Annotated in this window: 40 protein-coding genes (2 of these 40 cut by a window edge); 35 read left to right on the top strand and 5 right to left on the bottom strand. The window is 43.3% G+C overall.

Annotation, left to right across the window (positions count from 1 at the left end):
• A protein-coding gene (locus tag CLHUN_RS05980) for a 2-hydroxyacyl-CoA dehydratase subunit D (protein ID WP_080063671.1) crosses the window boundary here: on the top strand, positions 1–1,105 show its 3' portion. Its footprint begins 65 nt before the window's first position; only the last 1,105 of its 1,170 coding nucleotides appear in the window; its start codon lies beyond the left edge, outside the window; its stop codon occupies positions 1,103–1,105.
• Between the two features lie 88 nt (positions 1,106–1,193).
• Here the strand turns inward: CLHUN_RS05980 and CLHUN_RS05975 are convergent, their stop codons facing one another.
• Genes CLHUN_RS05975 through CLHUN_RS05965 form a run of 3 tightly spaced genes read right to left on the bottom strand, consistent with a single transcriptional unit; the run spans position 1,194 to position 5,700 of the window.
• The gene (locus tag CLHUN_RS05975) at positions 1,194–2,993 is read right to left on the bottom strand and encodes an ABC transporter ATP-binding protein (RefSeq protein ID WP_080063670.1); all 1,800 of its coding nucleotides are present in this window, start codon (positions 2,991–2,993) and stop codon (positions 1,194–1,196) included.
• Positions 2,956–4,686, bottom strand: coding sequence for an ABC transporter ATP-binding protein (locus CLHUN_RS05970; protein ID WP_080063669.1), 1,731 nt, complete (start codon positions 4,684–4,686; stop codon positions 2,956–2,958). The genes CLHUN_RS05975 and CLHUN_RS05970 overlap by 38 nt, the downstream gene beginning before the upstream one ends.
• Before the next feature lie 18 nt (positions 4,687–4,704).
• The gene (locus CLHUN_RS05965) at positions 4,705–5,700 is read right to left on the bottom strand and encodes a LacI family DNA-binding transcriptional regulator (protein WP_080063668.1); all 996 of its coding nucleotides are present in this window, start codon (positions 5,698–5,700) and stop codon (positions 4,705–4,707) included.
• Positions 5,701–6,276: 576 nt separating this feature from the next.
• Between CLHUN_RS05965 and CLHUN_RS05960 the strand changes: the two genes are divergently transcribed.
• From CLHUN_RS05960 to CLHUN_RS05835, 26 genes are all read left to right on the top strand, one after another.
• Positions 6,277–7,455 carry a 2-hydroxyacyl-CoA dehydratase subunit D gene (locus CLHUN_RS05960; protein ID WP_080063667.1) on the top strand — a complete coding sequence of 393 codons (1,179 nt, stop codon included), beginning with the start codon at positions 6,277–6,279 and terminating at the stop codon, positions 7,453–7,455.
• The gene (locus CLHUN_RS05955) at positions 7,452–8,837 is read left to right on the top strand and encodes a 2-hydroxyacyl-CoA dehydratase subunit D (protein ID WP_080063666.1); all 1,386 of its coding nucleotides are present in this window, start codon (positions 7,452–7,454) and stop codon (positions 8,835–8,837) included. The genes CLHUN_RS05960 and CLHUN_RS05955 overlap by 4 nt, the downstream gene beginning before the upstream one ends.
• 59 nt (positions 8,838–8,896) lie before the next feature.
• Complete coding sequence (locus CLHUN_RS05950) at positions 8,897–10,288, top strand: 2-hydroxyacyl-CoA dehydratase subunit D (protein WP_080063665.1); 1,392 nt, start codon at positions 8,897–8,899, stop codon at positions 10,286–10,288.
• Positions 10,289–10,457: 169 nt separating this feature from the next.
• Positions 10,458–11,276: an acyl-CoA dehydratase activase gene (locus CLHUN_RS05945; protein ID WP_080063664.1), complete on the top strand. Its 819-nt coding sequence runs from the start codon at positions 10,458–10,460 to the stop codon at positions 11,274–11,276.
• 53 nt (positions 11,277–11,329) lie between these two features.
• Positions 11,330–12,652, top strand: coding sequence for an ABC transporter substrate-binding protein (locus tag CLHUN_RS05940; protein ID WP_165755677.1), 1,323 nt, complete (start codon positions 11,330–11,332; stop codon positions 12,650–12,652).
• Positions 12,653–12,732: 80 nt separating this feature from the next.
• Positions 12,733–14,085 (top strand): ABC transporter substrate-binding protein, encoded by a 1,353-nt coding sequence (locus CLHUN_RS05935; protein ID WP_080063662.1) that lies wholly within the window; start codon positions 12,733–12,735, stop codon positions 14,083–14,085.
• Positions 14,086–14,147: 62 nt separating this feature from the next.
• On the top strand, positions 14,148–15,536 hold the full coding sequence (locus tag CLHUN_RS05930) for a 2-hydroxyacyl-CoA dehydratase family protein (RefSeq protein ID WP_080063661.1): 1,389 nt from the start codon (positions 14,148–14,150) through the stop codon (positions 15,534–15,536).
• 41 nt (positions 15,537–15,577) lie between these two features.
• Positions 15,578–16,774 carry a 2-hydroxyacyl-CoA dehydratase subunit D gene (locus CLHUN_RS05925; RefSeq protein ID WP_080063660.1) on the top strand — a complete coding sequence of 399 codons (1,197 nt, stop codon included), beginning with the start codon at positions 15,578–15,580 and terminating at the stop codon, positions 16,772–16,774.
• Positions 16,771–18,159, top strand: coding sequence for a 2-hydroxyacyl-CoA dehydratase family protein (locus CLHUN_RS05920; protein ID WP_080063659.1), 1,389 nt, complete (start codon positions 16,771–16,773; stop codon positions 18,157–18,159). The genes CLHUN_RS05925 and CLHUN_RS05920 overlap by 4 nt, the downstream gene beginning before the upstream one ends.
• Positions 18,160–18,188: 29 nt before the next feature.
• Positions 18,189–19,286 (top strand): ABC transporter ATP-binding protein, encoded by a 1,098-nt coding sequence (locus CLHUN_RS05915; RefSeq protein ID WP_080063658.1) that lies wholly within the window; start codon positions 18,189–18,191, stop codon positions 19,284–19,286.
• A gap of 49 nt (positions 19,287–19,335) precedes the next feature.
• Positions 19,336–20,448 (top strand): ABC transporter ATP-binding protein, encoded by a 1,113-nt coding sequence (locus CLHUN_RS05910; protein ID WP_080063657.1) that lies wholly within the window; start codon positions 19,336–19,338, stop codon positions 20,446–20,448.
• Between the two features lie 83 nt (positions 20,449–20,531).
• Entirely contained in the window at positions 20,532–23,453 is a 2,922-nt protein-coding gene (locus tag CLHUN_RS05905) for an extracellular solute-binding protein (RefSeq protein ID WP_080063751.1), read from the top strand.
• The gene (locus CLHUN_RS05900) at positions 23,443–24,378 is read left to right on the top strand and encodes a carbohydrate ABC transporter permease (RefSeq protein ID WP_207559141.1); all 936 of its coding nucleotides are present in this window, start codon (positions 23,443–23,445) and stop codon (positions 24,376–24,378) included. Before CLHUN_RS05905 ends, CLHUN_RS05900 begins: the two co-directional genes overlap by 11 nt.
• Positions 24,375–25,286 carry a carbohydrate ABC transporter permease gene (locus CLHUN_RS05895; protein WP_080063655.1) on the top strand — a complete coding sequence of 304 codons (912 nt, stop codon included), beginning with the start codon at positions 24,375–24,377 and terminating at the stop codon, positions 25,284–25,286. Before CLHUN_RS05900 ends, CLHUN_RS05895 begins: the two co-directional genes overlap by 4 nt.
• Positions 25,287–25,303: 17 nt before the next feature.
• Positions 25,304–27,433: a YIP1 family protein gene (locus tag CLHUN_RS05890; protein WP_080063654.1), complete on the top strand. Its 2,130-nt coding sequence runs from the start codon at positions 25,304–25,306 to the stop codon at positions 27,431–27,433.
• Entirely contained in the window at positions 27,430–29,727 is a 2,298-nt protein-coding gene (locus tag CLHUN_RS05885) for a DUF5696 domain-containing protein (protein ID WP_080063653.1), read from the top strand. The genes CLHUN_RS05890 and CLHUN_RS05885 overlap by 4 nt, the downstream gene beginning before the upstream one ends.
• Complete coding sequence (locus tag CLHUN_RS05880) at positions 29,724–30,590, top strand: carbohydrate ABC transporter permease (RefSeq protein WP_080063652.1); 867 nt, start codon at positions 29,724–29,726, stop codon at positions 30,588–30,590. The genes CLHUN_RS05885 and CLHUN_RS05880 overlap by 4 nt, the downstream gene beginning before the upstream one ends.
• Before the next feature lie 11 nt (positions 30,591–30,601).
• Positions 30,602–31,573: a carbohydrate ABC transporter permease gene (locus CLHUN_RS05875; protein WP_080063651.1), complete on the top strand. Its 972-nt coding sequence runs from the start codon at positions 30,602–30,604 to the stop codon at positions 31,571–31,573.
• A gap of 30 nt (positions 31,574–31,603) precedes the next feature.
• A complete protein-coding gene (locus CLHUN_RS05870; RefSeq protein WP_080063650.1) occupies positions 31,604–33,412 on the top strand; it encodes an ABC transporter ATP-binding protein in 1,809 nt (602 codons plus the stop codon).
• Positions 33,413–33,559: 147 nt separating this feature from the next.
• Positions 33,560–34,378 carry an acyl-CoA dehydratase activase gene (locus CLHUN_RS05865; RefSeq protein WP_080063649.1) on the top strand — a complete coding sequence of 273 codons (819 nt, stop codon included), beginning with the start codon at positions 33,560–33,562 and terminating at the stop codon, positions 34,376–34,378.
• Positions 34,379–34,482: 104 nt separating this feature from the next.
• Positions 34,483–35,922: a 2-hydroxyacyl-CoA dehydratase subunit D gene (locus CLHUN_RS05860; RefSeq protein ID WP_165755676.1), complete on the top strand. Its 1,440-nt coding sequence runs from the start codon at positions 34,483–34,485 to the stop codon at positions 35,920–35,922.
• A gap of 24 nt (positions 35,923–35,946) precedes the next feature.
• Positions 35,947–37,116, top strand: a complete 1,170-nt coding sequence (locus CLHUN_RS05855) for a 2-hydroxyacyl-CoA dehydratase subunit D (RefSeq protein WP_080063647.1) — start codon at positions 35,947–35,949, stop codon at positions 37,114–37,116.
• Between the two features lie 242 nt (positions 37,117–37,358).
• Positions 37,359–37,901, top strand: a complete 543-nt coding sequence (locus CLHUN_RS05850; RefSeq protein WP_080063646.1) for a nitroreductase family protein — start codon at positions 37,359–37,361, stop codon at positions 37,899–37,901.
• Between the two features lie 76 nt (positions 37,902–37,977).
• Positions 37,978–38,931 (top strand): D-2-hydroxyacid dehydrogenase, encoded by a 954-nt coding sequence (locus CLHUN_RS05845; RefSeq protein ID WP_080063645.1) that lies wholly within the window; start codon positions 37,978–37,980, stop codon positions 38,929–38,931.
• Positions 38,932–38,989: 58 nt separating this feature from the next.
• Positions 38,990–39,466 (top strand): NUDIX domain-containing protein, encoded by a 477-nt coding sequence (locus tag CLHUN_RS05840; protein WP_080063644.1) that lies wholly within the window; start codon positions 38,990–38,992, stop codon positions 39,464–39,466.
• Positions 39,456–40,460 carry a phosphotransferase enzyme family protein gene (locus CLHUN_RS05835; RefSeq protein WP_080063643.1) on the top strand — a complete coding sequence of 335 codons (1,005 nt, stop codon included), beginning with the start codon at positions 39,456–39,458 and terminating at the stop codon, positions 40,458–40,460. Before CLHUN_RS05840 ends, CLHUN_RS05835 begins: the two co-directional genes overlap by 11 nt.
• Position 40,461: 1 nt before the next feature.
• Here the strand turns inward: CLHUN_RS05835 and CLHUN_RS05830 are convergent, their stop codons facing one another.
• Together CLHUN_RS05830 and CLHUN_RS05825 are read right to left on the bottom strand one after the other, a co-directional pair.
• Positions 40,462–42,264 carry an ABC transporter ATP-binding protein gene (locus tag CLHUN_RS05830; protein WP_080063642.1) on the bottom strand — a complete coding sequence of 601 codons (1,803 nt, stop codon included), beginning with the start codon at positions 42,262–42,264 and terminating at the stop codon, positions 40,462–40,464.
• 2 nt (positions 42,265–42,266) lie between these two features.
• Positions 42,267–44,009, bottom strand: coding sequence for an ABC transporter ATP-binding protein (locus tag CLHUN_RS05825; protein WP_080063641.1), 1,743 nt, complete (start codon positions 44,007–44,009; stop codon positions 42,267–42,269).
• 571 nt (positions 44,010–44,580) lie between these two features.
• Between CLHUN_RS05825 and CLHUN_RS05815 the strand changes: the two genes are divergently transcribed.
• The 8 genes from CLHUN_RS05815 to CLHUN_RS05780 all read left to right on the top strand — a co-directional run.
• Positions 44,581–45,096 carry a ribonuclease H-like YkuK family protein gene (locus CLHUN_RS05815; protein ID WP_080063639.1) on the top strand — a complete coding sequence of 172 codons (516 nt, stop codon included), beginning with the start codon at positions 44,581–44,583 and terminating at the stop codon, positions 45,094–45,096.
• Between the two features lie 87 nt (positions 45,097–45,183).
• Positions 45,184–46,095 carry a ribonuclease Z gene (locus CLHUN_RS05810; RefSeq protein WP_080063638.1) on the top strand — a complete coding sequence of 304 codons (912 nt, stop codon included), beginning with the start codon at positions 45,184–45,186 and terminating at the stop codon, positions 46,093–46,095.
• A gap of 383 nt (positions 46,096–46,478) precedes the next feature.
• Positions 46,479–46,961, top strand: a complete 483-nt coding sequence (locus CLHUN_RS05805) for an RNA polymerase sigma factor (RefSeq protein ID WP_165755675.1) — start codon at positions 46,479–46,481, stop codon at positions 46,959–46,961.
• Position 46,962: 1 nt separating this feature from the next.
• The gene (locus tag CLHUN_RS05800; RefSeq protein ID WP_080063636.1) at positions 46,963–48,105 is read left to right on the top strand and encodes an anti sigma factor C-terminal domain-containing protein; all 1,143 of its coding nucleotides are present in this window, start codon (positions 46,963–46,965) and stop codon (positions 48,103–48,105) included.
• A gap of 112 nt (positions 48,106–48,217) precedes the next feature.
• Positions 48,218–49,045, top strand: a complete 828-nt coding sequence (locus CLHUN_RS05795) for an MBL fold metallo-hydrolase (RefSeq protein WP_080063635.1) — start codon at positions 48,218–48,220, stop codon at positions 49,043–49,045.
• Between the two features lie 266 nt (positions 49,046–49,311).
• A complete protein-coding gene (gene gltB / locus CLHUN_RS05790) occupies positions 49,312–53,871 on the top strand; it encodes a glutamate synthase large subunit (RefSeq protein ID WP_080063634.1) in 4,560 nt (1,519 codons plus the stop codon).
• A gap of 194 nt (positions 53,872–54,065) precedes the next feature.
• Positions 54,066–55,553, top strand: coding sequence for a glutamate synthase subunit beta (locus CLHUN_RS05785; RefSeq protein ID WP_080063633.1), 1,488 nt, complete (start codon positions 54,066–54,068; stop codon positions 55,551–55,553).
• Positions 55,554–56,021: 468 nt separating this feature from the next.
• On the top strand, positions 56,022–57,671 hold the beginning of the coding sequence (locus CLHUN_RS05780) for a carbohydrate-binding domain-containing protein (protein WP_080063632.1). 1,893 nt of this gene lie beyond the right edge of the window; the window shows 1,650 of its 3,543 coding nt (coding positions 1–1,650); its start codon is at positions 56,022–56,024; the stop codon falls past the right edge of the window.

Genomic DNA, 57,671 nt, shown 5'->3' with positions numbered 1-57,671 from the left:
TGCCAGGAAGAAAGGACTTAAAGTCGCAGGCTGGCAGGGCTATATTTTGCCCGAGGAGATCATATATGCTCTGGGGTTTATACCGGTAAGAATCGGTGCCGGCGGAGACGACAGATTTTTTGAAATCGGATCCAGATATGTTTCGGCAAAAAGTTGTGCTGTAGACAGTGAAACCGCAGGTATATTTGCGGACAATAAGGATTTTTATATAAAAAATACCGACTTTCTGGTTTTTGATGCCACCTGCCTGCAGACACCCCGTACGGCAGAAATTCTTAAATACTATTTTCAGAAAAATGTTTTACTTTTAGGAGTACCTAGAAATTTCCAATGGCCCGAGGCACAGAAATATTTCACAAGGGAACTTGAGTATTTCGTTGAAAAGCTGGAGGAGCTTGCCGGCAGTCGGCTGGAAGAAACAAAACTCAGACGGGCTGTCAGCCTTTACAACAATATAAGGCTATTAATCCGCCGGATATATGACTATAGGGCAGAAAGGCAGCACCTTATCTCGTGGAATGAAGTCCATGAGATAATAAATGCAGGTTATTTCCTTGACAGAAAAGAGTATCAGGCCCTTCTGGAAGGAGTGCTTCAGGAGCTTGAGGCTGTCCGGGGCGGAGAAATTGATGGTAAGGATGCTGATGAGGCCAGGATATTTATATCGGGCAGTGTTATTCCCACAGAAGCACATGAGCTTATAAATATCATCCAAAAGTACGGCGGGACAATAGTCGGAGACGATCTTTGGTCTGAAAGCATCCCATCACTGGGTGTTCATATTGAAGAGGAATCACTGGAAGGTCTGGCCTCGGCATACCTTAACAGGACTTACCCTGATGAGCTGCCCTATCTTGAACTCAATACTCAAAAAAGAACAGTGAGATTAAAAGCGTTAATGCAGAAGTTTCAGGCACAGGGTGTCATATACCACACTCTTCGTCACTGTGATCCGTATGCCGTCAAAGCAAAAGAAATAAAGGATGTCCTGGTTGAGGAAGGTATACCGTTACTGGAAATTCAAACAGAATTTACCCGTTGGGATTACCGGGCATTATCCACCAAGGTCGAGACTTTTGTTGAAATGATAAAGGATAGAGCTTAATAAAAGCTAAAAAACGAATCCTAGAGACTGGAAGCCAGCCTTCATAATTCTTGTTCTTCCATGGCTTTACGCTTTGCTCACGGGCTTTTCAGCTTACTTTGTCAAAACAGGAACTGTCGCGGACCAGATTTGCATAATACCCTTCCCTGTCTAATAATTCCTGGTGATTACCCATTTCAACAATTTCTCCATACCTCATTACAACAATTTTATCACAGTTTTTAATTGTTGATAATCTGTGTGCTATCACCAGGGTGATCCGGTTCTTTGTTGTATTTTCCAGAGCCTGTTGAATCAGATTTTCAGTGTGTGTGTCAATATTGGCAGTTGCTTCATCAAGAATAAAAATATCAGGGTCATGGGCGATTGCTCTTGCAAAAGACAGCAGTTGCCGCTGTCCTGCTGAAAATGTTGAGCCCCTTTCCATAACCGATTCATCAATACCCTTCTGAAAATCACTTATAACTGTATCAAAACATGAGTTTTTTATTGCTTCCGAAATGGTTTTATCATCTATTGGGTCTCCCAGGGTAATATTGCTTTTAATGTCACCTGAGAACAGGAACACATCCTGCAGGACCACCGATATGTTTTTCCTCAGGTCCTTCAGCTTTATATCATTAATATTTATGCCATCAATTAATATTTCGCCTTTCTGAATTTTATAAAATCCTGTAATGAGACTGATGATTGTGGTTTTCCCCGCCCCTGTCTCGCCCACGAATGCAGCGCTTTGTCCCCTGCTGACCTTAAAGCTTACATCCTTTAAAACCCAGTCTTTATCATTATATGAAAACCAGACATTTTTAAATTCTATGTCTTTTTCTATTTTTTGAAGGGGCAATCCGGTTTCAACGTCCTCGGTTATATCTTTTTGCTTAAGCAGATTAAAGATCCTTTCGGTTGAAACCAGTGCAGACTGGATGCTGTTGTACTTTTCCGAAAGATCGGAGATTGGATTGAAAAACTGCTTGACATAGGTGGTGAATGCATAAAGTACTCCGATTTGCAAACTGTGGTCGGATATTTTTCCCATGCCGAACCATATGAGGATGGCGATAGCAATATTCTGAAATACATCGGAGGCCGGCCGCAGGATGCTGTTAAGCCTGATCTGTATTATAGTGGATTTATAATAGTCGTGATTAAGCTCCTTAAATTCCTGCTCCTTTTCTTTCTCGGCCCGGAAAATCTGAATTACTTTCATACCTGAGATATTTTCAGCCATGGAACCATTTATTTTTCCTATGATATGTTTTAAAGTAAAGAAGTTTTCTCTTATCTTATTCTTTATAAAGACCACCAGAAGAGCCATGAAAGGAATTACGGTAAAGGATATCAGGGATAGCTGCACGTTGATGCTCAGCATGGTATATACAATTCCGACAAGTAACACAATATCTTTAAAAAGGTTTATGACAATATCGGTATACATGTCGCTGATTTCTGAAATATCATTGGTAGCTCTTGTGATCAGTCTTCCCGAGGAGGTTTTATCCAGATAGCTTAAAGGAAGGAATTGTATGGTTGAGAATACACGCCGCCTTAGATTTTTTATTATTTTTTGGCCTGCCGAGTTTACAAGATTGGCTTGCGTATAAGAAAGCAGGCTGACTGTCAGGGAAACCAGCAAATAGGCAATGCCCATGGCAGTTATGGAATAAAATCCCGATTGGGCTTTTTTACCTACTAGGAAGTCATCAATCACAAGCTTTACGATTATAGGCTTAAGCAGAACGGAGGTATTGATGAGGATAACACATGCGATTGCCAATAAAAACTTGTTTTTGTAAGGCAGAGAAATTTTTATCAGTTCTTTAAAACTGCTTGTTTTTCTGTGTTCACCTTGTTTATTCTTCTGCTTTGCTTTGTTCGGTATAAATTTCATAATACAAACCTTCCTTATTAATCAGCTCTTCATGGGTGCCGGATTCTTTAATCTTACCACCATGAAGTACAATAATTTCATCACTGCCGGAAACCGCCGAAACTCTGTGGGAGATGATCAGTGTTGTTTTTCCTCTCCTTTGTTGTTTAAAGCTGTCCAGAATATTCTTTTCTGTAATTGTATCCACTGCCGAAAGGGAATCGTCCAGAATCAAAACCGATGGATTCCTTATAATTGCTCTTGCTATAGATATCCTTTGTTTTTGACCGCCCGACAGATTGACTCCGCGTTCGCCGAGAATAGTATCAAATCCATCTGTAAAGCCTGTAATGCTTTCGTAAATACTGCTGAACTTTGTAGCTTCTTCTATTTCGTCATCGGTGTAGATATTTTTGAAGGAGGCTATATTTTCTTTTATGCTGGTGGAAAATAAAAAGGTATCCTGAGGAACAAAACTGAAACTGTTTCTGACCGCATCAATTGAATAATCGTTAATATCCTGGTTGTCAAGGAAAAGCTGCCCGGAGCCGGTGTTGTAGAGTTTCAAAAGCAGGTTTGCAAGAGTGGTTTTGCCGGAACCGGTTTTGCCGACGATTCCAATGGTTTTACCGTTTTCTATTTTTAGATTGATGCCTTCAAGTGCGGGTTTTTTCATTCCCGGGTAATAAAAGGTCAGGTTCTTAAATTCAATGTTTCCGTCTATTCTTTCTTTAATGGCATTTTCCTGATCTACAATATCGGGAGGTGTATTTAGAATTTCCTGAAGTCTTTGGAGGGAAACCAGACCTCTTTGTATATTATTAACGATACGGCCTATTGAAACAATCGGAGCCATTATCATTGTGACATATGTATTGAAGGCTATGAAATCTCCCAGAGATATCGTACCGTTTAAGACCATACGGCCTCCCAGAATAAGGTTTAAAACAAAGGATACACTAAAGCATGCCTCAATGATAGGAGTGAGCTTTGATGACGTTTTTACCATGTCTATATTGGCATCCATCATATTATCACAAAGAGTATTGAATTTTTTGATTTCAGGTTCTTCCTGAACATATGCTTTTATGACTCTTATTCCATTAATGTTTTCTTGGACTCTATCCGATATTTCCCCGAAAAGTTCCTGAACTCTGTGAAAACGGAATTGAATCTGCCTCCCTATAAAGAGCATACAGAAAATTACGATAGGAATTGGAGCCAGGGTCATCAGCGTTAATTTGAAATTAATTGAAGTCAGCATCAGATAAATGGAGGAAGCACATATGACGATACCGTTTACAGACATTGCAGTTGCGGGTCCGAAGGCCATCCGTATGGCAAGGACATCGTTAATTCCGTAGGCGATGAGATCACCGGTTTTCCTTTTTGAAAAAAAATCCTGGGAAAGTATCTGTAAGTGGCTGTATAAAGTTTCTCTCAACGTACATTCAAGTTTTCTGGCTGCCCCGATAATCAGGTTTCTCCATATAAATGTAAATATGAAAGTTGCGGCTGCTATTAAAAGCAGGTAGCCTATCCTGGTGTATACCGCTGTTTTGCTGAAATTTTCCTTGCCCAGTATATCTATGATGTTTCCCAATACTTTAGGAAACAGTGTCTGAACAAAGGATGCTAAAAGTATAAAGAAAAATCCTATTAAATATATTGCTTTGTTTTTTATGATAAAATCTTTCAAAATCCTATACTTCAAAGCTTTTACCTGCTAAAGTCATGTTTTGAAATTTGAGACTGACTCCCTTTCTATCAATTTACTTAGAATCATGATACTTTCATAAGGCTTATCAGGTGCAGATATTCTTTTCAGCAAGGTCTCAACTACACAATCGCTGGTATATCCTATGTTTAAATCCAGAGTTGTCAGCGCCGGTGAGGACAGACTTGAAATGTCGGTGTTTCCGCTACCTATCACCGAAACATCTTCAGGTACCTTTATATTCTTGGAGTTCAAAAACCTGATTAATTCAACTGCCTTAAAATCATTTTCACATATAAATGCCGAAGGAATTTTTTTCTTCTTTATTAAATCCAAAAGTTTTTCCTGATACTCTGTTTCGGACTCAATATAGTAATCACTGTTGAAGGAAAGATTATAGTCTGCCAATGCGGAAGTTATGCCTAAAAGTTTTTCCTGATTTTTAATTTGACGGCTGTTACCCATAAACCCAATCTTTGTATGATTTCTTTTTAATAGATAAGCACACTGCTTGTAACCTGCGTTGCAAAAATTGTAACGGACACAGTCATAATCATATGAAGGAGAATAGCCGGTAAAATAAATAATATTATTTACCTTTTTTTGGATAAAATCTGCATACTCGGGATTAAATCTGCCAACTAAAATTACTCCGTCAAAGGTTATACCTTTTGACAGTTTATAGGGAACGGCTAATTTTTCGTGGGCATTTGCATCTACAAATTCCACACTGTAATCAAGATTGTGTTTCTGCAAAGACTTTTCAAGTCCCTGAACCATGTAGCTGAAATTGCTGTTGTCTTCTTTATATGGCTTTTTATGCAAAACAAGAATATTGAGCTGACTGGCCTTCTTACTTTTCGCATAGCCCAGTTCTTTTGCTTTTTGAAGGATCCTGCTTTTTAATTCTTCACTGATGCCCGGTTGACCGGAAAGAGCTCTGCTGACAGAAACGGCGGATATGCCTAAAGCTTCTGAAATGTCATTTATTGTGGTTTTGGAATTCTTCAAAATTGTGCCTCCTTAATTTTTCTAAAGTTAATTATACGTACTAATGCTTAAAAAGTCAATGTTAAAAAACTTAATTATACGTAATAAAAATTAAAATTTTACGTAAAAAATTAATTATATAATTGTGATTGCTTGGAGGCTGGACTAATGGTAAAACTCAAAAATTTATGGAATAGAATTATTGAATTTAAATGCTGTCTTTCATTTAAATCAATATAAATATAGGTAGACAAATAGTTTTAATAACTGTTTATTCTACGGCGAATAAGTCGAATGTAGATGATTTAAGTCGTATTAAGTTAATAATTGATTAATTATGTTGAAATTATGGACGTTAATTTAAGTTATATAAAATTAAATTATAAAGATAAAAACTAAATATTTTCTCGTATATTTCTAAATTTCGTAGCTTGAAGCACTGAAGGTGGCATTGTATTATAAACATATTGGAATTATAGGTTTTGCTAAAATATACGTAACAATTTAATCAAGTTTAAGATTATTCTCAAAAAACACTTAATCAGACATAAGGTTAGCGGTATACAAAAATTGATAGAAAGGAAGGCGTGAAAGAATATGGCTTTAAACAGCATTGAAAGAATAAAAAAGCGTCTTGAGGAAAGGCCAAAGGAAATTGAGGATGCAAGAAGGGAAGGCCGTAAGGTGGTTGGATGGCAAGGGTATAATGTCCCGGAAGAAATCATTTATGCACTGGGACTGATACCTGTACGTATTGGCATAGGCGGTGATGACAGGCTGGTGGAGGTTGGAGCGAGGTATATATCAACCAAAAACTGTGTTTTCTGCCGTGAGACAGTGGGATTGTTTGCCGAAAACACCGATCCCTATGTTAAAAACACCGATTTTCTCGTGTTTGACGCTACCTGCCTGCAGACATTCCGTACAGCGGAGCTTCTCCAGTACTATTTTGGAAAGGAAGTCATTGTTTTAGGAGTACCAAGGAATTTTTACTGGGATGCGGCAAAAACCTATTTTCAAAAAGAAGTTGAACATGTGGTCAGGCGGCTGGAAGAACTATCGGGAGTGAAGCTGGATTACACAAAGCTTAAAGAAACAGTAGAATTGTACAATAAAATCAGAAGTACCCTCATTAAAATTTATGATTTTCAGGCCACCAGAGAAAATTATATTTCATGGGACGAAGCCTATGATATTATACAGGCCGGGTATTTTCTGGACAGGAAGGAGTACCTGGAACTGCTGGAAAATGTCCTTGAAGAATTGGAAGAAAAACAGGGCCGGCCTGTCATTGAAGCAGTTGAAGATGAAGCACGGATTTTTATTTCGGGCAGTGTGATCCCGCCCAAGGATAGAAAACTGCTCGATATTATAGAACAGGTAGGGGGAAGGATTGTAGGAGACGATCTCTGGTCGGGTATAATACCCTATCTGGATGTTAATATTGATGAAATCACACCGGCAGGGATTGCTCTTGCCTATCTCAACAGAACTCCTCACGGTGCCCTGCCTTATCTGGAGCTTGAGTCGGACAGGAGGGTCAAAAAGCTGAAGGAATTGATAAAAACATATAAAGCAGAGGGTGTTATCTATCATACCCTCCGGTATTGTGACCCCTATACTTTTAAAGCTAAGGAAACAAAAGATATTTTGCAGGGGGAGGGGATACCTTTACTGGAAATCCATACCGAATATGCAGGATCTGATTTTGAAGCTGTCCGTACCAGAGTTGAAGCTTTTGTGGAGATGATAAAAGCAAAGGAGGCTATTGCATGAGTGTAGCACAAAAATTGTTCCAGTATCCGGAAACTGCCAGGGAAGCGTTTATAAAGACAGAAGATATTATTTTCAGAGACGGTTCAAGGGCCACGGCAGAAGAAGTTTGGAAATATCTGACTGAGGTTGGCCCGGTAAAATATCCTAATGCTTACGATGACACTGAATATCACGGCAGAAGGATATCCGGCGATGTTACCTTGCCCTTTTCACTTAAACATAATTATTTGCTGCTGACTATGGATGACAGAATGACAAAAGCCAAAGAAAACGGTGTTCCGGTAATATTTGTACAGGGCGGACAGAGTGTAGACCCTTATTATGCTGCCGGAGGCATTGCACTCAGACCTGCAAGCACCGGGATTTGGGCACGTAGGAAAATTCAGGGTCTGGATTTGTATCAGGAACAGGTCAGCAGTTCGGATGTCAAAGAAAAGGCTCGCAGGGCTTTAAGCTTCGAGGCGTGCAATACTGCGGGCTATGAACATATTCAGGAAGGCACCCTTCCGGTTGATATGGTTGCACCCTTTTCATGTCTCAGATGCTCGGATGTTTCCTACGGACTTGAAGCGCACAGACATGGTGAAAGAAGAGATGTAAAATTATTTCTTGCAGATTACCCAATGGATGGTCAGAAGGATAAGGAGTGGGCAATAGAGTATTTTGCAGAAAACATGCGGAGGCTTATTGAAGAAATAAGTGGATTAACAGGAAGGGAAACTACCGCTGAAGATTTAAGAAATGAAATAAAGGTACATAACGAGGGGAGAAGGTTGGCAGTGGAAATAGCCGATTTGTGGTGGTCGGCCGAGGTTCCTCCCACAAACGGCAAGGACAGGCGTGATTTATTCCAACTGGGCGGTATGGAAGTACATGGGGATCCGCAGGCAAGCCTCAGTCTCCTGAGAGAAGCCAAAGGTTATATTGCTGAACGGGTCAGAAAAGGCATTCCCGGCTATAAGATTCAAGGCAATCCCGCAAGGATTTTTGTCTGCGGTTCATGCGTATTCCCCAATGAATACCGGACAGAGGAAGCGGGCGGTATCATTGTGGGGAATGATAACCATTGGAGTGATATCGCAACAATCGTGGAAGAAGAAGGCGATCCATACTACAACCTTTCCAGGGCAATACTGTCTTATCCCTATGAGCAGTCCATAAAAGAACGGGCCCAATGGACTGTTGAACAAATCAAAAGGTCAAGGGCGGACGGAGTATTGTTCCTTTACAACTGGGGCTGCAATACACAGTCGGCGATAGCAAGGGCGCTGGTTGATGAAATCAAAAAAGAGACAGGTCTTCCCACCTTGATAATAGAGCACGACAGGGGCTCTGAGCAGCTTCAGAACCGCGTGAATGCTTTTGTAGAAATGCTGAAGTAATGTAACAGGGTTTGGAACAAACAACAGGCCAATGAAAACTATTTGCAGAGGTGAGAAGTATGAGTGATTCCAACTTTTTCAGTTATCCGGAAGAAATAAAGGAAGAATTTCTTCAGACCGAGGATATCCAGTTCCGTGATGGATCAAAAGCCACGCCTGCAGAGGTGTGGGAGTTTTTAACCAAGGAAGGTCCGGTAAGATACCCCTTTGCTTATGACCACAGCAGGTATCACGGGAGAAGATTTTCCAAAGATATGACACTTCCTTATACCTTAAAGCATAATTATTTAATTCTGACTATGAATGACAGAATGACCAAGGCCAAAAAAAATGGTGTTCCTGTGGTTTTTGCACAGGGAGGGCAGAGTGTCGATCCGTATTATGCGGCCGGAGCAATCGGGCTCAGGCCGGCCAGCGTTAACATATGGGCGCGGGGCCAGCAGGAAGGCCTGAATCTGGTCCAGGAACAGGTAAGAAGTTCAGATCAGAAGGAAAAGGCATACCGGGCCACGAGTTTTGAAATATGCCAGTCTGCCGGATATGAAAATATACAGGAGGGTACCGTCCCGGTGGATATCATCGCTCCCTATACCTGCCTTCGATGCTCGGATATTTCCTATGGCCTGGAGGCACACCGGCATGGCGGCAGAAAAGATGTGAAACTGCTTGTGGTGGATTACCCGCTGGGCGACCAGAAAAACAAGGAATGGGCTATTGAGTATTTTGCAGAAAACATACGCAGGCTGACAGATGAAATAAGTAAACTGACCGGAAAGAAAATGACAGCCGGGGATTTAAGTAAGGAAATAAAACTGCACAACGAAGGAAGACGGCTTGCACTTGAAATTGCAGACCTTTGGTGGTCGGCAACTGTTCCTCCCACCAGCGGTGAAGACCGGCGGTATCTGTTACAGATGGGCGGAATGGAAATACATGGAGATCCGGTTGCCACTCTGAGCGTCTTGAGGGAAGCCCGGAAAACCATTGAAAACAGAGTGAAAAATGGGCAAAAGGGTCTTGGTGTGAGTGAAAAGGCGGCGCGGCTTTTTCTGTGCGGTTCATGCGTACAGGTCAACAATCACAGAACGGAAGAGGCAGGAGGAATTGTTGTAGGCACAGATAATCACTGGAGTGATATTACAACAATTGTAGAAGAAGATGGTGATCCGTTTTATAACCTTGCCAAAGCAATCCTGTCCTATCCATATGAACAAACCATCCAGGAACGCGCCCAATGGACCATTGACCAGATCAATAAGTCCAGAGCGGATGGAGCGCTGTTTATGTACAATTGGGGCTGCAATACCCAGTCGGCGGTGGCAAGGGCAATTTGCGACCAATTGAAGAAAAAACTCAATTTGCCAACACTGATCATTGAACATGAGATGAGAGGAACTCAATCGGAACAATTGCAAAACAGGGTCAATGCTTTTGTAGAAATGATTCAGTAATTGATTACCTTCCCAATATACTATCACATTTTTCCTGGTGTTTCTGAAAAAATATTCTGGCTGTATATGCTGCTTTGATGCACCTGTCGGAACAATGTGAAGTAAACACAGTGGTTCATGGGTATTCGATTTTGATATAATAAATAATTTTTATAAGGAGAGATTTAAAATGACAAATATTAATGCATTCGCCGGAGTTGATGTGGGTTCGCTCGGTACCAAGGCAGTTATTCTTGTAAATGGAGAAATTGCCGGCTCCAGTCTTATCAGAACCGGAATCAATTCTGTGGAAAACGGCTTGGAAAGTCTTGAGAAAGCACTTGACAGTGCAAATTTGAAAAAGGAGGACCTGAAATACATTGTTGGGACCGGATACGGCCGTATTTCAGCACCCTATGCAAACAAGACCATCACCGAAATCACCTGTCATGCAAAGGGAGCGCACTATCTGCACCCCGCAACCCGTACCATAATCGACATGGGAGGACAGGACTGCAAAGCCATCAGAGTTGATGAAGAGGGAAATGTTGTGGACTTCGCCATGAATGACAAATGTGCTGCCGGTACAGGACGTTTCCTTGAAGTAATGGCAAACGTATTCAAGGTGGACATATCAGAGTTGGGTCCTCTGGCGCTGAAAGCCACACAGGTTCTCCCTGTCAGCAGTACCTGCACCGTATTTGCGGAATCCGAAACGGTTTCCTTGCTGGCTCGTGGAGAAAAACCCGAAGATATCATTATCGGTGTTCATCATGCCATTGCAAACAGAATCAAGGGGCTGTTCTCAAGAGTAGGGATTCAGAGTGATGTATTCTTCTCGGGAGGCGTTGCAAAGAATACCGGTATGAGGAAGGCCCTGGAAGAGGTTCTGGAAGTCAGGATAGCCAATCCGGAAAATGATCCTCAACTGGTAGGTGCCATAGGGGCTGCTGTTTCGGCTCAGAGGTTATATGAGAAGAGTGGTAACGTAAGCCAGAGATCGGCTTAATGTTTTGGATGGATTATAAGAGGATACATATCCTTGGGAGGCGTGTAAAGTTTATGAAAAAGTTGATAAATACACTGATGATTATTTTACTGCTGGCTTCATTGATAGGGTGCGGAAAACAAGCTGGCACAGCTCCGGCAGGCGGAAATCCGTCAATAGAGCATAAGCCGGTTACATTGCAGATATTTCAAAATCTGACTCTTACCGACAGCGAATATGTAAAGCTGATAGAAGAGCCGGTCAAAAAGAAATTTCCCTGGATTACGCTGATAAGAACCAGTGCCAGTTCCTCAAACCTTACCTTGGAAGATGTTATAGCTAGCGGCAATGTACCGGATCTTATTTACGGCAATATAACTTCATATTATGCTTATGAAAAACTTGGCCTTATTTATGATCTTGCTGATTTTATTAAAAAATATAATTTTGATATAAACCGTATTAAACCTGGTATTCTCGAATCCATCAAGAATCAGTCGGAAACCGGAAATATTTATACCTTGCCGTTTAATGCCAACATACCAATTTTGTACTATAACAAAGATATTTTTGATAAGTTTGGTGTCCCATATCCTTCAGATGAACAAATAACCTGGGAAGAAGCAATCGAGCTTGGAAAGAAGCTGACACGCACCGATAACGGTGTAAATTATGTGGGACTTGATGTAGAAGATGGTCCTATCAGGATATATGAAAGTCTGGGATTGCAATTGATAGATCCTGAAACAGAAAAAGCGGCAGTAGTGAGTAATCCCGGTTGGAAAAGGGTTTTTGATGTGGTAAAAAGCAGCTTTGAAGTGCCGGGATATATCCAGGGAGAAAATTATATTTATAACATCGACAACTTCCTTAAGACGCAAAACCTGGCAATGCGTGTTGCTCCACTTGCAAACATGGTAGGAAAGCTGGATGATCTCCTTGCTGCAGGCAAACCCATCAATTGGGGAATTGCGCCGCCTCCCACCTTCAAGGAAGCTCCTGGAAAAGGGCCTGAATATAGTATACATACCTGGTACATTACCAGTCAGAGCAAGTATAAGGATGAAGCCTTCCAGGTAATCAGCTACATTTTGTCCGATGAGGTTCAGAGAATTCTGGCAAGAAACGGCAGAGTCCCCGCAATTGTGAATCCGGAGCTTGAAAAGGAATACGGAGCAGATTTGCCGGCACTTCAGGGCTTAAATGTTCAAAATGTATTCAAAGCAGAGCCTCAGCCTATATCAAAAGACCATCCTTATGAAACAGAAGTTGCCGCATTTTTGAAAGATGCGTATAAAGAGCTGGCTATAGGCAATGTGGATGTGAATACGTCACTGCGTAATCTTGAGGAAAAAATCAATAAAAAAATAGATCAGTTGAAAGTTGCAGGCAAATAGCGGTTATACAATCCGGATAAACTGTAGTTTTGAAGAGCTTAAAAATTAAAGGCATACATAATATAAGGCGGTGTGAAAATATGAAAAGGTTAATAAGTTCTGTAATAATTATTTTTCTGCTGGCTTTCATGATAGGATGCACAGGCAAACAAGCCGGTGCGGTGGGTTCGGAACCGGATTCGGCAGCTTCAGAATCAGCCTCGTCAACTGATGGACCCACATCAGCAGACCAAAAACCCGTTACGCTGAATTTGTATCAAAGTCAGAACATTACTGACAGTGAATACAAAAAACTGATCGAAGAGCCTCTGAAAAAGAAATTTCCCAATATAACTATAATCCGGACCAATGCTACTACTGCTACATTGGATGAGGTTATTGCAACAGGCAATATTCCAGACTTTTTTTACGACGGACTGAATTATCATAAATACCAGAAGCTTGGTCTTCTTCAGGATCTGGAAGATTTGATCAAGAAGCACAATTTTGATCTGAACCGTTTGAAGTCCGGTATTATTGATTCCATTAAAAATCAGACGAATGAGGGGATAATATTCACGCTTCCATTCAGCATAAATACAACCATTTTGTATTATAACAAGGATATTTTTGACAAGTTTGGTGTTCCTTATCCCCCGGATGAGCAAATTACCTGGGAAAAGGCTGTTGAAATCGGCAGGAAGCTGACTCGTACAGACAATGGCATAAATTATGTGGGTATTGACCTGGAAAACGGTCCTCTCAGGATATATGAGAGCCTTGGATTGAAAGTGCTGGACTCTGAGACGGGAAAAGCAACGGTGAACACTTCCGGGTGGAAAAGAGTTCTGGATGTTGTAAAGTCAAGCTTTGAAGTGCCAGGGTATGTTCAGGGTGATAAATATATATATGATAAAAACTCATTCCTTAAAACGAGAAATCTGGCCATGCGTGTTGCTCCGCTGGCAAATCTGATAGGGGATCTGGAGGATGCACGTGCCGCAGGACAACCTATCAATTATGATATTGTGCCGCCTCCCGCTTTTGAAGAGAACTTTGGAAAGGGATCCGAGCTTGCCATGCACACCTGGTATATTTCAAGTCAAAGCAAGCACAAGGATGAAGCCTTTCAGGTAATCAGCTACATACTGTCGGATGAGGTCCAGCGGCTGCTGGCAAGAAACGGCCGCGTACCATGCATTGAAAACAAGGAGCTGGAAAAGGAATTTGGAGCTGATGTACCATCACTCCAGGGAGTTAATACAGCAAATGTTTTTAAAGCCGAGCCTCGGATTTTTCATAAAGCACACCCGTATGAAGGTGATGTTACGGGATTTATACAGGAAACCTATGAGGAAATAGCGTTGAAAAATGTGGATGTCAATACTGCGCTTCGGAATCTGGAAGAAAAAATCAATAAAAAGGTTGACCAGTTGAAAGTAGCAGGAAAATAAAAGGTTATCAATCGGGAAAAACTGCACTGCTTTAAAAATTCAAATAAAGGGGGTTGTAATGTATGAGCAGAAAGGAGCTTTTTAGATATTCGGAAGAGAATAAGGAAGAATTCTTGAAAAGCGATAATATTACCTTCAATGACGGGACGGTAGTGACTCCGGAGGAAATCTGGCATTACCTGACCGTTGAGGCACCTGTGAAATACCCTAATGCTTATGAAATTAATGAGCTGCGCGGGAGCAGGAGAACCAGGGACGAAAAATACGTAACAGGTTTGAAAAGCCAGTATTTGAGCCTTACCTTGAGTGAACGCATGGAGAAGGCAAAGGATAAAGGCAAAACAGTGGCCTTTATTCAAGGCGGGCAGGCAGTAGATCCCTATACTGCAGCAGATACAATCGCACTTCGGCCGGCGCTGGTTAACAATTGGAACAGCGGGCGAAAATATGGCGAGACTGTCTATGAAAGAAATGTAAGGACGAAAGGCATCAAGGAAAGAGCGTATCATGACATGAGCTTTGAAGCATGTCAGACCGGCGGTTTTGAACATATTCAGGCAGGAGATCTGAGAGTTGATGTCATAGCTCCGTACTCTGCACTGCGCTGCTCGGATGTTTCCTATGGTCTGGAGGCACACAGGCATGGTCCCAATGACAAGGTAAAGCTGTTTTTAGGCGATTATCCCATGCGTTTTCAGGCAGATAAGGAATGGGCCATAGAATATTTTGCCCATAATATCCGCAAGCTGATTGAAACACTGGATGAGATTTCCGGTAAGAAAACCACCGAAGAGGACCTCAAAAATTCAATCAAGCTTCATAACGAAGGCCGGAAACTGGCTATAGAGGCTTCTGAAATCTGGTGGTCAGCCGAAGTTCCTCCCACGACAGGCGGTGAGAGGGGTGCTCTCTTCGGACTGGGTACCTTGGAAGGTCACGGAGACGTTCAAGCTACTCTCAGTGTATTAAAGGAAGCAAAAAATATAATAGCTGAGAGAGTGAAGAAGGGCGTTAAGGGCCATAAAATATCGGACAATCCCAAAAGATTGTTTGTGTTGGGTTCCTGTGTGGGAATCAACGCTTCCAGGAGCGAAGATGCCGGCGCCATTGTGGTAGGTACGGACAATCACTGGAGTCATGTAGTTAAACTGGTGGATGAAGAGGGGGACCCATATTACAATCTGGCCAAAGCAACCCTGGAATACCCATATGAGCAAAGTATTGAAAAAAGAGCAGCCTGGACTGTCGAACAAATAAAGAAGTCCAGAGCGGATGGGGTTATTTTTCTTCACAACTGGGGCTGCAACACTCAAGCAGCAATTTCAAGGGCAATTGTAGATGTAATTAAGCGTGAAACAGGTCTTCCCACATTCATTTCCGAGCGGGAATTGGGTGGTCTCTCAAATGAGCAGGAACAAAACAGGGTGAACGCCTTTGTTGAGATGCTTTAAATTAAATTAATCAAAAAATAAATAAAAAGAGGTAAGAAAAGATGGCAATTAAAACTTTGGATATTATAAGAAGACGTGTGGAAGAGCGTCCTGAAGAATTAAAAAAAGAAAGAGCAAATGGTAAGAAGGTGCTGGGCTGGATAGGCTACCATATTCCGGAGGAAGTTGCGTACTCCCTGGGATTTATTCCAATACGCATCAGTGTGGGCGGAGACAGCAAACTGGTGGAAGTGGGAGCAAGGTACGCATCCAGCAAGACCTGTGTGTTTCTGAGAGAAATAGTAGGTGCGTTTGCAGAGAATACCGATCCATACATTCAGGAGACGGATGTGCTTGCGTTTGATGCAACCTGCCTTCAAAACTTCCGTGCTGCGGAGGTAATCGAGTACTTTTTCAAGAGGGACGTGGTTGTATTAGGTGTACCCCGAAATGTCTATTGGGAGGAAGCAATAGAATATTTTACACAGGAAGCCAAAGAGTTTACCCGCCTGCTTGAGGAAAGAGCGGGAGTATCGGTGGATAAGAAAAAGTTGGCGGAGGCTGTGGATTTATTCAACAAAATACGTGCGGCTTTGAAAGAAATATATCAATATCAGGCATCAAAAGGCAATGTCATATCATGGCTGGAGGTATATGACCTTATCCAGGCAGGATATGTACTTGATAAGCAGGAGTATCTGCAACTGCTTCAGCAAACTCTGGCCGAACTGAAGGAACAGCAGTCTTACATAGACATTGAACAGGAAGCAGGCGAAGCAAGAATTTTCATTTCAGGAAGTGTGATTCCACGTGGAGACCGTAAACTTATAAACATAATAACCTCACTGGGCGGGAGGATTGTGGGAGATGATATCTGGACAGGTATTATTCCTTACCTGGATTTAAATATCAAAGAAATATCACCCGAAGGAATAGCACTCGGTTATCTCAACCGTACACCTCATGGCGCACTGCCTTATCTGGAACTGAAAACCGACAAGCGCCTTAAAAAGCTGCATGGGCTGCTGGATGAGTATAAGGCACAGGGTGTTATTTACCATACCTTGCGTTACTGCGACCCATATACCTTTAAAGCCAAGGAAACAAAGGATGTACTTGCACAAAGCGGAATCCCGCTGTTGGAGATACATACGGAGTATGCCGGCTCAGATTACGAAGCTATCCGCACAAGGGTGGAAGCCTTTGTTGAAATGATCAGAAATCAGACAATAGAAAGTGAAGAGGAAGTGAGCGCATGAGTGACAAGAAACTGTTCAGATATTCTGAAGAAAATAAAGAGAGATTTTTAGACAGTGCGAATATTAAATTTGATGACGGTACAGAAGTGACACCGGAGGAAATATGGCACTATCTGACTGTGGAAGGTCCCGCAAAATATCCAAATTCTTTTGAAATCAACCTTTATCAGGGAAACAGGGGAACAAGGGATGAAACACTGATCTCTTCCTTAAAAGCCCAGTACCTGAGCCTTACGTTAAGTGAACGCATGGAAAAGGCAAAGGACAAGGGCAAAACCATTGCTTTCATTCAAGGGGGGCAGGCGGTGGATCCTTATACGGCTGCCGATACGATTGCATTGAGGCCGGCTTTGATTAACAGTTGGTATGCGGGAAAAACACATGGGGAGACCATTTATCAAAGGAATTTGAGAACCAGGGGTATTAAAGAAAGAGCCTATAACGATATGAGTTTTGAAGCCTGTCAGACAGGCGGTTATGAACAGATACAGGCCGGGGATTTAAGAGTGGATATAGTTGCTCCATATTCCGTGCTGCGCTGCTCGGATGTTTCCTATGGATTGGAAGCTCACAGGCATGGACCGAATAAGGATGTCAAACTGTTTCTTGCCGATTTTCCAATGCGCCATCAGGCTGATAAAAAGTGGGCCATCGAGTATTTTGCAAAAAATCTCCGCAGATTGACCAAAGCACTGGATGAAATCACCGGCAAGGAAACCACCGAGGAAGATTTGAGAGAATCAATAAAGCTGCATAACAAAGGACGCAGACTGGCAGTAGAGCTTGCCGACCTGTGGTGGTCGGCAGATGTGCCCCCCACAAACGGCGGCGACAGGGGTTCGCTTGTTACACTTGGCAATCTGGAAGCGCATGGCGACGCACAGGCCACATTAAGTGTACTGGAAGAAGCCAGGAAAGAAATTGAAGAGCGTGTGAAAAATGGCGTCAGGGGACATGGTGTGGCTGAGAATCCCAAGAGATTGTTTGTTCTGGGTTCCTGTGTGGGCTTAAATAACTATCGAAGTGAAGAATCGGGCGCAATTGTAGTAGGAACGGACAATATGTGGAGCCATTTGACTACAATCGTGGATGAAGAGGGAGACCCGTACTATAATCTGGCCAAGGCAACTTTGGAATATCCATATGAGCAAAGCATTGAAAAAAGAGCTTTGTGGACGGTAGAACAAATTAAAAGATCCAGGGCCGAAGGCGTCATTTTCATTCACAACTGGGGATGCAATACGCAGGCAGCGGTTTCGAGAGCAATTGTCGACGTAATAAAGCGTGAAACAGGATTGCCTACATTTATTTCTGAACGTGAGTTGGGAGGACTTCAGCACGAACAGGAGCAAAATCGTGTGAATGCCTTTATCGAAATGGTTTAATTAGTTTGTATGCAAAAGGAGTAGTTAAGGTGGCAGGTTTAAAAATTGAACGTCTATGGAAACGGTATAATGATACAGCGGTTGTAAAAGAAGTTGATCTGGAGATAAACGACAAGGAGTTTATTGTTTTTGTGGGTCCCTCCGGCTGCGGAAAATCAACTACATTACGCATGATTGCCGGTCTTGAGGGTATTTCTGACGGAGAGATATATATTGGCGGCCGGGTGGTTAATAATGTAGTGCCGGCAGACAGGGATATTGCCATGGTATTTCAGAATTATGCCTTATATCCGCATATGAGTGTTTATGATAACATAGCTTTTAATTTAAAACTACGTAAAGTACCTAAAAAAGAGATAGACCGGCGTGTAAGGGAAGCAGCAAAGGTTTTGGAAATTGAAGAATATCTTCAAAGGAAACCCGGAGCACTGTCGGGGGGACAGCGGCAAAGAGTTGCTCTTGGCAGGGCCATCGTGAGAGAACCGCAAGTATTTCTTCTGGATGAACCCTTATCAAACCTGGATGCCAAGATGAGGGTACAGATGAGAAGCGAAATAGTAAATCTTCATCAGCGCCTTAAAACAACTTTTATTTATGTGACCCATGATCAGACAGAAGCCATGACCATGGGAGACAGGATAGTCATTATGAAAGACGGTGTGATCCAACAGGTGGGCACTCCCGAGGAAGTATATGATCAGCCGGTTAATATATTTGTAGGCGGTTTTATCGGTTCGCCGCCCATGAATTTCATAGAAGGGGAATTAATTGAGGAAGGAGAGCGTCTTTATTTTTACAATCAAGCAATAAAGATTGCCATCCCTTCCATCCAGGCTCAACATTTAAGGGAAAGCAAGAATATAAGGAGAAAAGTGATATTGGGTATAAGACCTGAAGACATCCATCAGAACTCTTTAGCTTTTGGAAACAGAGTTCAAGCGGAAGTGGAGCTGGTGGAACTGACAGGAGCCGAAAAATACCTGCACATATCATTAGAAGAGAAAAAAGTTGTTGCAAGAGTAAATTCACGATCAATCATCAAGGTGGGATCAAATGTAGAGCTGGCCTTTGATACCGACAGGCTGCATTTTTTTGATGCGCGTACAGAACAGAGGATAGCCAATTAATGAGCCGGGATGAAATCAAGCATTGGTTCAAACGCATGGAGGTAATGTTATGGCAAAAATTTTAATCAATCATTTATATAAAATATATGGTAAAGAAAAACATGCTGTGGTTAAAGATTTCAATATGGAGATTAAAGACAAGGAGTTTTTAGTTTTTGTAGGTCCGTCGGGCTGCGGTAAATCCACCACCCTTCGTATGATAGCGGGGCTTGAGGATATCACGGACGGAGAGATCTATATCGGTGATACATTGGTTAATAATTTGCCGCCCAAAAATCGTGATATTGCCATGGTGTTCCAAAACTATGCCCTTTATCCCAACATGAGTGTTTTTGAAAATATCGCTTTTGGACTGAGATTGCGCAAAACTCCCAAACATGAAATCGAACAATCCGTGAAAAGAGTTGGCCGTGTCTTGGAGATTGAACAGTATTTTAGCCGCAAACCAAAGTTTTTATCCGGAGGCCAGAGACAGCGTGTTGCTCTGGGAAGGGCAATTGTCCGCAATCCGGAGGTTTTTCTTATGGATGAACCGCTATCCAACCTGGATGCCAAATTGAGGGTGCAGATGCGTACCGAAATCATTAAACTTCATAAATCACTGGGAGTAACCTTTGTCTATGTGACCCATGACCAGGTTGAAGCCATGACCATGGGAGACAGGATTGTTGTAATGAAAGACGGCGTCATTCAGCAGGTGGATACTCCTGAGGTGATTTATTCAAAACCGTGCAATACTTTTGTTGCCGGCTTTATCGGATCACCTCAGATGAACTTTGTAAAAGGACGTATTCTTGAAAACAGTAAAACAAAAAAACTGGAATTCCATACCAACCGATTTGCTCTGGAAATTCCTGAAAACGCCGTACGTGCGGTAATCAAAAACAAGCAGGTGAACCGGGTGGTTACACTTGGTATCCGTCCGGAGAACATCGGATTGGAGGTGCTGTTTTCTGAGGTGACAATCAAAGGGATATATAAGCTTGGCGAGCTCATGGGAGCTGACCGGTACCTCCATTTGGATATAGGAGAAGAACAGCCGCTGGTAGTTCGTGTCAATCCGTCGGCTGCCTTCTCGCCTGATGAGGTGGTGAGCCTGGCGCTGGATATGTCAAAGGTGTTGTTTTTTAACTCAGAGACAGGTGAACGCTTGATTGAATAAGGATTAACTAATTGTTAGGAGTGAAGTAGTTGTTTTCCATTCATTCATTGAAACAATATTATAAACACATAAGGACTATCTTCATGATAGGGGTTTTTGCAGGAATGGGCTGCTTTCTTCTGCTAAATGGCGCAGCAATTTTGGCTTCGGAGACAAAAGAGGTCCAGGCGGAAAATCCACCTGATAATATGCGGATAAAATCCAACGATGTAGAGCCATATTATTTAAATGTGCTGGAAACCTGGCAGCAGCAAAACATAAAATATTCTGCTGCATCTATAAGGATCAATGCGGCAGATAAAGTGAAATCTTCTGATGACAGCAATATTGCAGCAGGCAGTTACAACGGTAAAAACAATGTACTGCTCTGGAAGGGAAACGGCAACGGCTGGGTGGAATTCCAATTTACCGCTCCTGAGGATGGTTTGTATGAGATAAGTACCTCATATTGTCCCATTACAGGAACCGGGTTTCGCAGTGCGATAATATGGGATGTCACCATAGATGGCAGCCGGCAGTTCCGGGAGTCCAGTTCCATAACACTGTGCCGCCTTTGGAAGGATGCACGGCCTATCAAGAAAGATGATGAGGGGGATGACATACGCCCTCAATCACTTGAAATCTCTTCTTGGAATACAACTCCTTTCAGAGATTCCGGAGGAGCATATTCCGAACCCCTTAAGTGGTATATTACCAAAGGCACTCATACGCTGCGCCTGGCAGGCTCTGAACCGGTAGCCCTGGAAACTGTCAATATTGCTCCTCCGGAGAGGTTAAGTACATATAAGGAAGCGGCTGCTTCCTATCCTGAAACAGAACCTGTCAAAGCTGAAGCATTGACTATACAGGCTGAAGACTTTCAGTCCAAAAACAGCTCGGCCATCCAAATGGTATCAGATACCGATATTAGAAGCGTACCTGTGTCTAAGGGAAATATCACCTTTAATACATTGGGCGGACAAAAGTGGCGTTATCAGAATCAGGAAGTTACCTGGGAATTTGATATTCCCCAGACGGGCAAGTATAAAATTGCTATGAGGACGCTGCAGAATATAGTCTCTGAGAAAGCGTCCTACCGTACAATAAAAATCGATGGTAAAGTTCCTTTTCAGGAGTTCCTGGAGTACCGGTTTCCTTATTCCTCCGATTGGGAAGGTACGGTTTTGAAAGACCCTGAGGGCCAGGCATATGAGCTTTATCTGGAGAAAGGCAGGCATACCCTTTCAATGGCGGTTACACATGCCCCTTTTAAAACTATTATTGTTGGAATTGAGGATTTGCTGAGCAGTCTGAACCGCATTGACCAGGACTTAAGGGCTCTGACCGGCGGCAGGGAGGATAAAAACCGTACCTGGAATATAAAAGAGGAACTCCCTGATCTGACGGATCAGTTAAAACTTGCTGAAAACAGCATGCTGGAGTTGTCCAAACAGATAATAAAAGCCAATGGCAGACCTGATTCCATCAGTCAGAGCTTTAAAGTCAGGGCTGTAGATATTGAGGAGCTGCTGGAAAAAGTAAATGACATTCCGTACCACAGGGATCAGATTTCTATTATGGCTGATGAAATAAGCCAGTATATCACTATTTTGGAACAGCAGCAATTGCAGCTGGATGAAATCCATATAGTACCTGCAGAGCAGGATTTCTCCAAAATGAAGGCTTCATTTTTAGAAAAAGTAAGGGGAACCATTCTGAATTTCTTTTATTCCTTTCAAAGTAAGGACAGCTTGAGAAATATGGATGATAAGGTGCTGAATGTGTGGGTATTCAGAGGCAAGGACTATGTGGATGAGATTCAGGAGCTTGCCAATGAGCAGTTTACACCCCAAACAGGTACGAAAGTAAAAGTGAATTTGCTGCCCAACACACAATTGCTGGTTTTGTCCAATGCGGCCGGTGTTCAGCCCGATATAGCCCTTGGACTGACACAGGATCTGCCTATTGACTACGCAATACGCAACAGTACCTATGACTTGTCGAAATTCGATGATTTTCAGGATATATATAAGAAGTACAGTCCGGGCTCATGGCTTCCTTTTTACTACAATAAAGGATACTATGCAGTACCTGAAACCCAATCTTTCCAAGTACTGTATTACAGGAAGGATATTCTGGGCGGACTTGGCTTAAGTATACCGCAGACCTGGGAGGAGGTATACGATTTACTTCCTGTATTACAGCAGAATTATATGAATTTCTACGTCAATCCAAAGGCATATATACCGTATTTTTACCAGAACAACGCAGCGTTTTATGATGAAAGCGGCTTAAAAACTGCACTTGACACGCCGGAAGCCTTCAAAGCCTTCAAACAATGGACCGATCTGTTCAATATTCACGCGCTTGAACTTGAAGTACCAAGCTTCTACCAGCATTTCCGCGACGGCACAATGCCCATAGGTATTTCAGATTACAATATGTACATCCGGCTTGCAGCAACAGCTCCTGAATTGCACGGACGGTGGGGGATAGCCCTGATCCCGGGTACAAAACAGGAGGATGGCACCATTACCCGTTGGGCAGGAGGCGGGCAGACAGCAGGAATCATTTTTAAATCCTCCCATAAGAAGGAGCAGGCATGGGATTTTATGAAGTGGTGGATTTCTGCGGATGTACAGGAGCAATATGGTTCCAATATTGAAGCCTTCAACGGTATTGCCTTCCGTTGGAATACTGCCAATATAGAAGCCTTCGTTAAGCTTCCGTGGGCAAAGGAGGATGCTGACGTCATTCTGGAACAGTGGAGATGGTACAGGGATTTACCCAACTTGCCCGGAGGCTATAGACTGGATATTGAAATAAATAATGCATGGAACCGGACTGTAGTAGACCGTATAAATTACCGCAGTTCACTGGAAGCAGCCGTTATTGACATTAACAGGGAGTTAAGGCGTAAACAGCAGGAATTCGGATTTATTGATAAAGACGGAAAACCATTGAAAACATTGAAGCTGCCTACCGTATTAAAACCGTGGGAAGGGGTAGATGACTATGTTAAGTAATTTGGGGAAAAGATTCAAACGCTTTTTTTCAGTGATATGGGAATACCGTTTGTCTTACGCATTTATCACACCCTTTATGCTGTGCTTTATTGCCTTCATACTGGTACCTATTATCGTGGCGGTTGGATTAAGCTTTACTTATTACAATGCAATTGAGCCGCCGAAATTTATCGGCTGGACCAACTACCAGAATCTCATATCCCAGGATTTGCTGTTTTTAAAATATGCCCTGCCGAATACCTTTAAGTTTGCCATTATTACCGGACCGGGAGGTTACGTGGCCTCGTTTATTCTGGCCTGGCTGATATCCCAGCTTCCGGCACGCCTCAGGAAATATTTTTCCCTTGCAATGTACAGCCCGTCTCTGACTATGGGAATTGCAATGTCCATAGTTTGGCTGCCTTTGCTGACGGGAGACCGCATTGGCTATTTGAACAGTATTCTGCTGCAGATCGGCATGATTGATGAACCAAGGCTGTGGGTGACCGACAAAGACTATCTTATGAACTCAATGATTGCAGTTTCGCTGTGGTCAAGTATGGGAGTCGGCTTTCTTGCCATGCTGGCGGGCATTCTTAACGTAAAACAGGATATGTATGAGGCGGCAAGAATAGACGGAGTGAAAAGCAGGCTGAAAGAGATATGGTATATAACTATTCCCGCAATGAAACCACAAATGCTTTTCGGTGCAGTTATGGCCATAGTCAATACTTTCAAATCGGGAGCTATCGGCGTGGAGTTGTCAGGGCAAAATCCCACTCCCCAATATGCCGGCTACTTGATTATCAACCATATTAACGATTACGGCATTATACGCTTTGAAATGGGATATGCTGCTGCCACATCAGTGTTTCTATTGATTTTGATGTATTTTTCAAACAAATTCTGCTGGAGTTTGTTTGGTCCGAAAGGTGATGAAGGATGAAGAAGATAATAAAGCTATTAAAGCTATTAAAGCTACCGGTAATGGATGGATTTCAAATATTGATTACCATACAGTTGGTCATATTCTCAGTTTTTATGCTGCTGCCCATTGTATATATTTTCAACCATGCTCTGAAACCATATTCCGAATTGTTCATTTACCCTCCCAACATTTTTGTGAGAAATCCGAATTCTCAGAATTTTAACGAACTGTTTCTGGTGGCGGCATCTTCGGCTATCCCCATCACAAGATACCTGTTCAACAGTGTGTTCATATCGGTGGGTTCTGTAGTAGGTATTACTTTTGTCAGTATTTTATGTGCTTATCCCATATCCAAGCATAAATTTCCCGGGCATAAAATTGTTTTCTCAATCATAATTTTGACGTTGATGTTTGCACCCGAGGCGGTGCAGATTCCCAGATATCTTGTAGTGAGCAAACTGGGGATCATGAATACATATTTTGGCCATTTTTTACCCCTTCTGGCAATGCCGGTCAGTGTATTTTTAATGAAGCAGTTTATAGATCAGATACCTGATGAATTGATTCAGGCCGCTTATCTGGATGGGGCAAAAGAGTTTTCAGTTTTTTTGTACATTATTGTTCCAAACTGTATGCCGGCTGTGGCAACAGTGGCTATATTGGCCTTTCAAGCCTCCTGGTCCAATATTGAGACTTCCACGCTGTTCATGCAGGATGATGAAATGAAAAACTTTGCTTATTTTCTTTCCACACTGACCAATAATCTGACCAACAATGTTGCAAGACAGGGAGCAGCGGCAGCGGCAGCCTTGATTATGTTCATACCAAATCTGTTCATATTCCTGTTTTTCCAGGGGAAAATGATTACCACCATGGCTCATTCAGGGATAAAGGGCAGTGAAAAAAGCGGAAAAAAATCGGAATAAAAGAGGGGGAGAATTGATTGCGTTCAAAAATACAAAAAAGTCTGCTTGTCCTTCTTATTATTTTAATAATAGTGGAATGGCCCACGCTGGCATTTTCTGCAGTTCCTTATAATACCAGCTACAGGGATGCCTTCAATCGCCAGATCATGACTCAACCGGCTTATATTCCATCGGATACCTTTGGAAAGGATATATATATTCCCGACCCTGAGAAGCCGGCTCAAAAAATATATTCACCGCTTTCAAAGCCCAAGGATTTGTTTATTGACAATAAAGATAATATTTACATAGCTGATACCGGCAACAATAGAGTTGTCCAGCTTGATGAAAATGGAAAGCTCATACGTGTGATAGCTGTCAGGGAGAGCCCGTTAAGCAAGCCCCAAGGGTTGTTTGTGGATAGCAGGAATGGCGATATATACATAGCGGATACCGGAAATCACAGGGTTGTACGTTTGGATAAAGAGGGAAGCTTTATTCGTGAATTTACACGTCCTGATACGAAATTTTTAAGCAAGGATTTTAAATACGACCCAATCAAGCTTATAGCAGATAAGCGCGGTTTCCTGTATATAGCTACCATGGGTGGTTATCAAGGGCTGCTGCAGCTTGATCCCGAAGGGAATTTTCAAAATTTCTTTGGTGCAAACAGAGCGGCTTTTTCGGTTATGGATGCTGTAAAGAGAACCCTCTACAGCAGGGAAATGTATGCCAAAGAGATACGAAAGCTGCCAGGTTCGGTTACCAGTGTTACCATCGATACCGACGGTTTTATTTATACTGTGACCAATGGCGTGGAATCGGGGCAGGTCAAAAAACTTAATGTAGCCGGAAAGGATTTGCTTGCAAGTATTGATGATTCAGGTGCCGAAATAACCAAAAAATATGGTGAAAAAGATGATGATACGTCCCGCAGAGAAAAGCCCACACTGAGTGACCTTTCTGTGGACAGTGACGGCAACATTACAGTTATTGATTCAACGCTGATGTATGTGAGCCAATATGATTGCAATGGAAATCTGCTGTTCTTCTGGGGGGGAGATACCTCCGCCACCAATTCAAAGTTCGGCCTGGTTAAGACTCCTTCGGCTGTTGCAAATAACACAAAAAATGAATTATTTATACTGGATGAAGGCAACAATGTGGTACAAAAATTCCGTTTGTCCGAATTTGGCGCTATGGTGCATAAAGCTAACCAATTAACCCAGGAGGGCCGTTATCTGGACAGTGAAGAACCCTGGCAGGAAGTGAAACGCCTGAATGCCTATTATACGCCTGCTACTCTGGGGCTGGCAAAAGCGGCTTATAAAAAAGAGGAATATACCAGAGCACAGCAATTGTTTATGGAAGCAGGAAATGTCACAGGCTTTTCAGATTCTTTCTGGCAAAACCGTCTGGGCTGGTTCCAGAAGCATTTTGCTACTTTAATGAATGTACTGCTGATAATATTTTTACTGCCATACGTTGCAAGAAGGATAAGAGGAAAAAAGAAGGGAAGTACATGGCGGCAGTGGAGGTTCTTCCAACATCCCCTGATTATTCAGCTGAACCAGGCCTTTGTTATTTTGAGACATCCTCTCGACGGATTCAGTGCCATACGCTATGAGGCCAGGGGAGGCTTCCTCAGCAGCTTTATCATTCTGACCCTTTCCCTTGTATCGTATTCTTTTATCAGAGTTGAAACGAGTTTTACATTCAATCCCTCCAAAATCCTGGACAATAACCTGGTTATAATCATTGTACAATTTCTGGCGATTTGGGCGGGCTGGGTGGTTTCAAATTATCTTATGGGAAGTATTTACAAAGGGGAGGCGCGATTCCGGGACATTGTATACGGAAGCTCCTATGCGTTGTTTCCGCTGGTATTGATAGGTCTGCCTCTGACATTGCTTTCAAATGCCATGTCACTTAATGAAGGAGCCATTTTTTACTTCTTTCAGACAGCTATGGTCATTTGGGTTGCCATTCTTGTCTTCAGCAAGGTACAGGCCTTACAGAATTACAGTATAGGAGAGACAGCGGTAAATATCCTATTGTCGCTTGTAACCATGTTAATCATGTGTCTTTTAATCTTTATATTGTTCGGACTCAGCAGTGAGTTGGTGGACTTTATCAAATCTATATATATGGAGGTGAGGATCCGTTGAAGGAAAAACCATATATTATCCGGCTTGCAGTCATAATTTCTGTAATAATACCGGGGATATTGCTGATTGTTTTTCAGGTGGTGCCTTTAATAAATAAAACATTAATTTATTCAAGTGAATCCCAAAACAGCCAAACCGCAGACAGCCAGGGTACAAATGCTGTGCAGCCGGTTGCAGGGGCGAAAAGGACAATACAACTGCCTGACGAAGATAAATTCATCCTGGCGGCGCAATCCTCCAAATTCCGTTTGTGGGTGGATAACGAAACAGCGCACTTCAAGCTGGAAAGCAAGCAAAACGGCCGGATATGGAGGTCATATCCTGATCCTGAACAATGGTCAAAAGAAACCATTACCGGCACGTGGAAGAATAATCTGCTTTCCCCTGCAATGGTTGAGTATATTGACCTTGCCGACTTTAAAGCACAATCCAAAATTATAAGCTGGTCGGAGGACAACGGACAGCTTGAGAATTTTAAGATAACAGGGGAGGGTTTCAGGGTTACTTTTCACTTCTCCGGAACACAGTTCAAAATCCCTGTAGAGGTGAAGCTGAAGGACGATTATATTGAGACAACGATTATAGATGACAGTATTCAGGAGGTCAAATTAAACTTAATCAGCCTAAAGCTGTATCCCATGTTCGGTGCAGAACCTGCATACGGACAGGAGGGATACCTGTTTCTGCCCGATGGTTCGGGTGCATTGGTCAGGTTTAAGGAGAATTTGAGCAATACCAATGACAGCTCTGTTTATCTTGAAACCGTTTATGGCAGGGACAGTGCTTTTTACAATGAGAGTACTTCAAGAAATCCGGTAAATATGCCGGTGTTTGGTATAAAATCTGCAAATCAGGCTTTTGTGGGAGTGATAACTGAGGGAGAGGAGTATGCCAAGCTGTTTGCCGCGTCAGGAGGGGCATTTGGACAGTCTTATTGGGTTACGCCCGAATGGCAATACAGGGTCAAGTATTATCAGAATACAAGTAATACAAATAATACCGGATTTTTTACGTATAACAAAAAACGGTTTAGTGTGCCAAAACGCTCTGTCAGATATTATCCTCTGGAAGAATCCAGGAGTGATTATACCGGAATGGCAGTTAAATACCGGGAGTATTTAATGAATGAAAAAAAGTTGAAGGTACTGAGGCCTAAATCGGACAAAACCCCATTTTTTGTAAACATTGTAGGTGCTGATGTAAAGCGGGGACTGATTTGGGATCATTATCTGAAAGGAACTTCAACTTCTGAGGCGGCTCAAATGATAAAAAGTCTATATGATATGGGAATTGACAATATGACTGTTATTTATTCCGGCTGGCAAAAAGGAGGATACAGCTCTTATGGAGGACTGTTTCCTGTGGATTCCCGGCTTGGCGGCAGCACAGGGATGAAGGAATTTATTGAATTTGCCCATTCTTTGAAAATACCTGTGTATCTGAATTCCATATACAGCCAGAACAATAACGGCGGTGATGGGTTTATTTCCAGGTATCACGGTTTGCAGGACATGGGAGGGACTCTTCTGGAACAGAAGAACTACTCCAATGGAGACATAATTACTCAAACCAGTCCCAGATTTGAAGCAAAAACAATATTAAGAGATTTAAAGAAATATCAGGAACTGGGTGCCGATGGAATTAATTTTGACAATGGAACCGGAAGCCTTTTAAATAGTGATTTTAATAACCGGTATAAAGCAAACCGCAGTGAAGTCAAAACCCTTCAGGAAGATGTACTGCGTCAGGTTAAACAGGCACTTGGCGGCGTATCGGCTGCGAAAGCAAATTTTTACGCCCTGGAGCAGGTAAATCATATTGACCGTTTAGCTGATGATTATTCTTATGACTGGTTTGAAGATGAAGCAGTCCCATTTGCGCAGATTGTACTTCACGGTTTGATAACCTATACATCGGATTGGTCAAATTTCCGGGAGGAATTCAGTACCGGGTTTTTAAAGGGTATCGAATATGGAGCATATCCAAGTTATGTATTTACGGATAGCGCTTCTTCAGATATGTTCGGAGCATATTCGACCAACTATTACAGTATGGACTACCGGGAATGGGAAACAAAGGCATATGAGGAATATAAACGCTATAATCAGGTTTTTGCCGATTTGCAGGATAAAATGATTATGGGACACCGCAGGTTGGTGTCAGGTGTCGCGGAGATTACCTATGAAGGCGGGAAGATAATAGTAGTGAACTATAATGAGAATCCGTACTCCTATGGAAATATTCAAGTACCCGGACAGGATTTTATCTCCATTGAGGGAGGGAAAAAGCCATGAAGAAAAAACATATTTTAAGTTCGGCTGCGCTTCGAAAGCTGGAAGGCTCTCTGTTCATTGCACCGTGGGCCATAGGTTTTTTGGCTTTTGTAGCGTTTCCGCTGCTGTATTCTTTTTATATGACCTTTCATCAGGTGAAAATTATTGCAAGCGGTATCACATATATTTGGGTGGGTCTGCAGTACTACCGCGAAATCCTGTTGGTGGACGGAGGACTTTTATACAATGATTTGCTGCCCTTCCTGAAAGAGATGATTATGATGATACCCATCATTGTTGTATTTTCTCTTTTAGTGGGTATTTTGCTGAATCAAAAACTGTTTGGAAGAACCTTCTTCCGTTCCATATTTTTTCTTCCGGTTATTTTCTCCTCCGGTCAGGTTATTAATGAGTTCATTTCACAAGGGGGAGGTACTCTGTCTTTTGTGGAAAGGTTTAATGTGGTCTATTATATCAATACATATCTTCCCGAAGCATGGGGCGCTCCCATTGCAAACCTTATAAGTTCCTTCGTTATGGTCCTGTGGTATTCGGGAATGCAGATTGTAATTATTATTGCAGGCAGGCAAACCATACCTGCGTCAGTATATGAGTCTGCACGTATTGATGGGGCAGGTTCCTGGGAAACATTCTGGAAGATTACACTTCCCGGTCTTTCTCCATTTATTTTTCTGAACTTGATTTATACGGTGGTGGATTTGTTTACTTTCCCGGAAAATCCCATAATCAGTAAGGTTAATACAAGCAGTTACGGTATTTCCAGTGCCCTGGCATGGATCTATCTTACAATAGTTTTAAGTCTTTTAGGTATAATCTTTTTGATTTATAACAGGGTAACCAAATTAACAGCAGGAAATCGTTAGAAGGAGGGCGTATGGAGAAAATTATCGTCAGACACAGGCCGGCAAACAGCCGGAAAAAATTTATTTTTAATAAATTGATCAGTATTGCAAGGTATGATTTATTGGGGAAAGAATCGGATAAGGGGTATGTTTTTAAGCTGCTTATGTATGTGATTTTAATCGATACCGCATTTATCTATATGAGACCTGTTTTGTACATGGCGACCACAATGGTCAAGGATGCCGGCAGCTTGCTGGACCCCGGGGTAATATGGGTGCCGCGGACGCTGTACTGGGGCAATCTGCAGGATGCGTTTCAGCTTCTGAAATATCCGACCTCTTTTACAATCAGCGTCACGGTTTCTTTGTTGATTTCAGGGCTGCAGGTTATAACCTGTGCCGTTGCAGGATATGCATTTGCACGGTTGGAATTTCCCTTTAAGAAATTTTGGTTTATTGCACTGATTTTCACTTTTATCCTTCCTCCGCAGGTAATTATTCTGCCCACAATACTGCTTTTCAAGCAATTCAACTGGCTGGATACCTACCTGCCAATGATTATTCCGGCTATTTTCGGGCATGGTCTCAGAGGTTCATTATTTGTAATTATTTACCGCCAGTTTTTCTCCACCCAGCCCAAAGAACTGGAAGAAGCAGCCCGCCTGGAGGGTGCCAGCGTGTTCCGGATATTTTACCGGGTCATGCTTCCCATTTCCTCTTCGGCCATCATTGTTGTATTTTTGTTTTCATTCGTGTGGAACTGGAATGACTCATATTTTCCCACAATGTATCTGTTTCAGGCACAGGACGTGCCACTGTCCATAAGCTCGGCGAGACTGGCTGCAAAGCTGGCTCTTGAAGCAGACCAGGCCGGTCCGAGTATTCTTGCCGAACCCATAAAAATGGCTGCCTCCTTTCTGATCATCATGCCTGTGCTGATAGTATATACTTTCACACAGCGCTGGTTTGTGGAAGGTGTAGGACGTACGGGTATGGTGGAATAAAAGTCTCAAATAAGGGGTGTCAGGTTAAGTATGATGGAAGGAAATTTCAATGATGACAAATGGAAAAGAAGACAGGATATACCCAGGCTGAGGCTGCGGGATGTAAAACTTAAGCGTATATTGCAGCTTTTCAGACCATACAGGTTTTTGTTTATTGCACTGCTGGCATTTTCCATAGGAGCTGCAATTCTAAGATTACTGCCTCCGCTTCTTATGAAAGAAGTAATTGACAAAGCCCTTCCGGAGAAAGACAAAAACTATTTGATTTTATTGATTATAGGTATGGCGGGATTGCCGGTAATAGGAGGGCTGCTTGAACTAGGCCAGAATCATTTGAATAATCGGGTAGGCCAGGGCATAATGAGTGATCTCCGGAAATCCCTGTATAAAAATTTACAGCAGCAATCCATAGCTTTTTTTACCCGCACCAGAACAGGAGAAATAATTCAGCGGGTGGTAGGCGATGTCTCCGCCATACAATCAATCTTTACAACCTTGAGCATCACAGCAGTGACGCAAATCATTACTATTTTGTCAACAATTATTATTCTTTTTACCCTTGATTGGAGACTGGCGTTATTGGCAATGGTGGTTATGCCCTTACTGGTTTTTCCTGTAAGGTCGGTTTCAAACCTGCGTAAAAATCTGCGATGGGAAACACAAAAGGTCAGAGGGGATATGTCGTCACAGGTGGGCGAAGAATTCAATGTATCCGGGGCTATGATGACCCGGATATTTACCCGGGAGGATTATCAGGAAAAGCGTTTCCTGGCGCTGAATAAAAAAGTAATGGAGCTGGAATTGCGTTCCAACCTGGTGGGAAGGTGGTTTAGACTGCTCACCGGTTTACTGGAGCCGGTAAGTGCGGCAATAATATATTTTTATGGCGGCTTCGGAGTTATAGGAGGCCGTATGACCATCGGAGCAGTAGTGGCATTTGCCGCTTACTTGGGAAGGCTGTACAACCCTTTAAGTAATTTGCTTAACCTGCATGTGGAATGCATGACTTCTCTTGGGATTTTTCAACGAATTTTTGAATATCTGGATTTGGAACCGGATATCAAAAATGTACCCAATGCCTATAAACTGCCGGCTCTGGAGGGGCATATCCTATTCAAAGAAGTATCCTTCTCCTATCAAGCCGGAAAGGAAGCCCTGCAGCAGATATCCTTTGCAGTTGAACCGGGTCGGATACTTGCCCTGGTCGGACCCAGCGGGTCGGGCAAAACCACCTTGATTAATTTAATCTGCCGGCTTTATGATCCCACCGGAGGTCATATTGAAATTGATGGTCATGATATACATAATGTGACTTTGGAGTCCTTGCGGGGCCAGATTGCCGTAGTTACGCAGGACCAATTCCTGTTCCATGCCTCAATAAGGGAGAACTTGTTGTTTGCAAGAGAGGATGCCACACAGGAAATGCTTGAAGACGCATGCAGGAGTGCTTATATCCATGACTTCATCACGCAGTTGACGGATGGTTATGAAACCATCGTCGGGGAAAGGGGCTTTCGCCTGTCCGGCGGCCAAAGGCAGCGTTTGTCTATTGCCAGAGCTATTTTGAAAGATCCGAGAATACTTATCCTTGACGAAGCAACCTCCTATCTGGATTCGGAATCCGAGGCGTATATTCAGAAGGCTCTGGATTCTGTTATGAGCAACCGGACTACAATTGTGATTGCACACCGCCTTGCCACGGTTTTGCAGGCGGATAAAATATTGGTTATGGAAAATGGGTGCATTCAGGAGGAAGGCTCACATTCGGAGCTGCTGAAAATGGATGGGTTGTATGCAAAGCTGTTTCACACACAATTTGCCAAAAAAATTGGTACATAACACATTTTTAATTTTGATATTCAATATATTACAATACATTCCTGAATATTGTATATTCATACAAATAATGCATGTGTTGAAATATATATTGATTATATTTAAGTAATACTTGTTTTAAATTTAAAATTATCAAAGGAGTGGTTGAAAATGTCAAAAATTAATGCATTTGCCGGGGTAGACGTGGGTTCGCTCGGCACAAAAGCTGTTATTCTGGTTAACGGAGAGATTGCCGGCTCCAGTCTTATCAGAACCGGAATCAATTCTGTGGAAAACGGCTTGGAAAGTCTTGAGAAAGCACTTGACAGTGCAAATTTGAAAAAGGAAGACCTGAAATACATTGTTGGGACCGGATACGGCCGTATTTCAGCACCCTATGCAAACAAGACCATCACCGAAATCACCTGTCATGCAAAGGGAGCGCACTATCTGCACCCCGCAACCCGTACCATAATCGACATGGGAGGACAGGACTGCAAAGCCATCAGAGTTGATGAAGAGGGAAATGTTGTGGACTTCGCCATGAATGACAAATGTGCTGCCGGTACAGGACGTTTCCTTGAAGTAATGGCAAACGTATTCAAGGTGGACATATCGGAGTTGGGGCCTCTGGCGCTGAAAGCCACACAGGTTCTCCCTGTCAGCAGTACCTGCACCGTATTTGCGGAATCCGAAACGGTTTCCCTGCTGGCCCGTGGAGAAAAACCCGAAGATATCATTATCGGCGTTCATCATGCCATTGCAAACAGAATCAAGGGGCTGTTCTCAAGAGTAGGGATTCAGAGTGATGTATTCTTCTCGGGAGGCGTTGCAAAGAATACCGGTATGAGGAAGGCCCTGGAAGAGGTTCTGGAAGTCAGGATAGCCAATCCTAAAAACGATCCTCAACTGGTAGGTGCCATAGGAGCAGCCGTTTCGGCGCAAAAATTATATGAAAAAGGCGGAAACGTCAACCAGAGGTCAGCATAAACGGTAAAAATAAATTTAACCCCGTAAAGAAGTATTGAATTTTGTAAGACCAAAAGCGTCTGCACAAATTTAATACTGCACATATGGGGGACATGGAGGTAAAAATGGCAGTTCAGGAACTGGAATTAACAAATAAAAAGAAGAGTACTAAATTTAGTACTGTAAAATTTGATGAAAATATCAAAGAAAAAATAGAAGCGGCACCCGATCTTGTATTCAGGGACGGTTCCCGGGTGAGTGGGTCTGAAATGTGGCGGTTTATGACTACCGAAGGCCCCAAGAGGTATCCCAACCTTTTCAGCAAAGGCAAGAATCATGGGTTTTCTGATGATGCGGAACTGATTAGCGGGTTCAGGCGGAATTACTTTAATACTACAATGTATGACAGGCTCAACAGATTTGCAGCAAAAGGGACTCCTGTGGTTTTCATCCAGGGAGGCCAGACCCATGAGCCTTACTATGCCGCAGGGGGGATTCCAATCCGTCCCGGTCAGGTAAATGGCTGGGCAACCAATTCAAAAGAGAATATGGATTATGATGAAGCAGATCTCCGCAGGCTTCAGATCAGGGAAATAGGGCGTCAGGCACTGACTGTAGACGCTTGTCAGACAGCCAAGTATGAAATCATACAAAATGAACTGGTACAGGGTATAAGCATAATAGCTCCTTATCTTTGCACCCGGTGTTCCGATATCGGCTATGGGGTTGAAGCCCACCGTCACGGCAAGGTTCAATTGCCGCTTCTGCCTGTGGATTTTCCTGTGAACAATCAACAAAACAAGCCCTGGGCCAGGGAGTATGTGGCTGAAAATTTGCGGAGGCTTGTAAGGAAGATTGCTGAATTAAGTAAGGTTGAAGTTAATGATGACGTTCTTTGGAAAGAGATAAAGCTCCATAATGAAAAGAGACGGCTTGCAAGGGAATACCTGGATTTGTGGTGGTCGGCACCGGTTCCTCCCACAAACAGTCAGGATCATACTGCCATCGCAGGTTTGGGAAATGAAAGCAGCAATGACCCGGTTGCCGCCAAACAGATCCTTGAGGAATCCCTTAAGGAAGTCAAAGAAAGAATCAGGAACAATGTCAAGGGCAAAAATCTTTCTGACGATCCTGTACGTTTATTCATATGCGGTTCCTGTGTCAACCCCAATCCCCATGTAGTCGACAGAGCCGGTGGTGTGGTAGTGGGAAAAGATGACGGGTTGAGTGAAATCTTCTATGATGTTGAGGAAACAGGGGACCCCTATGAACAGTTGGCCAAAACCATGCTTTCGTTCCCCTACGAACTTCCCACGGAAGAGCGCGGCCGCTGGGTAGCAGAACAAGTCAAAAAGTCAAGAGCTGACGGAATGATTTTTATGTACCAATGGGGGTGCAATTTCCAGTCGGCTGCTGCCAGATTGGTGGCTGATGTGGTTAAGAAGGAAGCCGGTGTTCCCACAATCATTATTGAGCGTGCAATGGCTGAAAGTGCACAGGGCCAGGAGCAGCTTCACAACAGGGTAGAAGTTTTCATTGAGATGTTAAGACAGGGTAAAAAATGATGTTTTATAAAGGAGTAGAAAAGAATGTCACTAGAAACTTTGGTTAAAATTTCTGAAGCAGTTGGAAGAAGGCCTGAAGAACTGGCTAGGGCAAGAAATCAGGGACAAAAGGTGGTTGGCTGGCTGGGCTATAATATTCCTGAAGAATTGATTCACGCCCTGGGGTTGATTCCGGTCCGGCTTGGCACAGGTGGGGATGGAAAACTGGTGGAGGTGGGCTCACGCTATATCTCTTCTAAAAATTGTGTTTATACGAGAAATCTGGTAGGTCTTTTTGCTGAGAATACAGATCCGTATATTCAGAATTCGGATTTGATCGCTCTGGACTCTACTTGTCTGCAATTGTACCGGGTGGGCGAAATTATACATTACTATTTTAATATTAATACGCTCACCCTTGGCGTACCGAGAAATTTTTTCCTGCCGGAAGCAAAGAAATATTTTCAAGCCGAGCTGGAAGAATTTGCAGGAAAATTAGAGGGATTTGCAGGGAAAAAGCTGGATGCAAAAAGTTTATCTGAAAGCATTAAGCTTTTTAACGGGATACGTGAAAAGATTAAAAATATTTATAAATTCCAGTCAGAGGACAGCCCGGTTATAACCTGGAGTGAGGTTTATAATGTGGTACATGCGGGGTATTACCTTGACAGGGAGCAATACTCGGCTTATTTGTCAGAGCTGCTTCAGGAATTGGAAGAGAAGCATAGAAACAGAAATATTGATATTGAGGAGGAGGAGGCTCGCGTTCTGCTGGCCGGAAGTTCCATACCGCCCGGAGACAACAAGATTATAAAAATAATTGAAGATTTGGGAGGCAGGATTGTCGGTGACGATTTATGGACGGGAATCCTGCCCTATCTTGGAATTGATATTCAGGAGAGTTCAATAAAAGGTCTGGCTGATGCCTATCTGAAGCGTGTGCCTCATGGAGCTCTCCCCTATCTTGATTTAAATACCGATAAACGTCTCCAAAACCTTCGGGAATCCATTAAAAGCAACAATGCCAGAGGAATTATTTATTATACGCTCAGGTATTGCGATCCTTATACTTTTAAAGCCGGGGAAACTAAAGATGTTGTCAAGCAGGATGACGTTACGTTATTGGAAATACATACGGAGTATGCAGGCTCTGATTTTGAAGCAATCAGAACAAGAGTGGGAGCATTTCTGGAAATGCTGAGGAGCGGCATATGAGATTAATCTGTTTGGCCGTACGGTAATTTTAATAAGAATCCCATACTTTCAAAAGTCTGGGATTTATTCTTTTACAGGTGTAATTTATTGCAATATATTGGAATTTAATGCCTTGCCAGGCAGCGCTGCTGTTGCACCGGACTGGCAGTTGGGTTTATTATTTGATATAGGCGGCATAATTGATACATACACAGGTGCGTACCTGTAAAAATTCCGTATTTAATAGAAAAGAGGGAAAAAATATGTTTTTAGATTTGTTAAAATCCAGAAGAAGTATAAGAAAATTTGAAACCAGGGAAGTTGAAAAAGAAAAGCTGGATACTATTCTGAAAAGCGCCCTGCTGGCACCTTCATCAAGATCCAAAAGACCCTGGGAATTTGTGGTTGTAACAGATAAAGAAATATTGCAGAAACTTGCCCGTTCAAAGGAACAGGGTTCTTCATTTCTTTCAGGTGCTCCGTTGGGGATAGCAGTGATTGCAGATCATGAGGCATGTGATGTATGGGTAGAGGACGTATCTATTGCTTCAATATTAATTCAATTATCTGCTCAGTCACTAGGTCTCGGATCGTGCTGGATACAGGTCAGGGAAAGATTTCATTCGGAATCTGAGGGCGTAACGGCAGACAACTATATTAAGGCGGTTTTAAATATACCTGAGAAATATAGTGTGGAGTGTATAATTGCTGTGGGGTATCCTGCTGAAGAAAAGAGGGCCTATACAGAAGATGGATTATTATATGAAAAGCTGCACGTTGACAATTATAAGGCATGCAATCCATAAAGCTTTTATGGTAAAATCTTATTCATACAGGAACCTTATTGGATATAAATGTTGTATATAAATGGAGTGATGATTATTGGAAAAAAATGTGCTGGTACTTATCCCGCTGAAGGAGGAACAAAAAAGAATTCTGGAAGAGAAAGCCCCTTCTGCCAATTTCACATATGCAAAAAGCCAAACGGTTGATGCCGGGCAGGTCCAAAATGCAAACATTATTATTGGAAATCCCCCCGTTCATATGCTTAAAGCTTCAAAAAAACTTAAGTGGCTTCAACTCAACAGTGCAGGTGTGGGAGAGTATGCAGAGGAAGGTGTCTTGCCCGAAGGCGCTGTTTTGACAAATGCCACAGGTGCCTACGGGCCGGCCATATCGGAATACATGCTTGGAGTGTTGCTGGAGCTTTTTAAAAAGCTTCACATATACAGGGACAATCAGGCAGAAGCCAATTGGTCTTATGAAGGGAAGGTTAAGGCAATTTTTGATTCAACAGCGCTTATTGTGGGGGCAGGGGACATTGGCGGCGAATTTGCCAAAAGATTAAAAGGGCTGGGCGCCTATACCATAGGTGTAAAACGTACCGAAGGCCATAAGCCGGATTATCTGGATGAGCTTTATTTGATGGACAAGCTGGAAGCTTTACTGCCCCGGGCCGATATCGTTGCGTTGAGCTTGCCGGAGACCCCGCTCACAAAAGGTATTATTAATGAGAGTACGTTAAAGCTGATGAAGAAGGATGCAGTGCTTATTAATGTGGGGAGGGGAAGCGCTGTTGATACCGAAGCATTATGTGATGCACTTGAGAAGGGACAACTGCTGGGAGCGGCTCTGGATGTGACCGAGCCTGAACCTCTGCCAAAGGAGCACAGGCTGTGGAAAATCAAAAACGCCGTTATTACACCCCATGTATCGGGAGGATACAGCCTGGAGGAAACCCGCCGGAGGATTGCAGGCATAGCCGCCGGTAATCTTGAAGCGTTTATCAGGGGCACAAAGCTTATTAATGTTGTGGATTGTTCAAAAGGTTATTGATCAATTTGCGTTATAAAAACAGTATGATACGTTATAAATGTGGAGGCGAAGGCTATTTATGAATGCAAATAATGAAGAAAATACAAATTGGTGCCAGTCTGTAGGCGGAGTTGTTTTAAAGGGAAACGAGGTTTTACTTGTCAGGCATACTTACGGCGCAGGTAAGGGCCGGCTTATTATCCCGGGCGGCTATGTGAAAATGCAAGAGACCCCACAGGCTGCATTGCGCCGTGAAGTTCTGGAGGAAACAACTATTGTTGCAGAACCTGCCGGGCTTGTGGGAGTACGCTTTAACCTGAAGGATTGGTATGCTGTGTTTTTAATGGAATACGTATCAGGAACTCCCAATTCCGACAACAGGGAGAACAGCGAAGCCCTGTTCATGGACATAAATGAAGCCGTCAAGGCCGCCGATGTTCCTGACCTGACCAGAGTAATACTACAGGGGGTTATTGACAATGGGGGCAATGCCTTGATGAACCTGCCCTTTATATCAAGAGAGAAGAACGGAGAATATTCATACTATGGGATTTGACCTTGAGCCGCTGCTGGAGCAATTCCTTCCCCGGAGCAAATGGACAGCAAGTCCCCATAAGGGCGGAATGAACAATACCACCTATCTTGTACGGACTGAGACTCACAGGTACATGCTCCGGATATACGAGACACACCGGGATTTGTATAAGGTGAGATATGAGCATCACATCCTTTGCCAATTGGGAAAGCTGGAGCTTCCTTTTGGGATTCCTCGACCGGTTGCCGGCATCGGCAATGAAACCGTCAAGTATACCCGGGATGGAAAGCCTGCCGCTTTGTTTCATTACCTGGAGGGTATCAATCCGGACTTGAGGGCATATGAACAGCTAAAGTCCTTCGGGTGTGCAGCGGGAAGCTTGACAAATGCCCTGGAAAACATGAAGACCAGTTTGAAACCGGTGTACAGGCCCTATTATGAGATTGAAAATACTCATCCCAGGTGTTCCGTCTCCCAGGTAATCGACTTCTGCGGTCAGCCGTCTGCGGAATTTGAGGAATACAAGCCGGAATTGGCCGAACTGGCAGACCGGCTGTCGTTGTTTATTGTAAGCATGGAGGACTTGAAAAAGCTGCCGCACCAGCTTGTACACGGAGATTTGAATGGGTCGAATGTACTGGCGGACAGAGACGGGAACATCACTGCACTGCTGGACTTTGAGTTTGTCACCAGGGATTTGCGGGTTATGGAGCTCTCCGTATGCCTGTCGGAAATAATCAATATGAAGCAGAGCAGCCTGTGGGGGCAACTTGAAGCTTTCCTGGAGGGTTATGGCAGGTTTGTGAGGCTGTCGGAAGAAGAAGCCAGGGCAATACCTTCGCTCATAATGCTTCGGAGGCTGGATGTCTTTATACACTTCCTGGGCCGGTATCTGGATGGCGTGGACGGTACGGAGGTGGTTTCAGAGCAGATAAAAAATGCTGCTTTACAGGCCCGGTGGTTAAGCACAAACGGCTTAAGACTCAGAACCTGTATAAACAGCCTGGTAGAGTAGCTTATTGATTTGTCCCGCCTGCTGCCTGCTGCTGGTATTGCAGTTGATACAGGGAGTAATACATACCCCGGGCAGCTAAAAGCTCCTGATGTGTGCCGCTTTCATGGACTCTTCCCTTGTGCAGCACGATTATTTTGTCGGCGTGCTGGATGGTTGACAGCCTGTGGGCTATTATAATGGTAGTCCTGTTTTCCGTAAGCTTGGTCAGGGCATCCTGAATCAGCATTTCGGTTTCGGTATCAATGCTGGAGGTTGCTTCATCCAGCACCAGAATAGCAGGATCAAAGGCCAGCGCCCGGGCAAAGGCAAGCAGTTGTCTCTGTCCCGAGGAAAAAGTGGAACCCCGTTCCATGACCTCCTCCTCATAGCCGTTTGGAAGCCTGCTGATAAAGCCGTCGGCGTTAACATGCCGGGTCACGCTTTGCAGCTTTTCATCTGTAATGCCTTCCTCGTTCAGCCGGATGTTGTCCTTCAGCTTACCGCTGAAAAGGAAAACGTCCTGGAGTACCACACCTATTGCTTTTCTCAGAGAAGCCTTTTGAATATCTTTTATACTTACGCCGTTGATAAGAATATCTCCCCGCTGAATTTCGTAGAACCTGCTCAGCAGGTTGATGACGGAAGTCTTTCCTGCACCGGTATGTCCCACTATGGCTACGGTGCCGCCTGCCGGAACCTTGAAGCTCACATCCTTTAAAACCCAGTTTTCGCCGTTGTAGGCAAACCAGACATTTTTAAATTCTATATCACCGGAAGCGGTTTTCTCGTCCAGCAGCAGGTTGCCGGCATCTTCTTCGGCAGGAGTGTCAAGAATCATGAAAATCCTTTCGGAGGCAGCCATGGAGGACTGCAGGATATTGTATTTCTCCGCAAGGTCATTTATGGGCTGAAACAAAAGAGCTATATAATTTACAAGGGCATAAAGCACTCCGAATTCCAGTGAATTATCCATAACCTTTCCTCCGCCGAACCAGATGAGCAGGGAAATAGCCAGTGAAGAAACCATTTCAATCAAAGGCCTGAACAAGCCAAAGGTAACAACTTCACGCATGGACGCCTTATAATACTCCCTGCCGATTTTGTGGAAGCTCTCAAAGTTGGGCTTTTCCTTATTGAACAACTGGATCACCCGCATGCCGGAAATATTTTCTGAGATAGCCGAGTTTACCTTTGCTATTGCGGTACGTACATTCCGGTATACCTTTCTGATTTTAATACGGAAAATTACGGTGAGCACCAGCACGGCCGGCATAACTGCCAGGGTAATAAGCGTAAGCGTGGTATTCAGCCTGAACATGATTACCAGCGTACCCGCCAGAATGGAAAAATCCTTCAGCAGGGTAATAAGTACATTGGTATACATGTCGTTCAGCGTTTCGGTATCATTGGTTATCCGGGTTACAAGCCTGCCCACCGGGTTCTTGTCATAGAAGGACAAGGGCAGCTTTTGCAGGTGGGTAAAGACAAGCTGCCGTATATTATATATGATATACTGGCCTGCATAGCTTAATACGTATATCTGCAGCAGGTTGAACACAAAGCCGGCGGCTATGAGCAGTACGAAATACAGCCCCAGCCTGTTCAAGGCTGCTATATTGCTTTTCTTTATATATTCGTCTATAGCCGTACCCATGAGATACGGTCTGGCCAGGTCAACAAGTGTGGCTGCAAAGAGAAATAACACAGAAAGCAGGAACAGATGCCAGTATTTCCGCGCAAATTTCAAAAGGCGGGCCATAAGCCGCGAATCATAAACTTTTTCGGTGACTTCATCTTCCTGCATCATATTGCTTTCATCAGACATAATCAATATTCCTCCAACTGGTTAATAAGCAATTGCTTGTTGTAAAGCTCCCGGTAAAAGCCGGTCTGTGACAGCAGCTCCTCATGGGTGCCTCTCTGTGAAATGCTTCCGTCCTCAAGTACTATAATCTCATCGGCATCCTTGACGGCAGATATCCTGTGGGACACTATTACGCTGGTCCTCTGCCGCATGATTGACTTCAAATCCCTGAGAATTTCCTCCTCAGTGTGGGCATCCACCGCAGAAAGACAGTCATCCAGCAGAAGTATATCCGGAGACCCTATTATTGCGCGGGCAATGGCGACACGCTGTTTCTGGCCTCCGGAAAGTGTTACACCCCTTTCACCCAATACGGTAGAAAACTTGCCGGGAAATTCATTTATGCTGTCCAGTATTCTGGCCGTATTTGCAGCAGCTTCAATATCCCGGGAGCTGTTTTCTCTGAAGAAATCTATATTTTCACTTATGGTGTCTGAAAACAGAAAAGTGTCTTGGGGTACGCTTCCTATACGGCTTCTGAGAACATGCAGGGGTATCTTTTCTATATCGGTGCCGTCGATAAAAAGAGTTCCCGGGGGAGACTTTAAGAGCCTTGGGATAAGATTGACAAGGGTTGTTTTTCCGCTGCCGGTACGGCCTATTATTCCCAGTGTCCTGCCGGCCTGCAGCTTTAAACTTATATCTTTTAAAACAGGCTTGTCTGTGCCCGGATAAGTGAAGGTCAGATTTTTAAATTCAAGGGTTCCGTTGATACCGGCTGTGTCAGCAGTATCTTCATCGTATATCTCAGGAGTTTCGTCAAGAATGGTATTTATACGTTCCAGGGAAACCAGGCCCCTCTGGAACATGTTTGCCACCCAGCCGATAGCCGTGATGGGCCAGATAAGCATGCCCAGATAGCTGTTGAAGGCCACGAAGCCGCCAAGTGTCACAGACCCCTGTATTACCAGTATGCCACCCAGCCAAAGGGCTATGACAAATGAAAGGGCGGATATTGACATAACCGTGGGAAACATCATGCTCATAAGCCGGACATACTTAAGATTTGCTTCTCGGTTGACGGCATTGATCCGCTCAAACCGTTCTATTTCTTTCTTCTCCTGGGCAAAAGCCTTAATTACCCGTATGCCTGAAAAATTTTCCCTGGCAGCTTCAGTCAGGTTTGAAAAGGCCTCCTGCTGTTTTTGAACGCTGGATTGCATGATTTTCATGAAGAAAACCACTGCTATTCCTAAAAGCAGCAAGGGGAGGAAGCAGGCCAGGGTAAGCTTCCAGCCTCCGGTGAACAGCATCATTATAAGTGCCACAATGGGTATTAAAAAGCTGTCAATAACGAAAATAACACCTTGACCTGAAGCCATGGTTACATTGCCCATGTCATTTGTGGCATGAGCCATCAAATCTCCGGTTTTATGAGTGTTGAAGTAGTTGCTGGAAAGCTTTTGCAAATGGGCATAAAAACGGTTCCTGAGTGAAAGCTCAATAGACCTGGATACACTCATAAGGGTATACCGGAATAAGAACCTTAATGCTGCCACTCCCACAGCAATAAGTGTTATTATAACGGCATATTCAGCCAGTTTTTCCTTTGTCAGTGTATGGTTTTCAAGCAGGTCGGTAACATTCCCAAGAATCTTGGGCAATACCAACTGCAGAATATCTACGCAAAGTAAAAATACTATTCCTATGGCGTAGCGGAATTTGTTCCTTGATAAGAGATCTCTGATGTGGCGCAGTTTGTCCATAGCTTTATTATTCCCCTTGTCAGCCGTATACATATATGGTACTCAGTATATTTTCAATGAATTCATTATATCAAAAAAATGTGGCAATGGCTTAAAGATTTTTCTATTATATAACAGTTTATTTACATTCAAATTACAATACTGGGAAATTATTGACCGGGACATGCTATATATTGTAAAATTCATAAGAACCCTGAAAAGGGGAGCAAATATTATTCACCGATAAAACGGGAAGTACAAATTTACGAAAGGAGGGTCTGGCAATGTATTGTATCAATATGTATTCTATTGACCTTTGTACGCAAAAAATAAACAAGGCAGATACACAGGGAAATCAATGTTTTAATGGTAACCTGCACTGGTTTGATCCTCATTTGAATAAATGCTGCGGAAAGGAACTCCCCTTATGATTTTAAGGTGAATCCTGGAATATTGACATTTACAAGCGAGAGTGATTAATCCGGTGATATGGATTTAATCACTTTTTTATTGTCTTTGAAGATATAAAAATATGCGCGTGTACACCGCGCAAGAAAAAGTGGTTTTGTTATTTAAGAAAGCTGGTGGAAAAATGAAATTTTTTAATTCGGTACAAAAGAACATGAGTTTTGCAGATGTGGTAGCAAGTATAAGATATTTTATAAAAATGAATCCTGACTGCAAATACAGGCTGGCTGTGGGAACCGATTCACAGACAAAGGGTAAGTTTACCTGTTTTGCAACCGGAATATATATTCACAGGGAGGGCAGCGGTGCCTGGGGCTGCATATCCAAAAGAATTCAGAACAGAAGGTATATAAGCCTGAGAGAGAAGATTTCAAAGGAGACGCAGTTGACGTACGAATTTGCAAATATGCTTAATACGGAGCTGATGTCCTCTCTTTACGACTTCGTGGCCAGATATGAAAACTTCGACTGCAGGCTGGAGGCCCATATTGACGTTGGGACAAAGGGAGAAACCCGGAGACTTATAAGGGAAATGGTGGGTTACTTCGAGGGAATGGGCATAGATACCAAAATAAAGCCCGAGGCTTTTGTAGCAAGCAGCTATGCCAACAGGCACAGCAGGGATGTAAGGGTTAGCTGACCCGGCAGTCCTTGAATAAAGTTTTATATAATTATTAAAAAATGCAAAACATAACGGGAAGAACCATTATAATAATCGGAGAAAAAAATGCTGGATGTTTGTTTACTGGGAACCGGGGGAATGATGCCGCTTCCTGACCGGTGGCTGACCTCATTATTAATGCGTTGCAAGGGCAGAATGCTGCTGGTGGATTGCGGAGAGGCCGGACAAATACCTGTCAGGCTTTGCGGCTGGGGTTTTAAGGCAATTGATGCCGTGCTGTTCACCCATTACCATGCGGATCATGTGGCAGGGCTTCCTGGTTTGCTTTTGACACTGGGAAACTCGGGCAGAGAAGAACCGCTGATACTTATGGGTCCTCCCGGAATAAGGATGGTTGTGGAGGGTCTGATGGTAATAGCTCCGCGGCTTCCCTATGACCTGAAACTTCTGGAACTGCCGGTAAATCAAGTTTCAGAAGTTCAATTGGATGATGTATATATAAGAAGTATTCCTGTTGAACATTGGATGCCCTGCCTGGCCTACAGCTTTGAAATACGCAGACAGGGCAGGTTTGACAGTACAAGGGCGGAGGAGCTGGGGATACCTGTGAACTTCTGGGGCCTGCTTCAGAGGGGAGAGGAAATCCGGCTGGGAGACAGGCTTATCAGCCCTGAAATGGTTATGGGAAAGCCGAGAAAAGGTATAAAGGTATGCTATTGTACCGATACGCGGCCTGTGGAAAGTCTGGTGGACTTCATTAAAGGTTCGGAGCTTTTCATATGTGAAGGAATGTACGGTCATAATCACGAGCTTGAAAAAGCTGTGGAAAAGAAGCATATGTTATTTTCAGAAGCTGCGCTGCTTGCACGGTACGGGGAGGTGGGAGAGCTGTGGCTGACCCATTTCAGTCCGTCTTTGGAAAGGCCCCGGGAATTTGAAGCTTCGGTCCGGGACATATTTAAAAATACTGTTGTGGGCAGCGATCTGATGAAAAAGAATATAAAATTCAAGGAATGAAATATTGTGTTAAAGGCCCGGATGACTTGACTGCATCCGGGCCTTTGAATTTTACGGGCAATTCCGGCAGGCATAGAAAGCAACCCATAAAACGGTTAAATTAACCTGTAGTGCTGATTAAAAATGTGGTAACAGCCAGAAAACACAACTCACTCCCGGACGGGCTTCAAATAAATGCTTGTATATAACGCTTTGGCGAAAAGCTTTTAATCATACTGCGTATTTTTTTAAAGCCGCCCTCCCGGGACTTGCAAACTTGTCGCTTAAAGACTTTATTAACCAGCACTACAGTTTAAATTTAAAAACGGGTAAATTTAAATGCGATATAATAGGAAGTAAATCGTATATTGTATAAAAGTATGCAACAGGCCGGGGGTGAATGCTTGGAAGCTGATATATTTGCCATGCTGTACAGGGACTACTATAAAATAATATACCGCTATTTATACAGCTTGACCTTCAACAGGCAAAAGGCTGAGGACCTGACCCAGGATGTGTTTGTCAAGGCCATGTGCCTTATGGACTTTCCCGATGCCCGCATTAAGTCCTGGCTGCTGACCGTAGCTCATAACCTCCATGTGGATTACATAAGGAAAAACAGCAGGGTAAAGCTCACGGAGGACGAAATACTTTCCCCGCAAGCCTCCCGGGACATACAGGACGAGGTGGAGGACAGGGCCCGGCTGTCAAAGGTTATTTCAAAGTTAAGGCTGCTTCCGGAAAACCAGCGTCAGGCTGTTGTATTGTGTCTTATAAATGAACTGAGCTACCAGGAGGCTGCCGTAATAATGGGGGTATCGGTTTCTGCGGTTACAAATCTTATATACCGGGCAAGGAAAACATTAAGAGAGAAGGGGAGGCTGTAAAATGACCGAGGATTTCAAAGAAAAGCTGGATTTATACAAAAAGGGAGAACTCAGTAATGAGGAAGCAGAGAAGGTAGAATGCGAACTGGACAGGTTTACTGCAATGAGTGAGTATCTCCGACAGGAGGAGAAGCTTTTTGAAGCTGAACTGAAGGCCGGGCTGGACAGCGGAGTACCTTCTGAAAAGCTGACGGGCAAAAGGATAAACAGAAGAATGGTTGCAAGAATTGCCAGGGTCACGGTTATTACCTTGCTGGCCTGTATTGTAATCGTTCCCTTGCTTTATCTTTCGCTTATGTCTGTTCTGGGCAGCGTCTTTAGAATAGATGAAGACAGGTTTGCTCAGGAGCAGCATTTTGCAAGTGATTTCATTCATATGGCTTTTCCTGATAAGGCAGTGATCGGCGGTAGAAACAGTACCCAATTTTACAAGCAGGATTTTTCCTGCGAGCTGACAAAAGGTATCAGCAGAGAAGCAGGCAGGCTGGAGCTTTCGGTAAGCTACTCCTTCGGAAGGCTTAAAAAGCCCAGGGTTTCTTTGGAGGAAAAGCTCAGCTACTATAACAGGGACTTGTTTTATGCTGTAAACAAGGACACTTATTTTAATCCAACGGAATGGAGTCTGCTGGAGAAGGCGCCGTCCGGCACCAATGCGCAGATATTTGTTACCTACAGGCATAAATTGACACCCGGAGAGGCAAAGGCTGCTCTGGGTGCTCAATACTTCCTGCCTTCCGGGGGATTTACCGTGGATATGCTGGCAGACACCGGCTCAACCCTGGCACTGGCAAATTACAATCCGTCTTATTATTATATTATTAATAACGGCAACAGCTCCAAAATGGATGATACCGATTTTATTAACAGCTTTGATTCCTACGATGATGAAACACACAAAGAGGTTATGCTGTATGGTCTTGAAAAGATAAAGGAGAATGAGCACCTTGCTTCATATATATCCGAGTACTACACCAATGGCGGACGGCAGGCCCTGGGCGACACCGGAAAAATGCTTGAATATGTGAAAAATAACGGAGTACTGTACATTGGGGCTGTTATTTCGGGAGATGCAAAGGAACTTCTGAAATTAAAGGAGAACCCTGAAATATATTCCTGCAGGGTGGATGAGATAACAGTCTGGTAGCAGCATACCCCCTGAATGCTGTCTCTGGTAATGGGTGACTTATGAAAAAAGTGATATAATTTTATAAAAAACGGGGTTTGGCATCAGGAGTGACCAAGCCGGAGAGGTCAGTATGAAATTAACTGTTTTGGTGGACAATAACACAACCATTGACAAGAATTATTTTGGAGAACCCGGTCTGTCCTATTATATAGAAGAGGAAGGTAAAAGGCTTCTTTTTGATGTGGGCTATTCGGACATTTTTTTAAGAAATGCCTCCAAGATGGGGATAGATTTGAAGAAAACCGACTATCTGGTACTTTCCCACGGGCACCTGGATCACACCTGGGGAATGGTCAACCTTTTTGGAATATTGGATTATTACAGCGGGGCAGACTCTTTAAGGCCCACCTTGCTTGCCCATCCCGGTTCACTGGTTACCAAGATTGATAAGGGAGAGCAGATAGGCTTTATTTATTCCCGGCAGATGGTGGAAAGCGCCTTTAACCTGAATTTAACCAAAAAAACCGTATGGATTACCGAAAAGCTGGTTTTTCTGGGGGAGATAGAAAGGACAAACGATTTTGAAAATACTGAACCCATAGGTATCACCCTCGACAATGGAGTGGAGGTACCTGATTATATCATGGACGATACCGCTCTGGCGTATAAAACCCGGGAGGGCATCGTGGTAATAACTGGTTGTTCCCACTCCGGAATATGCAATATAGTGGAATATGCAAAAAAGGTTTGCGGAGATGACAGGGTAGTGGACATTATAGGGGGATTTCATCTTTTAAAGCCTTCTGAAGTACGGTTGGAGAAAACCCTGGCCTATATGAAAAAGCTGGCTCCAAAGGAAGTTCATACCTGCCACTGTACCGATCTGGCCTCTAAAATTTCCCTGGCAGGGGTGGTAAATTTGAAGGAGGTTGGAGTGGGTGAAATATTTTCATATTAAAGTTAAATTTGAAGGTTTTAATTTCAAAAATTGCAAATTAATAAATATTCACAAAAATTAATTTGCAAAATTTAAATTTTTCTACAAAATGGATTTACTCGGGAAATAGGCTTGTTTATTTGGGTTTCAGCACAAAAAAAATATAAAAGTTTGGGTTTAAAATCAAAAAACCATGAAAAATTCCAAATAAATACTTTTAAAATTTGCATGTTTTATGTTAGAATTGATGTATAAAAAATATATAAATAGAATTAAGGGTGTGAAATATGCAAAAATATGGTTTACCAAACAAGCAGGGGCTTTACGACCCGGCATTAGAACATGATGCATGTGGAATGGGGTTTGTCGTAAACATAAAAGGAGAAAAATCCCATGATATCGTTGCTGACGCGTTAACCGTACTGGAAAACTTGAATCACAGAGGAGCCAGCGGAGCAGACGAAAATACAGGTGACGGAGCCGGGATACTGGTACAGATTCCCCATGACTTTTTCAAAAGAGAATGTGAAGTATTAGGCTTCCAACTGCCTGAAAAAGGCAATTACGGCGTAGGTATGATATTTGCTCACAAATATGAGGATTTCAGAAAAACGCAGATTGAAGCTTTTGAAAAGATCGTTCAGGAGGAAGGCCAGAAGATACTTGGCTGGAGAGAAGTGCCTATTGATGTGACTACAATAGGAGTCAGTGCGAAATCTGTTATGCCGAGATTCATCCAGGTTTTCATTGAAAAATCACCAAGTATTTCAAGTGAGATGGAATTTGAAAGAAAGCTTTACACTATCAGGAAAAGATCCGAAAAAGTAATCGGACCCATGTGCGAAGACAAGGGAAGTATTTTCTATATAGCAAGCCTGTCTTCAAAAACTATCGTTTATAAAGGCATGCTTACTGCCGAACAATTGAGGAATTTTTATCTGGATCTGTCCGACCTGGATTTTGTTTCAGCTCTGGCAATGGTTCACTCAAGATTCAGTACAAATACCTTCCCGAGCTGGGAAAGAGCACATCCTAACAGATATCTTGTACACAACGGTGAAATAAACACTATCAGAGGTAATGTCAACTGGATGAAGGCACGTCAGAAATGTATGGACTCAAAGCTTTTTGACGACATCAACAAGGTATATCCCATTGTTGATGAAACAGGCAGCGACTCATCCATGTTTGATAACAGCCTCGAATTTATGTATCTTACCGGAAAGCCACTTCCCCAGGCCATTCTGATGATGATTCCCGAACCCTGGGAAAAAAATGACCTTATGTCAAAAACCAAAAAGGATTTCTATGAGTTTCAGAACTTCATAATGGAACCCTGGGACGGTCCTGCCGCCATGGCTTTTACAGACGGTGACGTAATCGGCGGTATGCTTGACAGAAACGGTCTTCGTCCCTCAAGATACTATGTTACAAAGGACGACAAGGTTGTACTTGCGTCTGAAGTAGGTGTAGTCGACATAAAGCCTGAAAATGTAAAATACAAGGGTAGACTTGAACCGGGAAGAATGCTTCTCATAGATACAAAGGCCAAGAGAATCATTTCCGATGAAGAAATAAAGGAAAGCGTCTCAAAGATGCATCCATACGGTGATTGGGTCAAGAAACATGTTTTCAGCCTGAATGACATGCCTGTTGAAAAATCGAAGGAAGAAAAGGTCGGAGAAGATCTTCTGCAGCAGCAGAAAGCTTTCGGGTATACTTATGAAGATGTAAACAAGTATGTTTTGCCTATGGCTGTTTCAGGCGCCGATCCTGTGGGTGCCATGGGTATGGACACTCCTTTGGCCGTACTGTCTGAAAAACCGCAAATGCTGTATATGTATTTCAAGCAGTTGTTTGCCCAGGTAACAAATCCTCCTATAGACGGAATAAGAGAGGAAATTGTCACCTCAAGCAGTATTTTGCTTGGAACGGCAGGTAATCTGCTTGATCCCGACCAGGAAAAGACAGCGAGTATTTTTCTTGACCACCCTGTTTTGACAAACGATCAGCTTAATACTTTAAAAAACTTAAATAATAAACATTTCAGAGCTACAACCATATCGACGCTTTATAAGGTGGCAGAAGGACCGAAGGCCATGGAAAAAGCATTGGTAAGAATATTTAAGGAAGCTGACAAAGCTATAAATGAAGGTGCAAACATACTGATTCTCTCCGACCGCGGAGTGGACAGGGAGTATGCTGCAGTTCCTGCACTGCTGGCTTCGTCAGGACTCCACCATCACCTCATTAGAAGAGAAATAAGAACAAGTGTGGGTATTGTGCTTGAGTCGGGAGAACCAAGAGAAGTTCACCACTTCTGTACGCTTATCGGCTACGGAGTAACTGCCATAAATCCATACCTTTCCTACGAAACCATCAGAGATTTGTCCGAAAAGGGCCTGTTGGGCTCACTGTCCTATGAGGAGGCCAAGAAGAACTTTATAAAGGGTACTGTAAAAGGTGTTCTTAAGGTTCTCACAAAGATGGGTATATCCACCATACGAAGCTATCACGGCGCTCAGATATTTGAAGCCGTAGGTCTTAGAAAGGACCTTATAGACAAGTATTTCACACTGACTCCTTCCAGACTTGAAGGTATCGGCATTGAAGAAATAGCCATGGAAAACCAGATGAGACACGAAAGTGCCTATGTGGAATCTCCGTACAGAGATACTCTTGAAGTGGGAGGAACTTTCCAGTCCAAGGATGACGGAGAAGTACACATGTATAATCCCGAAACCATATACATGCTTCAAAAAGCGTGTCGTGAAGGGGATTACCAGTTATTTAAGAAATATTCCAAAAAGATAAATGACGAAGAAATTATTACTCTCAGAAGTATACTTGAGTTCAACTATAACATTGGGGACACCATTCCTGTGGAAGATGTGGAATCTGTTGATTCCATCGTCAGGAGGTTCAAGACCGGAGCCATGTCTTACGGTTCTATAAGCAAAGAAGCCCATGAATGTCTGGCAATAGCCATGAACAGACTGGGTGGAAAGAGCAACACCGGTGAAGGAGGAGAAAATCCGGAGAGATTTAAGGTGCTGGCAAACGGAGACTCCAAGAAGAGTGCCATCAAGCAGGTTGCCTCAGGACGTTTCGGTGTTACCAGCAATTATCTTGCAAATGCAGTGGAAATACAGATAAAGATGGCTCAGGGTGCAAAGCCGGGTGAAGGCGGACAATTGCCGGGACGTAAGGTTTACCCTGAAATAGCCAAGGTCAGGCATTCAACTCCGGGCGTGGACCTGATTTCACCGCCTCCTCACCACGATATTTATTCAATTGAGGATTTGGCTGAGCTTATCCATGACCTGAAAAATGCCAACAATAAAGCAAGGATCAATGTAAAGCTCGTTTCCGAGGTAGGCGTCGGTACAATAGCAGCAGGTGTTGCAAAGGGCAAGGCGGATGTAATCCTTATCAGCGGGTATGACGGAGGCACGGGTGCTTCTCCGTGGACAAGCATAAAAAATGCCGGTCTGCCGTGGGAACTGGGGCTTGCGGAAACCCATCAGACCCTGGTGCTTAACAAGCTGAGAGACAGAGTAGTTCTGGAAACTGACGGTAAGCTGCTTTCGGGTAAGGATGTAGTTATTGCTGCATTACTCGGCGCAGAAGAATTCGGTTTTGCTACAACTCCTCTTATTGTACTTGGCTGTGTGATGATGAGGGTTTGTAACCTGAACACCTGTCCTGTAGGTATAGCTACTCAGAATGAGCAACTGAGAAAGAACTTCACAGGGAAGCCGGAATATGTTGAAAATTTTATGAGGTTTATAGCTCAGGAAATGCGTGAAATAATGGCCAAGCTGGGCTTCAGAAGCATAAATGAGATGGTTGGGCGTACAGACAGACTTAAAGCCAAGGACAATGTGAAGCATTGGAAGGCTGCGCACCTTGATTTGTCGGCAATACTTTACCAGCCTTATGCCGGTGCAGATGTGGGCAGATACAACATGCAGGAGCAGAACCACATGATGGATAAGTCGCTGGGCATCAAAAAGCTTCTCAGAATGTGCAAGCCTGCTCTGGACGAAAAGAAGTCAATCAGGGCAAAGCTCAAAATCGAGAATGTTGACAGGGTCGTAGGTACCGTAGTAGGAAGTGAAATATCCAAGAGATACGGTGAGGACGGTCTTCCTGAAGATACCATCAAGCTCAATTTTGTAGGTTCGGCAGGACAGAGCTTCGGAGCTTTCATACCGAAGGGTATGACGCTTGAATTGGAAGGTGATTCCAATGACTACATCGGAAAAGGTCTTTCCGGCGGGAAAATCATTGTTTATCCTCCGAAGTCTTCAGACTTTGAACCTGAAAATAATATACTCATCGGCAATGTTGCCTTCTATGGCGCAACTGAAGGTGAAGCCTATATCAATGGTATAGCAGGTGAGAGATTCTGTGTCAGAAATAGTGGCATAAAGGCGGTTGTTGAAGGTGTAGGCGACCATGGCTGTGAGTATATGACAGGCGGAAGAGTTGTAATACTTGGCAGAATCGGAAGAAACTTTGCAGCCGGTATGTCTGGAGGTATTGCATATGTTCTGGACTTTGACGAGGCTTACTGCAACAAGTCCATGGTATTGCTTGAAAGCATAGCCAATGAAGCCGAGCTTAACAATATTAAAGAAATGATTGAAAATCACATTGAATATACAGGCAGTCCTTTAGGTAAAAAAGTTCTTGCTGACTGGAAGAACTATTCGCAGAGATTTACCAAGGTAATACCAAAGGATTACAAGAAAATGCTTGAGAACATTGAAAGTGCCCACCAGAAGGGATTAGTGGGAGACGAGGCATTGATGGCGGCATTTGAAGAAAGCTTGAAAAATTAGTGAAAGGCTGAATAATAATGTGGACCCGGCCCGGGCATTTCAGGTATAGTAATGCTGAAATGCCTGGAATAGGCACATTAAAGAAATTAAGGTGTGAATGCGAGGAATAAATGCGTGCCTTACATGCCATGTTACACCCTCGCATAGGCAAAGCTCGCTTTGCGTGTTTTGTTGGAATAGTATAGGAGGATATAATGGGAAAAGCTACTGGATTTTTAGAATATGAAAGAATTGACCCGGAAAAAAGAGCTCCAGAGGAAAGAATCGGAGACTGGGATGAGATTCGTATTGAACGCGACCCCGAGGTGATAAAGACTCAGGCCGCCAGGTGTATGAACTGCGGAATTCCTTTCTGCCACGGAGGAGTGCTTTTGAACGGAATGGCTGCCGGATGTCCTGTTCACAACCTGATTCCAGAGTGGAATGACTTGATATACAAGGGACAATGGAAGGAAGCTTATAAGAGGCTTATCAGAACCAACCCCTTTCCGGAATTTACCGGAAGGGTATGCCCTGCCCCCTGTGAGGGATCATGTACAGAAGGCTACAATATGGAGTCTGTGACCATACATGAAATCGAATATGAGATTATTGAAAGAGCCTTCGCCGAAGGCTGGGTGGAAGCAAGAAAAAGCCAGCCAACCGGTAAAAAGGTAGCTGTGGTGGGTGCCGGGCCTTCAGGCTTGTCTGCTGCGTATTACCTGAACTATGTGGGACATGACGTAACGGTATATGAGAGAAGTGACAGACCGGGCGGGCTTCTGATGTATGGTATTCCCAATGTAAAGATAGACAAGGGAATTGTTGAAAGAAGGATAGAACTTCTGAAGGAATCGGGAATCAAGTTTGTATTGAATACCGAAATCGGCAAGGACATCAGCGCTCAGGAACTTGTGGACAGCAACGATGCGGTGGTGCTTTGCGGAGGTGCTACAAAAGCCAGGGGGCTCAATGTTCCGGGCAGTGACCTGAAGGGGATTTACTATGCGGTGGATTTCCTGAAGGCAAACACAAAGAGCCTGTTGGATTCAAAGCATCAGGACGGAAATTATATAAGTGCGAAGGACAAGAATGTCATAATCATTGGCGGGGGAGATACCGGAACAGACTGTGTGGCAACATCCCTAAGGCATGGCTGCAAGAGCGTATACCAGTTTGAGATAATGCCGGAGCCTCCAAAGGAGAGAGAACCCAGGTCAAATCCATGGCCCGAATGGCCCAAAAAGCTGAAGGTGGACTATGGACAGCAGGAAGCTATAGCAATAGCAGGCAAGGACCCGAGAAACTACCTCATTAATACTACAAAGATAGTTGGTAATGATAAGGGTGAGGTTACAGAGGTTCATACCGTTGAGGTTGTATGGAGCAAGGATGCTCAGGGAAGGTTTGGACCGCAGCCGGTACCCGGCAGTGAAAAGGTCTGGAAAGCTGATCTGATACTTCTTGCAATGGGCTTCCTGGGACCGGAAGATACCTTGCCCAATGAACTGGGACTGGAAAGAGACCCAAGAAGCAATATAAAGGCTGAGCTGGAAGAGCACCAGACCAATATTGACAAGGTATTTGCCGCAGGAGACATGAGAAGAGGCCAGAGCCTGGTGGTATGGGCCATTCAGGAAGGAAAGCTGGCAGCAAGGGAAGTGGACAAGTTCCTTATGGGCAAATCAACCATAAGAAGCTAAGACACTCAGAAGAAAAGCAAGTATACGCAAACTTATAAAGACCTGCCAACTTAAGGCAATAATAAAAAGTAATAAATAAAACACCACTGATAGACCGACAGTATTTGCTGTCGGTCTAAATTTTATGAAGAGGAGATATTAATTACATTTATTTATTGGTTTGCAATTGCAGACGAAATAATTATGTAAACAAATGTAAATAAATACCTGAAAAAACATTTGTGGAAATTAAAACAATAATTGACAAATAATACTACAGATTATATGATTTATAGCGGATAAGAAGTATTCGTATCCGAAGCTTATAGATTATAAGCTGATTTTTTCCGGGGACCATGCTCGAAGTAAACACGTGTTTACTTATAGATATTCAGTTTTGGGAATGATATTTGTTTTTCTTTCTTGCTTGAGCCAGTGCTCCCAATAAAAAATAATATCGTTGATTGAAATTCAAAGGAGGATCTTTAAATGTACAGAAACATTAAAAACAAGGTTCTGGCAATTATAATCGTTGTTGCCATGATGATGTCAATCTTACCCACAACAGTCTCCGCAGCAGAAGCAGATTATTCTCACCTGCTTGTAACTGCTGCCGAAAGGCCATCGGAGGGAGGAGCGTTGCAGATACTTGATAAAAGTGGTGTCAAAACGCTTTGTGATGAAACAGGGAAGCCCATACAGCTTCGCGGTATGAGTACCCATGGGCTCCAGTGGTTCCCGCAGATAGTCAATGACAATGCATTTGCAGCGCTCTCAAACGATTGGGGCTGCAATGTTATCCGCCTTGCCATGTATGTGGGTGAAAGCGGATATGCTTCGGATCCTGTTACCATTAAGCAGAGGGTTATTGATGGAATTGATCTGGCTATAAAAAATAATATGTATGTTATAGTTGACTGGCATGTGCATCAGCCCGGAGATCCCAATGCTGAAGTATATGCCGGGGCAATGGATTTCTTCAGGGATATTTCAGGAAAGTACCCTAATAATCCTCATATTATCTATGAATTATGTAACGAACCCAGTTCCAACAGTCCCGGTGTTACAAATAACGCAGAAGGCTGGGATAAGGTAAAGTCCTATGCGGAGCCTATAATTGAAATGCTGCGCACAGCCGGAAATGAAAATCTTATAATAGTCGGGAATCCAAACTGGAGCCAGCGCCCTGATCTGGCGGCAGATGACCCCATTTCCGATGATAATACAATCTATGCGGTGCATTTTTATACCGGAACACACCAGCCTGCCGCTGACAGTTCGGACAGGTCCAATGTCATGAGCAATGTCAGATATGCACTTGATCACGGCGTGGCTGTTTTTGCTTCCGAATGGGGAACCAGTGAGGCCAGCGGAAATAATGGTCCGTTTCTTGATAAAGCCGACGTATGGATTGATTTTTTAAATGAAAACAACATAAGCTGGTGCAATTGGTCGCTGACAAACAAGAATGAGACCTCAGGTGCGTTTATTCCCTTTGAGCTGGGAAAAACGAACGGTACCAGCCTTGACCCAGGTAATGACCAGCTCTGGGATATAAAAGAACTCAGTGTTTCAGGTGAGTACGCCCGTGCACGTATAAAGGGAATCTCATATGTACCGGTAGACCGTACCGTAAGAGCAGACTTTACAACGAATATCTGGGATTTTAATGACGGCACCGCTCAGGGGTTTGGCGTCAATGGCGACAGCCCTGCTAACACAGTAACCGCAGTAACCGTTTCAAATGAAAATAATTCCTTAAAAATAGATGGCATCAGTGCCAGCACCGACTTATCGGAAGGAAACTATTGGGCGAATGTGCGCCTTTCCGCGGATGGGACCAGTGCCCGCCCCGATATTTTTGGAGCAGATAAGCTGACCATGGATGTTATTGTCAATACTTCTCCAGCTTCTGTGGCAATAGCTGCAATACCACAAAGTTCAAAACACGGCTGGGCAAATCCTACACGTGCTATTACCGTCACTCCCGGTGCTTTTGAACTCCAGGCTGATAATACCTACAAAGCGGTATTGACAATAACAAGAGCCGATTCTCCAAACTTTGAAGCAATAGCTGCCGACAGTACTGACAGTATACTTACAAATATTATTTTATTTGTGGGAGCAGTTACAGACTCA

Origin of the sequence: Ruminiclostridium hungatei (genome assembly GCF_002051585.1) — a bacterium.
GTDB lineage: Bacteria > Bacillota > Clostridia > Acetivibrionales > DSM-1351 > Ruminiclostridium > Ruminiclostridium hungatei.
The sequence above is the reverse complement of the archived record's forward strand: the minus strand, read 5'-3'. Positions and strand labels throughout refer to the sequence as shown.

What these genes read in the sequence shown, in the direction of transcription:
- CLHUN_RS05825 (WP_080063641.1), bottom strand. Translation starts at nt 44,009, where the DNA reads ATGGACAAACTGCGCCACATCAGAGATCTCTTATCAAGGAACAAATTC.
- CLHUN_RS05960 (WP_080063667.1), top strand. Translation starts at nt 6,277, where the DNA reads ATGGCTTTAAACAGCATTGAAAGAATAAAAAAGCGTCTTGAGGAAAGG.
- CLHUN_RS05850 (WP_080063646.1), top strand. Translation starts at nt 37,359, where the DNA reads ATGTTTTTAGATTTGTTAAAATCCAGAAGAAGTATAAGAAAATTTGAA.
- CLHUN_RS05815 (WP_080063639.1), top strand. Translation starts at nt 44,581, where the DNA reads ATGAAATTTTTTAATTCGGTACAAAAGAACATGAGTTTTGCAGATGTG.
- CLHUN_RS05955 (WP_080063666.1), top strand. Translation starts at nt 7,452, where the DNA reads ATGAGTGTAGCACAAAAATTGTTCCAGTATCCGGAAACTGCCAGGGAA.
- CLHUN_RS05795 (WP_080063635.1), top strand. Translation starts at nt 48,218, where the DNA reads ATGAAATTAACTGTTTTGGTGGACAATAACACAACCATTGACAAGAAT.
- CLHUN_RS05860 (WP_165755676.1), top strand. Translation starts at nt 34,483, where the DNA reads ATGGCAGTTCAGGAACTGGAATTAACAAATAAAAAGAAGAGTACTAAA.
- CLHUN_RS05895 (WP_080063655.1), top strand. Translation starts at nt 24,375, where the DNA reads ATGAAGAAGATAATAAAGCTATTAAAGCTATTAAAGCTACCGGTAATG.
- CLHUN_RS05920 (WP_080063659.1), top strand. Translation starts at nt 16,771, where the DNA reads ATGAGTGACAAGAAACTGTTCAGATATTCTGAAGAAAATAAAGAGAGA.
- CLHUN_RS05865 (WP_080063649.1), top strand. Translation starts at nt 33,560, where the DNA reads ATGTCAAAAATTAATGCATTTGCCGGGGTAGACGTGGGTTCGCTCGGC.
- CLHUN_RS05875 (WP_080063651.1), top strand. Translation starts at nt 30,602, where the DNA reads ATGGAGAAAATTATCGTCAGACACAGGCCGGCAAACAGCCGGAAAAAA.
- CLHUN_RS05785 (WP_080063633.1), top strand. Translation starts at nt 54,066, where the DNA reads ATGGGAAAAGCTACTGGATTTTTAGAATATGAAAGAATTGACCCGGAA.
- CLHUN_RS05855 (WP_080063647.1), top strand. Translation starts at nt 35,947, where the DNA reads ATGTCACTAGAAACTTTGGTTAAAATTTCTGAAGCAGTTGGAAGAAGG.
- CLHUN_RS05910 (WP_080063657.1), top strand. Translation starts at nt 19,336, where the DNA reads ATGGCAAAAATTTTAATCAATCATTTATATAAAATATATGGTAAAGAA.
- CLHUN_RS05905 (WP_080063751.1), top strand. Translation starts at nt 20,532, where the DNA reads ATGATAGGGGTTTTTGCAGGAATGGGCTGCTTTCTTCTGCTAAATGGC.
- CLHUN_RS05975 (WP_080063670.1), bottom strand. Translation starts at nt 2,993, where the DNA reads ATGAAATTTATACCGAACAAAGCAAAGCAGAAGAATAAACAAGGTGAA.
- CLHUN_RS05835 (WP_080063643.1), top strand. Translation starts at nt 39,456, where the DNA reads ATGGGATTTGACCTTGAGCCGCTGCTGGAGCAATTCCTTCCCCGGAGC.
- CLHUN_RS05930 (WP_080063661.1), top strand. Translation starts at nt 14,148, where the DNA reads ATGAGCAGAAAGGAGCTTTTTAGATATTCGGAAGAGAATAAGGAAGAA.
- CLHUN_RS05830 (WP_080063642.1), bottom strand. Translation starts at nt 42,264, where the DNA reads ATGTCTGATGAAAGCAATATGATGCAGGAAGATGAAGTCACCGAAAAA.
- gltB (WP_080063634.1), top strand. Translation starts at nt 49,312, where the DNA reads ATGCAAAAATATGGTTTACCAAACAAGCAGGGGCTTTACGACCCGGCA.
- CLHUN_RS05950 (WP_080063665.1), top strand. Translation starts at nt 8,897, where the DNA reads ATGAGTGATTCCAACTTTTTCAGTTATCCGGAAGAAATAAAGGAAGAA.
- CLHUN_RS05940 (WP_165755677.1), top strand. Translation starts at nt 11,330, where the DNA reads ATGAAAAAGTTGATAAATACACTGATGATTATTTTACTGCTGGCTTCA.
- CLHUN_RS05945 (WP_080063664.1), top strand. Translation starts at nt 10,458, where the DNA reads ATGACAAATATTAATGCATTCGCCGGAGTTGATGTGGGTTCGCTCGGT.
- CLHUN_RS05900 (WP_207559141.1), top strand. Translation starts at nt 23,443, where the DNA reads ATGTTAAGTAATTTGGGGAAAAGATTCAAACGCTTTTTTTCAGTGATA.
- CLHUN_RS05840 (WP_080063644.1), top strand. Translation starts at nt 38,990, where the DNA reads ATGAATGCAAATAATGAAGAAAATACAAATTGGTGCCAGTCTGTAGGC.
- CLHUN_RS05880 (WP_080063652.1), top strand. Translation starts at nt 29,724, where the DNA reads ATGAAGAAAAAACATATTTTAAGTTCGGCTGCGCTTCGAAAGCTGGAA.
- CLHUN_RS05935 (WP_080063662.1), top strand. Translation starts at nt 12,733, where the DNA reads ATGAAAAGGTTAATAAGTTCTGTAATAATTATTTTTCTGCTGGCTTTC.
- CLHUN_RS05925 (WP_080063660.1), top strand. Translation starts at nt 15,578, where the DNA reads ATGGCAATTAAAACTTTGGATATTATAAGAAGACGTGTGGAAGAGCGT.
- CLHUN_RS05810 (WP_080063638.1), top strand. Translation starts at nt 45,184, where the DNA reads ATGCTGGATGTTTGTTTACTGGGAACCGGGGGAATGATGCCGCTTCCT.
- CLHUN_RS05800 (WP_080063636.1), top strand. Translation starts at nt 46,963, where the DNA reads ATGACCGAGGATTTCAAAGAAAAGCTGGATTTATACAAAAAGGGAGAA.
- CLHUN_RS05870 (WP_080063650.1), top strand. Translation starts at nt 31,604, where the DNA reads ATGATGGAAGGAAATTTCAATGATGACAAATGGAAAAGAAGACAGGAT.